Origin of the sequence: Variovorax sp. VaC1, from assembly GCF_043658315.1 — a bacterium.
Lineage (GTDB): Bacteria > Pseudomonadota > Gammaproteobacteria > Burkholderiales > Burkholderiaceae_C > Variovorax.
In genome coordinates this window covers 1-55,887 of record NZ_JBIGLT010000007.1, presented here as the reverse complement: position 1 = coordinate 55,887, position 55,887 = coordinate 1, and the positions used below count along the sequence as shown (strand labels likewise).

Below are 55,887 nucleotides of genomic sequence, written 5' to 3'. Positions count from 1 at the left end.
CCGTGTCGAGGCCGCCGTGCAAAAGCTCGTGGCCGCCGGCAAGACCTACGAACAAGACGGCGCGCTGTGGCTGAAGTCGACCGACTACGGCGATGACAAAGACCGCGTCATGAAAAAGCAGGACGGCACGTACACCTACTTCGTACCCGACGTGGCGTACCACATCGCCAAGTGGGAGCGCGGCTTCCACAAGGTCATCAACATCCAGGGCACCGACCACCACGGCACCATCGCGCGCGTGCGCGCCGGCCTGCAGGCGGCGGGCGAGGGCATCCCCGAGGGCTACCCCGACTACGTGCTGCACACCATGGTGCGCGTGATGAAGGGTGGCGAAGAGGTCAAGATCAGCAAGCGCGCCGGCAGCTACGTCACGCTGCGCGACCTGATCGAGTGGACCAGCACCGACGCCATCCGCTTCTTCCTGCTCAGCCGCAAGCCCGACACCGAATACACCTTCGACGTCGACCTTGCCGTGACGAAGAACAACGACAACCCGGTGTACTACGTGCAGTACGCGCATGCGCGCATCTGCTCGGTGCTGGCCGGCTGGGGCGGCGACCGCGCCACGCTGGCGGGCGTCGACCTGTCGCCGCTCGAAAGCCCGGCGGCCCAGGCGCTGATGCTGCTGCTGGCCAAGTACCCGGCCATGCTCACCGCCGCGGCCAAGGATTTCGCACCCCACGACGTCACCTTCTACCTGCGCGAACTGGCCGCCTGCTACCACAGTTATTACGACGCCGAGCGCATTCTGGTCGACGACGAAGCGGTCAAGCTGGCCCGGCTGGCGCTGGTCGCCGCGACCGCGCAGGTGCTGCACAATGGCCTCGCGATTCTTGGCGTCAGTGCGCCGAGCAAGATGTAAACCTCACCATGAAGAAGACAACCAGACAACGCGGCAACATCGTCATCGGCCTGATCATCGGGCTGGTGCTCGGCCTGGGCGTCGCGCTGGGCATCGCGGTCTACGTGACCAAGGTGCCGATCCCGTTCGTGACCAAGACGCAGAAGGGCGGCGCCGAGCAGGACGAAGCCGAAGCCCGCAAGAACCGCGACTGGGACCCGAATGCGCCGCTGGCCGGCAAGGCCGGGGCGCCCAAGCCCGCGCCTGCCGCCACCGGCCCGGTCAACCCCGTCACCGGCGAGCCGGCGACGACCGCCGTGGCCCCGGCCACCATCCCGCCCACGACGACCGCGCCGCCGGTGCCCGTGGTGGTGGCACCCACCACCAAGCCGCCGCGCACCGCGCCCGTGCCGGCCGAAGCCAACGCGCTGCCGCCGTCGAACGATCCGCTGGGCGATCTCGCCCGCGCGCGTTCGGGTGGCGGTTCGGGCAGCAGCACGACCACGGCCTCGGCCGCCCCGAGCAGCCGCGCCAACAGTGCCGGCGGCACCGCCGCTTCGCCGGCGCCGGCCTCGGGTGCCGATCCGTTCATGTACTTCGTGCAGGCCGGCGCCTTCCGCACCACCGACGACGCCGAAGCCCAGCGCGCCAAGCTGTCGCTGATGGGCGTCGAAGCCAAGGTCACCGAGCGCGAGCAGGCGGGCCGCACGGTCTACCGCGTGCGCGCCGGCCCGTTCAACAAGAAGGACGACGCCGACCGGCTCAAGGAGCGGCTCGACGGCGGCGGCCTGGAATCGGCCTTGGTTCGCGTCCAACGCTGACAAGGTGCGAATAAACCTGCTGCGCCCCCCGATCTCGCACCTGCGGTCCTCACCGTACAAAGTACGGCTCCGGTCCTCGATGCAAGCTCGGCGCGCTCGCTACGGTTTCTTCACACCTTGTGGGTGAGGCGCTGCCACAAATAGCCCTTAAGCTTCGCCGCGCGGCGTTTGCCGCCACCATCCATGGCCTTGGGCGCGCCGGGAGCGGGGGAACTCCCCGCCGCGCGCCGGCTCAGTCTGCCGTACCAACAGGAGAACCCTTTCAATGAAACGTCGTGACTTTTCGCTGGCCGCCACTTCGCTCGGGCTGCTGTCCCTGGCCGCCAACCCGGCCTATGCCCAGGCGCGCGCGCCCAAGGCCGGCTCCGAGTACCTGGTGCTCGACAAGCGCGTGCCGGTCGATGCGCCGGCCGGCAAGATCGAGGTGGTCGAGTTCTTCTCGTACAACTGCCCGCATTGCAACGATTTCGAGCCGTCGCTCGAAGCCTGGATCAAGACCGTGCCGAAGGAAGTGGCCTTCCGCCGCATTCCGGTGCCTTTCGTGGGCAACGACGTCGAGGCCAAGCAGCGCCTGTACTACGCGCTCGAAGCCATGGGCAAGGTCGACGAATACCAGCCGAAGGTATTCAATGCGATCCACGCACAGCGCCAGAACGTGAACGGCGACGCCAACATCATTGCCTGGGCAGCGGCCAACGGCCTCGACGGCGCCAAGTTCAAGGAAGTCTTCACCTCGTTCGGCGTGGCCAGCAAGGCCAAGCGCGCCTCGCAGATGACCGACGCCTACAAGGTGGCCGGCGTGCCGGCGATGGCCGTGGCCGGCCGCTGGTATGTGGATGGCGAAACCGCCGGCAACATGACCAAGGTGCTGCAGGTCGTCAACTACCTGATCGGCGAAGCAAAGAAGGGCTGAGCCTTACTCACCTCGGGCTGCGCGCACTTTGCGGCGCAGCGCCGAGCCCCTCGAAGGGGCAACACCTGCGGTCCGGCGAGCCGGTTCCGCGGTGTTCCTGGAGACGATCCAGGAAGGAAAGTCAAGCCCGCTTCGGCGGGCTTTTTCATCTGAGCGTGCGGGGCTGACGCAATCAGCCGCATACAATGCCGAGCAAGTTTCGTGCCTCTATGACATTGCACTCTTACCCCACCACCCCCTTCCTTCTCCGTCGCATCGGCCGCCTGGCCCTCGGCGCGCTGTTGCTGGCCGGCCTCGCCTCGGGCGTGCAGGCCGAGACCGCCGACCGCTCCAAGCCGATGAACATCGAGTCCGACTCGATGCGCTACGACGACCTGAAGCAGACGAGCGTGTTCACCGGCAACGTGCTGGTAACAAAGGGCACCATCATCATCCGCGGTGCGCGTCTCGATGTGCGCCAGGACCCGGAGGGTTACCAGTACGGCGTGGTCACGGCAGCCCCGGGCAAGCGTGCTTATTACAAGCAGAAGCGCAATGCGCCCGACGAGTGGATCGAGGGCGAGTCCGAAGTCATCGAGTACGACAGCCGCGCCGACAACGTCAAGTTCATCCGCAATGCCGAGATGCGCCGCCTGCTCGGCTCGACGCCGAACGACGAGAGCCACGGCGCCCTGATCGTCTACGACCAGAGCAACGACACCTACACGGTCAACGGTTCCACCGTGCCGCCGAACACGGCGGTCAACGCGTCGTCCCCGACCGGCCGCGTCAAGACCATCCTCACCCCCAAGGCCGCCCCGGCGCCCGCGGCCGGCGCCTCCGCCCCGGCCGGCGCGAAACCCGCGGCTCCGGCGCCCACCCCGGCACCGGGCAAGGGCCTGCGTTCGACCACCACGCTCGGTGGCGAGGGAGAAACCCGCAAGTGATCGAAACCGCTGGAACACAGGACGCCAACGGCACGCCGGGCAGCCGCTTGGTCGCGCGCGGCCTGAAGAAGACCTACGGCAGCCGCACGGTGGTCAAGGACGTCTCGCTCGACGTGCAGAAGGGCGAAGTCGTCGGACTGCTGGGGCCGAACGGTGCCGGCAAGACCACCTCGTTTTACATGATCGTGGGCCTGGTGCGTGCCGACGCCGGCGACATCACGATCGACGGCGAGCCGATCGCCCACATGCCGATCCACCGCCGCGCCCGCATGGGCCTGAGCTACCTGCCGCAGGAGGCCTCGATCTTCCGCAAGCTCACGGTCGAGGAAAACGTGCGCGCCGTGCTGGAGCTTCAGAGCGAGCCCGACGAAAACGGCAAGCTCGTGTCGCTGTCGAAGGCGCACATCGAAGAGCGCCTGTCCGAACTGCTGGCCGACCTGCGGGTCGACCACCTGCGCGATTCGCCGGCGCTTGCGCTGTCGGGCGGCGAGCGCCGTCGCGTCGAGATCGCGCGCGCGCTGGCGACCCAGCCGCGCTTCATCCTGCTGGACGAGCCCTTCGCCGGTATCGACCCGATCGCGGTCATCGAGATCCAGCGGATCATCAGCTTCCTGAAGGAACGCGGCATCGGCGTGCTCATCACCGACCACAACGTGCGTGAAACGCTGGGCATCTGCGATCACGCGTTCATCATCAGCGACGGGCATGTGCTGGCACAAGGCACACCCTCGGAGATCGTCGACAACGCCGAAGTACGCAGGGTGTACCTGGGCGAACACTTCCGGATGTGATCGTGCGGCGAGGGTCAAGGATGAACGTGGCCGTCATCCGAGCGGAGCTCCTGCGCGGAGGGTGTCGCGCACGGCCGCCCGAAGCGGCTTGCCCGCTACCGGCAGGGGAGTGGCATGGCGCAAAGCGCGCAGCCTGGGGGGGAGCCGTTTCCTCATGAAGCAAGGGCTGTCCCTTCGCGTCTCGCAGCATCTCGCGCTCACCCCCCAGTTGCAGCAGTCGATCCGGCTGCTGCAGCTCTCCACGCTCGAACTGAGCCAGGAGGTGGAGCAGATGCTCGACGAGAACCCGTTCCTCGAACGCACCGCGGAAGAAGCGGCGCGCGAGGAATTCGGGCTCGACGCCGTCGACACGCCGGTCCCGCGCGATGAAGCGGGCGAGGCCGGCGAAGGCGACTTCTCCTCCGCGCCCAGCGCCAGCGCAACGACCGCGTCCACCGACACCGCCTCGGCAGCCGACACCGACGGCCCCGCCGCCGAGATCGCCGAGCGCGAGCCCGACTGGGAGGGCGACGGCACTGTCGACATGGCACCGGACGACAGCGAGTGGGGCAGCGACGCACCCGCGCGCCAGAACAACCTGGGCGACGACGAACGCGCCGACGCCACCGAGCTCGCGCGCAGCCAGGAGTCGCTGCAGTCGTTCCTGCACCGCCAGGCCCTGAGCCTGCGCCTGGGCGAGAACGACAGCGCCGCGCTGCGCTTTTTGATCGAATCGCTCAACGACGACGGCTACCTCGAAGACTCGCTGCCGGCCCTGGCTTCGGGCCTGGCGGGCGACGACAACGACCAGTTCGACGACCTCGTGCACCACTTCCAGGTGGCGCTCGGCCTGCTGCAGAGCCTGGAGCCCGTGGGCGTGGGCGCGCGCGACCTGGGCGAGTGCCTGTGCATCCAGCTGCGCGCGCTGGCCGCCGAAGACGCGGGCGAAGACGAAGAACTGGCGCAGGTCTACAAGATCGCCGTTGCCATCTGCAAGCAGCCGATGGAGCTGCTCGCGCGGCGCGACTTCAAGCGTCTGGCCACGCTCACCCGCAGCAGCGAAGAGCTGGTGCGCTCGGCGCTGCAGGTCATTGCGCGGCTCGAACCCAAGCCGGGGCGCCGCTTCGTCGACGTCGAGCGCAACATCGTCATTCCCGACGTGATCGTCACCAAGACCGGGCGCGGCACCAACGTCAAGTTCCGCGTCATGCTGAACCCCGAGGTCATGCCGCGCCTGCGGGTGCACGACATCTACGCCGGCGCGCTGAAGTCGCACAAGGGCGAAGGCAGCCAGGCGCTGTCGCAGCGGCTGCAGGAGGCGCGCTGGTTCATCAAGAACATCCAGCAGCGCTTCGACACCATCCTTCGCGTGAGCAACGCCATCGTCGAGCGGCAGAAGAGCTACTTCGTGCACGGCGAGCTGGCCATGCGGCCGCTGGTGCTGCGCGAGATCGCCGACGAGCTGGGCCTGCACGAATCGACCATCTCGCGCGTGACTACCGCCAAGTACATGGCCACGCCGTTCGGCACGGTCGAGCTCAAGTACTTCTTCGGCTCGGCGCTCGGCACCGAGACCGGCGGCAATGCGTCGAGCACCGCGGTGCGCGCGCTCATCAAGCAGTTCGTGAGTTCCGAGAGCATCAAGAAGCCACTGTCGGACAGCCAGATCTCCGAGATGCTGAAAGAGCAGGGCATCGAATGCGCGCGGCGCACGGTGGCCAAGTACCGCGAGGCGCTGCGCATCGCGCCCGCGAACCTGCGCAAGGCTTTGTAGAAAGCCGCCGATGGCTCGTCGCCTGCTGTCGCGTTGTGGGCACTGGGTTTTCGCCATGGCGGCCGTGCTCCTGTTTGCTGGCTGCGCCACCTTGCCCGACGAGGCCCCGCGCCCGCCCACCAAGGCCATGGCCGTCTCGGCCGACACCGCGCTCGGCAAGATCGCGCTGGCGTCGCAGCCCGACCCCGACCTGAGCGGCTTTCGCCTGATGCCCGGCGGCGACTTCGCCTTCGACACGCGCATCCAGCTCGCGCGCCGCGCCCAGCGCTCGCTCGACGTGCAGTACTACCAGATCGAGAACGACGAGACCGGCCGCTACCTGCTGCGCACCCTGCGCGATGCGGCCCAGCGCGGCGTGCGCGTGCGCCTGCTGATGGACGATCTCTACACCTCGGGCGAAGACGAACTGCTGCTCGGCCTGGCCGCCACGCCCAACGTGGAGCTGCGCCTGTTCAACCCGTTCCCGGCCGGGCGCGGCAGCCTGCTCAAGCGCTTTACCGCCTCGCTGTTCGACTTCGAGCGGGTCAACCGCCGCATGCACAACAAGCTGTTCATTGCCGACGGCGCGATGGCGGTGGCGGGGGGGCGCAACATCGGCAACCAGTACTTCACGCGCACTTCGGGCGAGAACTTTCTCGACCTCGACACCTTCGTCACCGGTGCGCTGATTCCGCGCCTTGGCGTGCTCTTCGACCAGTACTGGAACAGCGTCTATGTGCGGCCGATCCAGTCGGTGGTGACCAGCGGGCTGTCGCGCGAAGAACTGCAGAAGCGCTTCGACGCCGCCACTGGCCCCGACACCACGCCGCCGCCGCCCAAGCCCGCGCCCAACGACGTGCTCGGCTACAGCCCGATGGTCGAAGACCTCGACGCCGGCAAGCTGGGCCTGATCTGGACCACCGCCGAGGCCTACGCCGACTCGCCCGACCGCGTGATCGGCAAGACCGCGTCGTACGGCGGCGTGCCGCTGCTGGACGTCGACAGCGTGCGCTACAACGTGGTCGAGCAGATGCGCCGCGCGCGCTCCGAGGTGACCATCGTCTCGCCCTACCTGATCCCCGGCGCCACGGGGCTGGAGGTGATGCGCGAGATCCGGGGGCGCAACGTGAAGATCAGCGTCGTCACCAATTCGCTGGCTGCAACCGACGAGCCGCTGGTCCACACCGCCTACCGGCGCTACCGGCCGGACATGCTCCGGCTGGGCGCCGATCTTTATGAACTGAGTTCGACGCGCACGCGGCGCAGCGTGCGGCTGGGGCTGTTCGGCACCTCGGTCGGGCGGCTGCATGCCAAGTCGGCGGTGATCGACCAGCGCATCCTGTTCGTCGGCTCGATGAATTTCGACCCGCGCTCCGAGTCGCACAACACCGAGATCGGGCTGTTCATCCGCAGCCCCGAAATGGCGCAACAGACGCTCAAGCTGATCGATGTGCTCAAGCAGCAGGGCGCCTACCGGCTGCGCTTTGCCGAAGGCAGCGATGGCTCGCGCATCGAGTGGGTCAGCGAAGAGGCCGGCAAGACCACCGTGCTGCACGAGGAGCCCGATTCGGGCTTCTGGGACCGCACGATGCTCGAACTGCTGGCGCCGCTCACGCCCGAGAGCCTGCTTTAGCCGCGCGGGCGCCGCCGGGTCGGCTTCTCTTCAGTTGCCGCCGCGCACGGCCGACCACACCAGCCGCAGGCCCAGGAGGCCCATCACGCCGCCGGCGGCCCGGTCGATCCAGGCCTTGTAGCGCAGGTAGGCGGAACGCGGCGCCGCCGATGAGAGCGTCAGCGCGACGATGGTGTACCAGCCCGTCTCGATGCAGAAGATGACCGCGGGCACCGCCAGCGCCAGCACCAGCGGCACCTCGCGCGGCAGGAAGGCCGCGAAGATGCTCGCGTACACCACCGCCGTCTTCGGGTTGCTGACCTGCGTTGCCAGGCCCAGCAGGAAGGTGCGTCCGCCCCGGCGGTGCTGGCGCGGGGAGTCGCCGGCGTCTGCCGCCACGTTCAGCGGTTGCCGCGCCCCGCGCCAGATCCGGATGCCCAGGTAGATCAGGTAGGCGCCGCCGAAACCCTTGATCGCCAGGTAAAGGCCGGGCACCGCCAGGAACGCGGCCTGCAGGCCGGCCAGCGCGGCGATCGCGAAGACCAGGCCGCCGGCGCCCATGCCCAGCGCCGCCGCCAGCCCGTCACCGCGCGAGGCCACGGCCGTGCGCGCCACCATGACGAAACTGGGGCCGGGGCTCATCGCGCCCACGGCCATCGCGCCGGCGATACCTAGCAGGGAAAGGGTGTTGTTCATGGGTTCTGGCTCCTGGTAGTGCTTTGAAATGCGAGAACAACGTGCAGAAATGCACGCTCATCGGGGCATGAAAAGTAAACTGTAAGTAGTACTTTGGTTTCTTTTCATTTACATTTTCTCCATCGGACCCCGCGATGCGCAAAATGAAAAACCTTCTACTTCTCGCCGTCTGGGCCGTGGTCCTGTCGTTTCTGCTCGGTTTTTTCTACTGGAGCGACGCGCCGGTTTCCGAGCAACTGATCTTCGGCGCGGTGATGACCCTCGTCACGGGCGCCTGGATGCTCGCGCTGCTCAACCTCCCGCGTGCCGCCGCTGCCGTTCGCCAGCGCTTGAAGTCGTCCAGGGCTTCGGGCGGCCGCCTGGGGCAGAACGCCCGCAAGAGCGTCGCCAGGTAAGAAGCCCGCCCGGGTGCGCCGCACTGGCCGGCTTACGGCTGGACGTTGACCGCCTCCACCTGCACCAGCAGCTTCACCTTGTTCTCGAAGCCGAAGTTCAGGCCCCAGGTGATGCCCCAGTCGCTGCGCTCCACCGTGGTCTCGAAATCGCCGCCGCACACCTGGCGGTTGATCAGCGGGCTCAGGTAGCAGTTGAAACGCACGGCCTTCAGCGTCACCGGCCGTGTCTGCCCCATCAGGGTGAGCGTGCCTGGCACGTCGACCACCTTGTCGCCGCTGAAGTCGATGCGGTCGGCCACGAAGCGGCCGGTCGGAAATTCCGCGACGTTGAAGAAGTCCTTGCTCTGCACATGCCGGTTGAGCAGGTCGACGCCGGTGTTGATGGAACTGATGTCCATCGTGATGTCGACCTTGCCGCTGGTGCCGGTGTCGTCGATCCGCACCGAGCCGTCCTTGGTGCTGAAGCGCCCCCGGTTGGTGGTGGTGCCGTAGTGGCCCATCTCGTACATCACGAAGGTGTGCGTGGGGTCGATCACGTAGTTGGCGTTCTTCACCGGCCCGCCCGAGGGCTTGGCGGCCACCGCCGGCGCGGTGTATTCCTGTGCCGTCGCCAGCGTGGCGGCCGTGGCCGACAACGCGGCGGCAAGGAGGATAAGCTTTTTCATGGCGGTGGATGTGAGTGTCATGAAAGTGTTCTGCTGAATGAAAGGGGGCGACCCGTCGGCGCGGCGCTTCACAGCGGCCCCAGGCCGGCGAGCGTGAACTTGAAGCGCACCAGCACCTCGTTGGCGACCACCGAGGTGTCGGTCCATTCGCCGTCGCCCACCCTGTAGTCGAGCCGCTGGATCGTAAAGCTTCCGGTGGCCACCGCGTAGTTGCCGCCGGCCGCCACGATGCCGACCGGCACCGTCACGGCGCGCGCCACGCCCTTGATGGTGAGCTTGCCCGTCATCTCGAACTTGCCGTCGCCCAGCGCACGGATGGCGCTCGACTGGAAGCTTGCCTGCGGAAAGTGCGCGGCATCGAACCACGGCTGCTTGGGCAGTTCGGCATCGCTCATGGGCACGCCGAAGCCGGCGCTGGCCGTGTCGATCTGCAGCGCGACGCTGCCGCCCTCGGGCTTCTTCGGATCGAAGGCGACCTGCGCATCGAACTTCTTGAAGCTGCCTTCCACCGGCACGCCCATCTGCTTGCTGACGAAGGTGACCTGGCTTTTGTCGGCCACCAGCCGCGTGGCCGCGGGTTCGGCGCCGGCGGGCGTGGCCGCGGCGCACGCGAATGCGAGCGCCACGAAGGGCGGGAGATGGAAGAGGCGCTTCATCCGGCGGATTCCTTGCGTGGCGCGGGCCACATGCGTTTCAACAGACCGTCGCGGTCGATCCAGTGGTGCTTGAGTGCCGCCGCTACGTGCAGCAGCGTGATGCCGGCCAGCGTGAACGCGCTGCCCTTGTGCAGCGGCTTGAGCACGGCTTCGGCGAAATCCTTGTCGAGCGGCACGAAGTCGGGCAGCGGCAGCACGCCGAACCACACGACCGGCACGCCGAGCGCCGAGGTGTAGGCCCAGCCGAGCAGCGGCACCGCGAAGAACAGCAGGTACATCAGCACATGGCTGGCCCGGTGGCCCGCGACCTGCCAGCCCGGCATGGCCGCCGCCACGGGCGCGGGCAAGGCCGGCGGCCGATGGCCCAGCCGCCACAGCAGCCGCAGCGCCGACAGCAGCAGGATGGCGATGCCGGCCCATTTGTGCCAGCTGTAGAGCTTCAGCCGAAGCGGCGAAAACGGCAGGTCCGTCATGTAGATCCCCACGCCGAGCGAGCCCACGATCATGGCCGCCAGCAGCCAGTGCAGCACGATCGCGACCATGCCATAGCGTTGGCCGGGCGCATCGGCGGCGGGGAGTGGGGCGGGTGTGTCGACGGACATCGGGGGCAGGGCAGGCGGCCTGTGCGCGGAGCATATCCCGGAAGTTTCGACGCCATCGCACGGCTGTGCCATCGCCGCGTCATGGGCATGCGGCCGTTCGTGCTCCGGTCAGCCTCGCTGCTGTGCCTTCAGCAGCACGCCACGCAGTTCGTCCGGCTGCACCGGCTTGCGCAGCGCGTGCCAGCCGCGCTCGGTGGCCAGCCGCAGGGTCGCTTCGTTGATGTCGGCCGAAATCAGCGCGATGGTCAGCGAGGGCTTTTGCCGCTGCAGCTTCTCGGCCAGCGCGATGCCGTCGAGCACGCCTGGCAGCCGGATGTCGCACAGCGCCGCATCGAGCGCGTGCAGGTCGGCCAGTGCCAGCGCCTCGGCGGCGCTGGTGTAGACGCGCGGCGCCACCTCCCACTGGCGCAGCAGCGCGGACAGGCTGTCGGCCACCACCGCGTTGTCTTCCACCACCAGCACGGCGAGCCCGGGGCGCAGCGCGGGAGGCGCGTCGGCGTCGGTGTGCGGCAGGGCGGCGGGCCGCACAGGCACCACCGCATCGTCCGCCGCCGCCGGCAGCTCGAAGCTGAAGACCGAGCCGCGCCCCGGCGCTGAGCGCAACCCGACCTCGATGCCCAGTTGCGCCGCCAGCCGCCGCACGATCGCCAGGCCCAGCCCATGGCCGTGCTGCAGGTTGCGCTCGACATTGCCGATCTGCTCGAAGTCGTTGAACACCCGTTGCTGCGCCTCCGCCGCGATGCCGATGCCGCTGTCGCGCACCTCGATGCGCCAGGCCCGCTGGCCGCCGCGCCGGCGCGCCCGCACCGCCAGCAGCACGCGGCCGCGCGGTGTGAACTTGACGGCGTTGTCGACCAGGTTGGCGAGCACGCGGCGCAGCGACACCGCATCGCTCCAGACGACGGCGTCCGCCGGGCAGCGCACCACCACCCGGCCGTCGCCGGCCTGGCGCGCCAGTTCGTGCAGCAGCGGCGCCAGCGCCACCGCCACCGGCCGCAGCGGATCGACGGCGGCCTCGATGCGGCCGATTTCGAGCAACTGGTTGGTCAGGCCTTCCAGCGCCTGCTGCGCCCGCGCGAGCGACGCGACCGTGTACTGCACGGCCGGCATGTCCGCGCCGTTGTCCAATTGCTGGCGCAGCACCTCGGCCTGCAGGCCGATGGCCATGACGGGCTGGCGCAGGTCGTGGTTGGCTGCGGAAAAAAAGCGCAGCCGCTCGGCCTGCGCCTGCTCCGAGGCGCGCAGGCCGGCCAGCGCCTGCTCGCGCAGCGTGCGCTCGTTGAGCCGCAGGCCGATGTTTTCCTCGAGCTGGCGCGAGCGCTCGGCCACCAGCTTCCACATCATCGCGGTGAGGCCGATGCCGATCACCGCGACGGCCATCATGGTCGGCGCGCCCATCCAGAGCCCGGTGACGATCACCGGCGCCAGCAGCAGCGTGATCGCCAACTGGGTGGCCGGCGTGTAGAAAGACACCGAGAACGCAGACGACAGCGTCATGCCCATCAGGATCAGGCCGAGCAGCAACTGCTGGTCGGCGCGCTCCGGGTTGAACAGCAGCACGCCCGCCAGCCCGTGCGCCAGCTCCCAGATGCCGGTGCGCAGCGTGTGGGTGCGCTGCGCCGCGCGCAGGTTTTCGGGCGTGAAAGGGTCGGGCAGCCGCTGCGGGAAGAACCCCCGCAGCACCGTCACCATGGTGATCAGCGCGATCCACACCAGCGCATAGGCCAGCGAGTACTGCCAGGCAAAGAGCGCCGCCACGCTGCAGTTGAGCAGGTACTGCACCAGCAGCACCGGCCCGATGGGCCGCACGGACAGCCGCAGCACCTCGCATTGGATCGCAAAGCCGTCGCTGCCGGAAGCAGCCGGGGCAACCATGGGCGCGGGGGTGGGATTCATGGGCGAATCGACTATATAGAGAAGCGCCGTGACGCGGCGACAATGGAGACCCCTAGTCGGGCTTCCCGATGGCCAACTTTCCGTGAACGATCTTTCCTTTTTCCTGCCTTGCGCCGCCGGCGTCGAGGAATTCCTCGCTCAAGAGGTGCACGCCCTGACCGGCCGCGTCGGGCAAGACCTGCTCACCTTGCGCGGCGGCGTGCGGGTGCGCGCCGACTGGCGCGACGCCCTCAAGCTCAACCTGCACAGCCGCCTGGCGCAGCGCGTGCTGGTCGAGCTGGCCCATGCGCCCTACCGCAACGAGAACGACCTCTACGCCATCGCCAGCGGCGTGGCCTGGGAGATCTGGTTCACCCCGAAGCAGACCTTCAAGATCGAGACCACCGCCCAGCACAGCCCGCTGCAGAGCCTGAACTTCGCCACCCTGCGCATCAAGGACGCCATTGCCGACCGCTTCCGCGCCAAGGCCCACGGCGTGCGTCCCAGCATCGAGACCCAGTGGCCCGACTGCCGCGTGTTCGCCCACCTGACCACCGACAGCTGCACGCTCTACATCGACACCTCGGGCGAGCCGTTGTTCAAGCGCGGCTGGCGCCAGGACAAGGGCGACGCCCCGCTGAAGGAAACCCTGGCCGCCGCCATGCTGGCCGCCAGCGGCTGGTGGAACCCCGAGACCGGCGCCGTGGCCGCGCAGCCGCTGTACGACCCCTGCTGCGGCAGCGGCACCATCGCCATCGAGGCGGCACAGATCGCGCGCGGCATCGCGGCCGGCTCGCTGCGGCAGTTCGGCTTCGAGAAGCTGCTGCCGTTCCAGACACATGTCTGGTCCGCCATCAGGAAAGAAGCCGAATCGCAGGTGACCACGGGCGATGTCGCGATCTTCGGATCGGACGTGTCGCACCGCATGGTCGACTTTTCCGAGCGCAACGCCGAGCGTGCCGGCGTGGCCGAGGCCATCGAATTCCGCGGCGGCGACGCATTGCAGCGCATGCCGCCGGCCGAAGGCGGCGTGATCATGCTCAACCCGCCGTATGGCGAGCGGATCGAGGTCGGTGGCGTGGCCCGTTTCGGCGCCCGCGAAGCCGCCCAGACTTCCGGCGACGCGCCGGAGGGCGACGGCGGCGATTTCTTCCCGCAGCTCGCCACGCACTGGAAGAAGAACTACGCCGGCTGGACCGCCTGGGTGCTCACGCCCGACCTGAAGCTGCCCAGGCACATGCGGCTGAAGGAATCGCGCCGCGTGCCGATGTGGAACGGGCCCATCGAATGCCGCCTGTTCCGCTTCGAGCTGGTGCGGGGCTCCAACCGCGCGCCGCAGGACAACGCGGCCGGGCAGGCCTGAGCAGTCACTGCGCGGTGGTGCGGCCGCCGACGCTGCACGCCGCATTGACCGTGCGGGTGGCCAGCTCGCCCGGTGCGCCCGCGAACGTCATCGGGCGCACGTCGTCTTCCTCGAAGGTCTTCACCGCGACCGGCTCGCCGACGAAGTTCGGGTGGCCGAAGTAGGTCGCGCTCACGTAGCGTGCGCTGCGGGCTTCGCAATCGACGTTCGCGCGGGCCACGAAGGAGCGGAACCGCACGCCGTCCTTGCTGGTGCGGTCTTCCGCGAGGCTCATGCGCAGCGTCACGTTGCGGTGCGAGCCGTCGACCTCGACGCTGGTCGGATCGACCTGCACATAGCTGTTGCCGGCGTCGCCCGGCGAGCCGTTCAGCGTCAGCCATTCCGCTCGGACACCCGCGCCGGCGAGCAGGACAAGGCAAAGCAGCGGAAGTCGTTTCATGAAAGAAGAAGGGCGTGTTGGAAGGAGCAGCACGGTGCGCAATGCGCGAACGGCGCCGCGCGCATTGTGGGGCGTCGAACCCACTCGGGGCTGACGCCGGCCCCGCATGGTGCAACATCGGCGATAGTCCTCACGCACCCATGACTTCCACCGCCGTACCCGACCCCGTCGTCATCGACACCAACATCGCGCTCGACCTGCTGGTCTTCGAAGACCCGTCATGGGAGCCGCTGACCGAAAGGCTCGCGGCAGGCGCGCTGCGCTGGATCGTGACCGACGCGATGCGTACCGAGCTTGCGCGCGTGCTCGGCTACCCGCTCATCGCCCGGCGCATGGCGCAGCGGGGGCTCGAAGTGCCCGCCGTGCTGGCCGACTTCGATGCGCGCGTGCAGATGCTCGCCGGCACACCGCCGCGAGCACCCTGCGTCTGCAGCGACCCCGATGACCAGGTCTTCATCGACCTGGCCGTGGCGCACGGCGCGCTGCTGCTGAGCAAGGACCGGGCGGTGCTGTCGATGAAGAAGCGGCTGGCGCTGCGCGGCGTGGCGGTGCAGGACGCCTTCGCGCCCTGACGGACTGACCGGCTAACTAGCTGGCAGGCGTGTGGGTGGGCGGCACGCCGTGCCACCGCCCCAGCAGCCGCGCCACCGCCCGCACGCGCTGCGTGTCGCGTCCCCAGCGCCGGCTGGCCGGCAGCTTCTGCGCCCACTTCATGCGTCGCGCCGCGTTGGCGATGCGCTCGCGCACCTCTTCGTTCACGCCCGCCAGTGCCGCGTGCCAGTGCTGCCCCGCGGCTTGCGGGGCGGCGGCTTCCAGCATCATGGCCGTCGAATGCAGGTAGCTGAGCCAGTCGCGCGCCTGGCACTCGGCCAGCGTCATGACTTCGGCGGGGTCGTCCTCGAAGTCGATGTAGCCGATCACGCCATCGGGGCATTGCACGAGGTTGCGGTCGAAGGCCTGGCTCAGGTGCTGGCCGCGCACATGCACGGCCGCGATGGCCACGAGGCCTTCGCGCCACACCGCGAGCAGCGCGGCGGGGCCGGCGGCGGCGGCCTGGTCGAGCCGCTCCTGCAGCACGACGGTGGCACGGCCGCTTTCGCCGAGGTCGGAGATCAGCAGGCCGTCCGCCTGCTGCGCCAGCACCGTGGGCACGCGCAGGCCGGCGGCCGCCAGTTGCTTCAGGCGCCGCGCCTCGGTGGCAATGGCTGCTTCGCCGCCCGGGTTGGGCACGGGCTTGATGATGTCCAGCCGCGCCATCCGCGCGACCGCCGCCATCACGCGGTAGCCCCACTTGCCGTGGCGCGGGCCGGCCTTCTTGAGCCACACGCGCTCGCTGCCGAAGCGGTGGCTGGCCACGTTCTTCTCCTGGCGCGGCAGGGTGGCGCGCAGGAATTCCGCGTAGTCGCCGGGCGCCGGCGGATTCGGCAGGGCATCAAGGGGCGCGGGCGCCGAAGCCGCGCCCTTGCGCGCCTGCAGGCGCGTCGGGGCGCCTCGTCTCAGTGGATTCATCAGGTCAATACGTTCGCGCTTCGCGCCGCGTTCATGCGGCCATGGCGAGGCCCGTTGCCATCAACCCTTGCGGGCCCTTCGTCACGGGCTGGAAGCTCTCTGCGCTGGCCAGCGGCCAGTAGGTTCTGAAAACATTGTGCTGCTCGTCGAGCGCGCCGAGCAGGGCGCCCGGCTGCACCTGCATCACCAGGTTGCTCAATAGGCGCACTTCGGTGTCGGAGATGCGGCGCACGATGTGGTGCGCGGTGATCTGCTGCGGATGGTCGAGGCCGGCGGCCTGCACCAGCTCCTGCAGCGCATGCAGCGTGCTGCGGTGGAAGTTGCGCACGCGGTCGGCCTTGGTCGGCACCACCAGCGCCTGCTGGCGCACCGGGTCCTGCGTGGTCACGCCGGTGGGGCAGTGGCCGGTGTGGCAGCTCTGCGCCTGGATGCAGCCCAGCGCCATCATGAAACCGCGCGCCGCGTTGCACCAGTCGGCACCCAGCGCCATCATGCGGGCCACGTCGAAGGCGGTGATCACCTTGGCGGCGCAGCCGATCTTGATGCGGTGGCGCAAATTGACGCCGATCAGCGTGTTGTGCACCAGCAGAAGGCCTTCCTGCAGCGGCGCGCCCACGTGGTCGCTGAACTCGACCGGCGCCGCGCCCGTGCCGCCCTCGGCGCCGTCGACCACGATGAAGTCGGGCGTGATGCCGGTGGCCTGCATCGCCTTGACGATGCCGAACCATTCCCACGGATGGCCCAGGCAGAACTTGAAGCCGGTCGGCTTGCCGCCCGACAGCTCGCGCAGCCTGGCGACGAAATGCATCATCTCGGTCGGGTTGGAGAACGCGCTGTGCGACGAGGGCGAGATGCAGTCCACGCCCACCGGCACGCCGCGCGCGGCGGCGATCTCGGGCGTGACCTTCGGCGCCGGCAGCACGCCGCCGTGGCCGGGCTTGGCGCCCTGGCTCAGCTTGATCTCGATCATCTTCACCTGCGGGTCGCGCGCGTTGGCGGTGAAGCGTTCTTCGCTGAACGTGCCGTCGTCGTTGCGGCAGCCGAAGTAGCCCGAGCCGATTTCCCAGATCAGGTCGCCGCCGTGCACCCGGTGGTGCTGCGAGATCGAGCCCTCGCCGGTGTCGTGCGCAAAGCCGCCCATCTTGGCGCCCTGGTTGAGCGCCAGGATCGCGTTGGCCGACAGCGCGCCGAAGCTCATCGCTGAAATATTGAACACGCTCGCGCTGTACGGCTGCGTGCAGACCTGCGCCGGGTTGGCATCGGCCGGCTGCGGCGTGCCGCCGATCACGATGCGGAAATCGTGGTTCTCGAGCTTGGTCGGCTGCATCGAATGGTTGATCCACTCGTAGCCCGCGATGGTCACGTTGAGCTGCGTGCCGAAGGGCCGGTTGTCGGGGTCGCCCTTGGCGCGCTGGTAGACCAGCGAGCGCTGCGCGCGCGAGAAGGGCGCGGCCTCGGAGTCGCTCTCGATGAAGTACTGCCGCATCTCGGGGCGGATGTACTCCAGCAGAAAGCGGATATGGCCGATCACCGGGTAATTGCGCAGGATGGCATGTCGGGTCTGGCGCAGGTCGTGCACGCCGGTGCCGCTGAGCACCGCGAAAACGACCACGCCGATCCAGGCGAGCCAGAGGTGAGGGGACACCAGAACAAAGGCGAGGCAGGCGACCAGGCCGACCACGCACAGGGCAAAGGCGCTGTAACGCGTTGGAAACGGAATAATCGTGGGCATAGAAATGAGATGACTGCCAGAGCCTGCTGCATCATAGAGGGCTGCCCGGAACTTGCCATGACGACCTCCCCCGATACCCCCCAGACCCCTTCGCCCGCCCAGGAACCCCTCGGCCCCGACGATTTCGACGCCCTCGACCATGCACTCGACGCCATGCGCGAGCACGACGAGGAAATTCCCCAGTGGGAGTTCTGCGAAGGCTTCATGGCCGCGCTGATCTGCACCCGCCGGCCGATTCCGCCCGCCGAATACTGGCCGGTGCTGCTGGGCGACAGCTTTTCGCCCGCGCAGCAGATGGAGTTCGTCTGGAACTGGAAGCGCCGCTGGCGCGAGATCGAAGAGGGTCTGGACGCCCCCGTCGAGACGCTGGACGACGAACGCAGCTGGCAGCCCGAGGTGCTCGACACCCGTGGCGCCATCGCCTCGCTGCCCGAGGAAGAACGTGCCGAAGTGGCCGGCGAAGAGATCCCTTCGTTCGCGCAGGTCTGGGCGCTGGGCTTCATGTACGCGGTCGAGAACTGGCCCGAAGAGTGGGCCGCGCCGCGCGACAAGGAAGCCGCCCAGATGCTCGATGACGCGCTCGACAACATCGTGGCCCTGACCGAGGACGACACCGCCAAGCCCACCGTCTCGATGTACAGCGACGACGGCCCACCCAGCGTGAGCCAGCAGCGGCTCGACGACTTCGGCGCCGCCATCTGGGCGGTGTACGACCTGCGCCAGCTCTGGAAGAGCCTCGGGCCGAAGGTCGAGACGATCCGCAAGGAAGCCACGCCCGGCCGCAACGATCCGTGCCCCTGCGGCAGCGGCAAGAAGTACAAGAAGTGCCACGGCGAGTGACCGGGCTCGCCCCCAGGCTTCGCGCATGCCGTGCGCGCCTTCCCCCTTGCAGGGGGCAATGCCTCGGTTCCGCTGTACTCCTGAAATGAGCTCCATCCCGGCGCAGCGCCTTGCCGCAGAACCCCTGACGCCCCGTGCGGCCTGGGTCATGGTCCTAGCGCTGTGTGCCGGGGTTGCGCTGAGCCAGGCCTTCCGCACGGTCGGCGCCATCATGGCGAGCCCGCTGCAGGCCGACTTCAAACTCTCGGCCCAGGCCCTCGGGATCTTCTCGGGGGCCTTTCATTTCGCGTTCGGCGCCATGCAGCTCTTCATGGGCATCGGCATCGACCTGCACGGCGTGCGGCGCACGGTGCTGGTGGCCTTTCCCATCGCCATCGCGGGTGCGCTGCTGTCGGCCGTGTCGTCCAGCTACCTCGTGCTGGTGGCGGGGCAGGCGTTGATCGGTGTCGGCTGCGCGCCGGCGTTCCTCGTGTGCACCGTGTTCATCGCGCGGCACTTTCCGGCGGCGCGCTTCGCCACCGTCTCGGGCATGGTGCTGGCCATCGGCGGCCTGGGCATGCTGGCCACGGGCACGCCGCTGGCGTGGCTGGTGCAGGCCTATTCATGGCGCGCGGGCTTCCTGGTGCTGGCCGTGGCCGCCGCGCTGGCCTGGCTCGCGATCTGGCACTGGGTGCACGAACCCGCATCGGCCGTGCCGCAGGTGAAGGAATCGATCCCCGAGGCCATCCGCCAGTTCGGCGCGCTGTTCGCGATGCCGCACACGCTCGGCATCATCGTGCTCGGCGCGGTGACCTATGCGGCCTTCATCTCGCTGCGCGGGCTCTGGCTCGGGCCGCTCATGATGCAGCGCCACGGCTACTCGCTGGTGCAGAGCGGCAACGTGGCGCTGGTGGTGTCGGTGATCTCGCTGTTCGGTGCGCCCCTCTTCGGCAAGCTCGACCGAGACGGTGCCGCCGCGCGCCGCCGCTGGATCGTGGCCTGCGGATTCGTCTACGCGGCGCTGTTCGCGCTCATCGCCTTCCTGCATTCGGCGTGGCTCGACATCGGCGGCATGGTGCTGATCGGCGTGCTCTCGGGCTTCATCGTCTGGCAGTACGCCGACGTGCGCGGCGCCTACCCGGCCGCGCTGACCGGGCGCGCGATGGCCGTCTTCACGATGGCGATGTTCCTCGGCGTGGCGTTCATGCAGTGGGGAACGGGCGTGGCCGCCTCGGTGGCCTCGGCGCATGGTACCGACCCGCTGACGGCCGTGCTGGCGACCATCGCCGCGCTGCTGGTGCTGGGCATCGTGGCCTTCGCGTGGCTGCCCGCGCCGAAGGCCGGCCCGCTCAGATCTTGAAGGCGCGCTGAATGTCCGGCCGCACGAGGTCGGCATATTCGCGGTGCTTGCGGATGTAGCCCGCGATGAACTGGCACACCGGAATCACATGCAGCCCCTTCGCGCGGGCCTCGTCGAGCACGTGCCGCGCAATGCCCGAGCCCACGCCCTTGCCTTCGTGCTCGGGCAGCACTTCGGTGTGGGTGAACATGATCGCGTCGGTCAGCAGGTTGTACTCGGCATAGGCCGCGAGCTTGCCGTCGAGCGCGGCCTCGTAGCGGTGCAGGGCTTCGTTGTTGGTGAAGGCGAGATCGGTCGTGCTCATTCAAGAATCTCCGTGCGCCGCACTGCGGTGCGAGCTGGTTGGGGGGGGCCCGGCGTGGCGCTCAGGGTTGGCGTGCCAGGAAGGCGGCGAGGTTGGTGGCAGCGGTGGCGCGCACCTTCTTGCGCAGCATCGGTGTCCAGCCGAGCAGCAGGCCCGGCGTGCCCAGGGCCTGGCGCGACCATGTCCAGAACGGAAAGCTGTCGCGGTGCGTGGCGATCAGTCCCTCGGGCGTGAAGGTGAAGCGCGCGTCGATGCTGTTGTCGACCAGTCGGCCGGTGGCGCTGAAGCGGTAGTGCGCATCCCAGTGGGCGCTGCCCGTGGTCTCGTCGGCCTGCACGTCGCGCCATTTCAGGCGCCACACATCGGCCCCCTTGGCGCGCGTGGCCAGGGCCAGCATGCGCCACATGCCGCCGACCTCGCGGCGGCCACGCAGCGAAAACGCCTCGTCGTCGAACTCCGCGTCGGGCGCATAGCAGGCGGCCATGGTAGCGGCGTCGAGTTTCTCGAACGCGCTGTAGAAGCGCTCGATGGTCTGGGCATTGGTGGCTGCGGTCATGGGGCCTTTGGGTTGGGGGCGGGTCGCGTCACCGGGGATGGCGCGCGAGGAAATCATAGATCGCGTGGATGCAACGAACGGCCCGTCGGCGGTTTCATGAACGCCTGCGCCCCGGCAAGGCGCGCGCCGCCGCGCCACTGCTCGCCGTTACCGCGCGAGCAGCTCGACCATCGTCTGCAGCGCGTAGTGCACCGTGGCCGCGCGCACCGTGGCGCGGTCGCCGTCGAAGCGGCGGCGCTCGGTGCGCACTTCGCCATCGACCGACCAGCCGAACCAGACGGTGCCCACCGGCTTGTCGGGCGTGCCGCCGGTCGGGCCCGCCACGCCGGTGACAGCCAGCGCCGCGCGCGACGGCGGCGAGTGCGCGATCGCGCCCGTGACCATGGCGCGCACCACCGGCTCGCTGACGGCGCCGTTCGCCTCGATGACAGCGGCGTCCACGCCCAGCAGCTCGGTCTTGGCGCCGTTCGAATACGTGATGAAGCCGCGCTCGAACCATGCGCTCGAGCCCGCAAGCTCGGTGCAGGCGGCGGCGATCAGCCCGCCCGTGCAGCTCTCGGCGGTGGCCAGCATCCAGCCCTTTTTCTGCAGCAGCCCGGCCACGGCCACGACCAGCGCGGGCGTGTCCTGGTCGGCGAGCGTCGGCTGCGCGGGCAGCGTCGAAGAAGAATCCATCATCGGTCTTGTCACCATGCGCGCCAGAGCGCAATGACCAGCAGCGTACAGAAAGCCGCCACCAGGTCGTCGAGGATGATGCCGAAGCCCGCGCCCCACCAGCGCACCTGCGCCGCATCGCGCTGCTTGAACAGCGCGTCGGCCCAGGCCACCGGTCCGGGCTTGGCGGCATCGAAGTAACGGAACAGCGCAAACGCAACGGCCTGCGCGAGCAGCCCGGCCGGCGTGACCAGCCAGAGCACGATCCAGAAGGCGACCACCTCGTCCCACACCACGGCGCCGGGGTCGGCAATGTTCATGTCGCGCGCCGTCACCGTGCAGGCCCACCAGCCGATGGGCAGCGATGCCAGGATGATCCAGCCGATGGTGGCGGGCGCAAACCACAGCTGCATCACCGAGAAGGCGACCCAGGCCCACAGCGTGCCCACGGTGCCGGGCGCCAGGCGCGGCAGCCCCGAGCCGAAACCCAGCGCGATGGCATGCGCGGGGTGCGAGAACAGGAAGCGGACAGTGGGGCGGGGCAGCGTGGGCGTCGGCATGGGGCCGGTGGCGTCGGGGATGTCGCGGGTGTCGAAGGAAGAAACGGCTTGCATCAGGGGCAGAAGTGTCGCGCATCTGCGCCCCGGCTCGCGCGCCGAAGTTTCTATTTATCAAAGCAATAGCTTGTTTAATTAATCGGGCCCACCTAGTATTCGGGCCTTCTTTCCGCTCTTCGTGTCTGCCATGTCGTCTTCTTCCTCCGCCGATTCCGCCGCCTTGCAAGCCCCGTCTCCCACCGCGGCATGGAGCGAACTGTTCACCGGCCGCAACGGCTGGCGCGCGCTCGCCCTTACCGGCGGCGTCGCACTGCATGCCATCAACGTGCACATCGTGACCACCGTGCTGCCGTCGGTGGTGCGCGAGATCGGCGGGCTCGACTGGTACGCCTGGAGCACCACGCTGTTCGTGGTCGGCTCGATCCTCGGGGCCACGCTGTCGGTGCGGCTGCTCGCGGTGCTCGGGCCGCGCGGCGCCTGCCTGACCGCGCTGGCGGTCTTTACCGCCGGTTCGATGGGCTGCGCGCTGGCGTCGGCCATGCCATGGATGCTCGCGGGCCGCACGGTGCAGGGGCTCGGCGGCGGCATGCTCGCCGCGTTGAGCTATGGGCTGATCCAGCTGGTGTTCGCGCCGCGGCTCTGGCCGCGCGCGGTGGCGCTGGTGTCGGGCATGTGGGGCGTTGCCACGCTGTGCGGGCCGGCCGTGGGCGGGCTGTTCGCGCAGGCCGGGCACTGGCGCTGGGCCTTCTGGTTCCTGCTGCCGGTGGCGGCGGCGCAGGCACTGCTGGTGCTGGTGCAACTGCGGCCCTCGGCCGGCGTGAAGCATGAACGCCCCGCAACCTTGCCGCGCGTGCCGGCCCTGCAGATCGGCCTGCTCGCGGCCTCGGTGCTGGTGATTGCGGCGAGCGGCTTCCTGTCCGACCTGCCCTGGCAGGCCGCCGGCGTGGTGCTCGGGCTGGCCATCGGCTTCGCCGCCACGCGCATCGACCGCAGCGCCAGCGTGCGCGTGCTGCCCACCGGCGCCTATGCCGTGCGCACGCCGCTCGGCGCCATCTACGCCAGCGTGGCGCTGCTGCTGATCGGCACCACCACCGAAATCTTCGTGCCGTACTTCCTGCAGCTGCTGCACGGCCATTCGCCGCTCATGGCGGGCTACCTCACGGCGGCGATGGCCGGCGGCTGGAGCGCGGGCTCGCTGCTGTCGTCGGGCCGCAGCGGTGCCGGAGCCGATCGCATTCTGCGCACCGGGCCGGTGGTCTGCACGCTGGGTCTGGTTGCGCTGGTGGTGTTGCTGCCGGCACCGGGCCTGCTCGGCGCGGGCTTCGAGACTGTGCTGGTGGCCATCGCGCTCGCGGCGGTCGGCCTGGGCGTGGGCATCGGCTGGCCGCACCTGGTGACGCGGGTGATGTCGCTGGCCCCCAAGGGCGAGGAAGGCCGGGCTTCGGCCTCGATCACCACGGTGCAGCTCTACGGCATGGCCGTGGGCGCGGCGGTGGCGGGGCTGGTCGCCAACGCGGCGGGCCTGACTGTGCCGGGCGGCATCGAAGGTGGGCGCTCGGCAGCCATCTGGCTGTTCGCGAGCTTTGCGTTGGCTCCCGCGCTGGCGGCGTGGCTGGCGTATCGCACCGTGGCGCGGCGGTCCCGGTGAGCGGGCCCCGCCAGGCTCAGGCGACCACGCCTTCCCAGGCCAGCGCCCGCTTGCGTGCCAGCACGCGCCTGGCTTCGCCGCGCAGCGTCGCCACCAGGTCGTAGACCTCGGCCGGAAGGTGCGCACCACGCCAGGCCACGTGCTGGTCGGCGCGGCACAGCACCAGGCGGTGCGCGTAGGCCTTGGGCACGTCTTCGGTTTCGATATCGAGCACCGTGAGCGGCATTCTGTAGGCACGTGCCGCATGCTCGATCGGCTTCACGTCCACGCTGCGGTCGAAGCGCAGCAGCGTGTAGCCGGGGCCGAAGGCGTCGTAGAGCGAGCGGCCATCGGCCAGCCAGAAATGCGGCGCGCGGCAGCCGGGCACGGTGGAGGGCGTGAAGTCGCCCATCGAATAGGGCGGCGCCGTGTGCTCGCCGTCCGCGATGATGATCGGCGAGCCGCTGTAGAAGTAGCCGAAGTTCAGGCCGCCACAGCAGAACTGCTGCACATTGAGCTCGTAGGCCTCGCGCCCGATGTCGGCCCGCAGCGCGTCGCCGGCCGGGCCCGGCTCTTCGATGTTCGGCGGCACCGCGCGGCGCGCGCGGATCATCTTCTGCGCATGGTCCATCGCGAAGTTCGACACCTGCTCGGTGATCGGCTGGCGCTCGGCCTCGTAGGCATCGAGCATGGCCTCGTCGCCCCAGCCCTGCACCACGGCGCCCAGCAGCCACGAGAGATTGAGCGCATCGGCAATGCCCGCGTTCATGCCGTAGCCCGCATAGGGCACCCACAGGTGCGCCGCATCGCCCGCCAGGAACACGCGGCCTTCGCGGAAGCGGTTGGCCACGAGGCGGCGGCCGACCCAGTCTTCCTTGCTGATGACCTCGTATTCGAAGTCCGGCCCCACGCCGAGGATGTCGCGCAACGACTGGTCGCGGTCGACCGAATCGAACTCGGGTTCTTCGGCGTTCAGGTGGTTGTGCACCAGCCAGGTCTCGTGGCCGTCGATGGCGAACATCGTGCCGCAGCGGCGCGGGTTCATCGCGTAGTAAGACCACGCCGGCTTGCCCGGGATCATGGCGCGCAATTTCGGCGCGCGGATGAAGGTCGACTGCACGCGCTGGATGACGGCCGTGCCTTCGAGCTTGGCGCCGATCTGCTTGCGCACGGCGGAGCTGCCGCCGTCGCAGCCCACCATGTAGCGGCATCGAATGCTGCGCGTCACGCCGCTGTCCATGTCGGTGGCAATGGTGGTCACGCCGTCGTCGTCCTGCGTGAAGCCCGCGAACTGCGTGCGGTTGAGCAGCTGCACGCCCGGCAGCGCGGCCGTGTGCTTCAGCAAAATCGGCTCCAGGTAGATCTGGTTGATGCGATGCGGCGGCTCCGGCGTGGGCCACCACGCGTCGGGGCCCTCGGTCTCGGTGTAGCGGTCGCGCCGGCACGGAATGGGAATGCGCGTGAGCTCGGTGCCCGTCACGCTGGTGCGGAACACCACGTCGTTCGGATGGTCCGCGGGCAGCCCCGCATCGCGCAGCTTCTGCGCCACGCCCAGGCGGCGGAACTGCTCCATGGTGCGCGAGGCCACGTGGTTGCACTTCACGTTCGGCGGCTCGGCGAAATGGCGCGTTTCACAGATGACCACCGTGACGCCGCGCGAGGCGAGGTCCATCGCCAGCGTGAGTCCCACGGGGCCGGCGCCGACGATCATCACGTCGGCAGTCAGTGCGGTGTTGTCTGTCATGTCTTGCAAGAGATAAGAGATCCTGTCGGTTCGTGTCAGTCGAGCCGGATGTTGGCGGCCTGGATGACCTTCGCCCACTTCTTCGTTTCGGAGCGGATGTAGGCCTCGAAGGCTTCGCTCGAACCCGGCGCCGGCTCCGCGCCGAGGTTGCGTATCGAGGCCTTGATCTGTTCGTCGCCGAGCGCGGCGTTGATCTCCGCGTTCAGCCGCGTCACGATGGGCGCGGGCGTGCCGGCCGGCGCCACCACGCCGAACCAGCCCGTCGAGTCGTAGCCCGGCAGCCCGGCCTCGGCCACCGTGGGCACGTCAGGCAGCATCGGCACGCGCTGCGCGCTGGTGACCGAAAAGGCGATCAGCTTGCCGGCCCGGATCTGCTGCAGCGAGGCCGGCAGGTCGACCAGCGCAAGCGGGATCTGCCCCGCCATGGCGTCGAGCGCCGCCGGACCCGAGCCGCGATAGGGCACTTCGACCAGCTTCACATCGGCCATCTGCGCGAACAGCGCCGCCGACAGGTGCATTGCCGTGCCGTTGCCGCCATGCCCGATCGACAGGCCGCCCGGCTTCGACTTCGCGAGCGCGATCAGCTCGCGCTGCGTGCGCGCCGCGATCGAGGGATGGCCGACGATCACGAAGGGCGTGGCCGCGACCATGCCCACCGGCTTGAAGTCCTTCACCGGATCGAAGGGCATCTGCGGATACAGGCTCACGTTGGCGGTCAGCGCGCCCGCTGCGCCCAGGCCCAGCGTGTAGCCGTCGGCCGGCGTCTTGGCCACCAGCGAAAGCCCCACGTTGCCGCCGGCACCGGGCCGGTTGTCCACCACCACCGGCTGGCCCAGCTTCTCGTTGAGCCGCGGCACCAGCATGCGAACCACCGCGTCGGCGCTGCCGCCCGGCGGGAACGTCACGACCATGCGGATGGGTTTGTTCGGAAAGTCGCCGGCCGGAGCCTGTGCGAACGCCGCGCCGCCGAAGACAGTGCAAGCCGTCGCCAGCATCAGCTGCCGACGCCGTGCGCTCGTCCCGCGGGCGAGGGGAACCGTCATCGAGACTCCTTGAATATGGGTATGGTCCGAATGCGCATTGAACGATGGCCGGATTCATTCGTAAATCAAGAAATTCCGAATCAAATATCATCTTTCCTGATGAATGCGAACTTCAGTCCTACGATCCGCCAGCTGCGCGCTTTCCTGGCCGTTTACCAGCTGCGCAAGCTCAGCACGGCGGCGCAAAGGCTGTTCGTCACGCAGTCGGCGGTGAGCATGCTGATCCGCCAGCTCGAAGAGGGGCTCGACACGCGCCTGTTCGACCGCACCACGCGTTCGCTCAAACCCACGGCGGCAGCCGAACAGATGATGGTGACGGTCGAGCGCATCCTGCGCGACGTCGATTCGCTGTCGAACGATTTCCGCGAACTGGCCACGCTGGAGCGCGGCCGCGTCACGCTGGCCATCACGCCCACGCTCGCGGCCTTCCTGCTGCCCGATGCCATGCGCGCCTTCAGCGAGCAGCACCCCAAGGTGCGCGTGCTGGTGAACGACTGCGCGCCCGACCAGTTCATCTCACGCATCATCGGCGAGCACGTGGACTTCGGCATCGGCACGCCCGAGCGCCCCGGCGCCGAGGTCGAGGTGCAGCGGCTGATGCGCGATCACCTTGCGCTGGTGTGCCGCAGCGACCATCCGCTGGCCAAGGCGCGCGTCGTGCGCTGGAGCGACCTGGGCCGCCACCCCGTCATCACCGTGCGGCCCGGCTACGGGGTGCGCCCGCTCATCGACGGCACCGCGGCCGAGGCCGGCGTGACGCTCGACGTGGTGAACGAAGTCTCTTTTCTTTCCACCGCGATCTGGATGACCGCGGCCGGCATGGGCGCGTCGATCATGCCCTCGGCCTTTGCGCGGGCCGAGGCCGATCCGTCGCTGGTCGTCAAGGTGCTCAGCGCGCCGCGCGTGGCGCGCGACATCTCGGTCGTCATCAAGCGCGGCCATTCGCTCTCGGCCGCGGCGCGCGCCTTCATCGAGGCGCTGAAGCGCTCCCTATAATTTTTTGCATCCGCAGCAACCACGGGAGGGCCTGGCCCATGAGAACCTTCGTCCAACGTCTCGGAGCCCTGTCGCTCCTGCTGGCCTTCAGCGTCGTGCTGGTGGCCTGTGGCAACAAGGAGGCCGACCAGCGCGCCGCCTTCATCGCCTTCCTGCAGACCCGCGTGCTCGACAAGCCGGGCCTGCGCGTGCCGACCCCGACCGCCGAAGAAAAAGCCTCGTTCGGCGACTACGCGCAGCACTACGCGGTGATCACCGATTTCAACGAGGGCATGAACCAGTCGGTCAGCAAGCCGATGAACGAGGTCATGGCCAAGGGTGCGCCGCGCTCGATCACCGACCTGGCCTCGCGCCACGACGACCTCAAGGCCGCCAAGGAAGGCTTGGGCGGCCTGCGCACCGCGCTCGACCAGCAGGTGGCCAAGGCCGATGCCGCGCACGCGCAGCTCAAGCAGCCCGACGACCTGAAGCAGGTCTACGACAAGGCCTACGAAAAGACGGTGACGGCGCCCGCCACCACGTTCAAGGAAGTGTTCCCCGCGCTCGACACCGTGTTCGCCAGCGCGCTGTCCATCGGCGACTTCCTGCAGCAGAACAAATCGAAGATCCAGGTCTCCGGCAGCTCGGTCACCGTGTCCGATCCGGCCGTGCAGGCCGAACTCAACAAGATGCTGCAGCAGCTGAACAGCCAGTCGGCCGCCATCAATGCGGCTCAACAAAAGATGCAGGCGATGGTGCGTGGAGGCTGATCAGACGAAGTGGTCGAACGAGCCGAAGCGCTGCGCCACCGGCGCACCGTTGGCATCGACGATGCGCAGGCCGGCTTCGGCATCGATGCGGCCGATGCGCGTGACGCGCGTTGAACTGTCCTTGCCGGCCTGTTCGACCGCACCGCGTGCCGATGGCGGTGCGGTGAAAACCAGTTCGTAGTCATCGCCGCCCGACAGCGCGCAGGTGCGCAGGATTTCCTTGCCGAGGCCGGGGGCCTCGACCGAAATCAGCGCGGTCGCTGCGTCGGCATCGAGCGTCGCGCCCACGCCGCTCGATCCGAGGATGTGGCTCAGGTCGCCGATCAGCCCGTCGCTCACATCCACCGCCGACGTGGCCGTGCCACGCAGCGCCTGCCCCAGCGTCACGCGCGGCGTCGGTTGCTCCATGCGCGCGCGTGCCGACTCGAAGGCATCGGCCGACAGCGCGACCGTGCCGCGAAACACCTCCAGTGCCAGCCGTGCGTCGCCCAGCGTGCCGCTGACCCAGATGTCGTCGCCGGCCCGTGCGCCTGAACGCAGCAGCGCCGCGCCGGCCGGCACTTCGCCGAACACCGTGATGCAGATGTTGAGCGGCCCGCGCGTGGTGTCGCCGCCCACCAGTTCGCAGCCATGCGTATCGGCCAGCGCGAAGAGGCCGCGCGAGAAGCCTTCGAGCCAGCCTTCGTCCACGCCCGGCAACGCCAGCGCGAGCGTAAAGGCCAGCGGCTTCGCGCCGCAGGCCGCGAGGTCGCTGAGGTTCACCGCCAGCGCCTTGTGGCCGAGGCGCACCGGATCGACGGTCGAGAGAAAGTGCCGGCCCTCGACCAGCATGTCGGAAGAAACCGCGAGCTGCATGCCCGCGGCCGGCGCGAGCAAGGCGCAGTCGTCGCCCACGCCGAGCGGGGAGCGCGTGGCGGGGCGCTTGAAGTAGCGTGTGATCAGGTCAAATTCACCCATGGGGTGGGAGCATAAGGGGTGGGGCACTGCTACAAACCTCCCATGCCCGAATCAGGACTTCTTTGATGCGATCCATTGAAAACATGCTTGGCCTGTGGGCTTCGGGTCTTCGGTCTTCAGAGGCGCTTGTCGAGTGGGCCGGTGTCGCCATTGCGCGAACCGATGAGTTCCGGCAGGAGCTTTTCGATCTTGTGACCTACGGGCCCGAGCAGTGTCTGAAGTGGGCACAACATGATTTTCCGCCGCGCCCGACGCCGATGAGCTATCTCCAGCAGTTCTGCGTCCGCGCGATCGAAACCGGGCTCGACTCGACGGCTTCGGCGCTGGCGTTCGCAAGCTGGGCTGCACGGTTCTGCATGGGCGAGGATTTGTCCGAACCTGCTGTGTCGTTCGGCTATCAGATCGATCACCTCCTCTTCGACTGTGAAGACGAAGAGGCTGCACTTGCATTCGTTCGAAGCGAGCTCCCGGCGATGTTGCCGCGGTGCCGTGCCGTGGCTGTACCGTTCCTCGACGACGAAGCCTGACCGGCCCTAGGACAGGCGCGGCCTTGCTTGTCGGTGGCCTTGTGGCGCCTCAGGCCGCGCCGCGAAACCTCAACGCCGCCTGCCGCACCACCTCGGCCAGCAGCCGCTCTTTCCCCTGCTTCTCTCGCAGCCAGCGCGCATCGTTGCGGTTGGCCTCGACGCTGGTGCGCAGCTCGCCCAGCGCCTGCGTGGCGTTGAGCGCCTCGCTGTGCCATTCGAGCTGGGTCATCGTCATCAGGATGTGGTCGCGCAGCGGCATGTGCTGGCCGGTGGCCGGGTCGACATACACCGCGTCGAGGCCGAAGCGGCAGGCCTGAAAACGGTTGTAGGTGTAGACGAGGTAGTCGTCTTCGGTCGGCTCGAAGGGCTGCTCCTGCAGGAACCAGGCGGCCAGCGATTGCACGTAGCCTGCGAGCGCGGCGGCGCGCTCGACGGTGAGCGGGGTGTCGAACACGCGGATCTCGATGGTGCCGAACTCGGGCTTGGGGCGGATGTCCCAGTAGAAGTCCTTCATGCTGCGCACGACGCCGGTACGGGTCATGCGCTCGAAGTACGCCTCGAATTCCTTCCAGCTCAGCGTGAAGGGCGCGCGGCCCGACAGCGGAAACGCGAACACCGAGTTGAGCCGGGCCGAGTCGAACTGCGTGTCCTGCCCCTGCACGAAGGGCGAAGACGCCGACAGCGCAATGAAGTGCGGGATGTAGCGCGACATGCGGTGCAGCATCAGCAAGGCCGCATCGGCATCGGGGCAGCCGATGTGCACGTGCTGGCCGAAGATGGTGAACTGCTTGCTCAGGTAGCCGTACAGCTCCGACAGTTCGCGAAAGCGCGGCTTGTCGTAGATGCGGCGTTCGTGCCACTGCTGGAAGGCATGCGTGCCGCCACCGACCACCGCGATGTTGAGCTTGTCGGCATTGCGGATCAGCGCCTCGCGAATGGGCGACAACTGCGTGATCACGTCCTGCGCCGAGTGGCAGATGTCGGTCGAGATCTCGATCATGCTCGAGGTCATCTCGGGCACCACGCTGCCGGGCAGCGGCGTCTGCGCCATCAGCCGCAGCATGTCTTCGGCATACGGCGCGAGGTCGTAGTCGTGCGTGTTGACGAGCTGCAGTTCCAGCTCGACGCCGAGCGACAGCGCTTCCGACTTGTTGAACGGCTCCAGCTTGACAGCGCGGCTCGCGGGATCGGCCGCCAGCGGCGCCGAGCGCACGTCGTCGCTGTCCGGGTCGATGGGGTTGACCGTGGTGGTGGTGCTCATCGCTGCGTGTCCTCCGTGGTGCTGAAGGCCTGGGGTGCCCAGGGCACCGAGCTTTCGCCCACCGCATGAATGGCGACGGTGGCAAGCACCGCGCCCACCACCTCCATCAAGAGAATCGAAGGCAGGGCGACCTGCGTGATCATGGTGCCGAGCAGGGGCGAGGCGCTGGCGAAGTTCGAGGCGATCAGCAAGGCGATCGACGACAGCGGCGACATCGCGCAGCCGACCCAGAAGGCCTGCTTCCAGCTGGCGCCGCTGCCCGGGTTGGCAATGGCCACGCCGGCGATCTTGGTGACCAGGCGCACGCCGATCACGGCGAGCACCACGCTGGCCACGGGCAATGTCCAGTCGGCCTGCGCCGCCACGATGGACACCAGCACGAACATCAGCATGGTCAGCAGCGATGCCGCCGTGCCCAGCTGCCGTTGCCAGGCCCAGGGCTTGGGGTTGAGCGTTTTCAGCAGCACGCCGCCGATCAGCGCCGCCAGCGGCGCCGAGCCGCCGACGTGCGCCGTGAGCGCGGCGCCCGCGGCGATGAGCGCGAGCAGCAGGATCGACGTGTTCTCACTTGTCGGGCTCATCACCCGCAGCGCCGAGCGCAGGGCCAGCGCCATGATCGCGCCGACCACGAACGACAGCCCCAGCACCACCGCCACCGGGTAGAGCTTTTGCAGCAGCGTCTGCGGCGCGCGTTCGATCAGGCCGGCCTGCGCATAGCCGAGCGCCAGTGCATAGAAGGTGTTGAGCGTGGCCAGCGTCATCGCGCGCTCGGTCACCGGGCCGGCGGCGCGGGTGTCGATGATCACGCGGCTCAGCACGGCTGGCGAAGCGACGATGGCCATCAGCGCGATCGGGTTGGCCACCGGCTCGGGCAGGCCCAGCAGCATCAGCACCCAGAACACGCCGAAGTAGGTGAGCGTGGCTTCGAGCAGGCTCTGCACCAGCACCATCGGGTTGTGGCGGAACCAGCGCAGCGGCAGCCGCCCGCCGGCCTCGAACAGCACGATGGCCACACCCAGCTCCAGCAAGAAGAGGCTGATGCCGCGCAGCGGCCAGATCGCGCCCTCGAAGCCTGCAAAGCCCACCACCGCGCCCACCAGCGAATAGCCGATCACCTTGGGCAGCCCCAGGTAGCGGCGCACCAGGTGGCCCGAGACCGCGGCCGCGGCCAGCAACAGGGACCACAGCACGGTGGGCAGGCCGGCCGAGGGGCGCACCCACTCGGACCAGAAACCCAGCAGATCGTTGATGAAGCTCGTCAAATTCATGCAGGTAGGAAGAAGCTGATGGGCCGGCTGCGCCAGCGGGCCCAGATCGCACTGCGGATGCGTGCGCGGTCTCCCAGGCTCACGCTGTGCGCGCGCAGCGCCAGCCGGAAGGCGAAATAGAAACTCACGCTCACATTGAGCGCACCGATGACCGGAATCGCCGCCACCGCCCACCACAGCGCAGGCTGCTGCAACACCGACAGCCCCGTGGACGCGGCGGCCGCGGCGATCTGCCCGGCCGAGAGCGTCACATGGCGCACGTCCAGCCCGAGCCCGAAGAAACCCGCGAACGCGGGCAGCAGGCCGAGCATGAGGCCGAGCGAGATGTTGGAGGCAAAGCCTGAGATGTGTGTGCGCATGAAGGTGGCCCAGCGGCGGGCCCGTGCGGCGCCCAGAAAAGCACCGATGCGTGGGTTGTAACGCATGGCGGAGTCCATGCGATGCAGGACAAAGGCGTTTTCTGTCCATCCGGCGATGATGCTGGCCGAAAACAGCAGGATGCCGGTGATTGCCGCATAAAGCGCGGTCGGCCCGGCCAGCGACAGCGAATGCAGCGTGGCCGCGGCATGCGCCGCGTCGAGGAGCGGCCGGCCCAGGGCGTATTGCACCAAGAGCGCCAGCGCGAGCATGGCCGGCACCACCACCAGCACATTGCCCAGCACGGCCGCCACCTGCGAGCGCACGAGGTTGGCCACCTCGTCGACGAAGTCGTCGACGGCGGCATCCGACTTGATGTCGCGCAGCCGCGCCGCCAGCGCAGGCGCCGTCATCGCGGGCTGCTTGGTGGCCAGCGTCAGGTGCAACAACTGGATCGCGACGAAGCTCGCCGCATACATCAGGCCCGAGCTCAGGCCCGCCCAGAAGGCCGACAGGCCCAGCGCATAGATGCTGAACTTCAGCAGCACCGTGATGGCGGTGAGCGCGCCGCCACCGGCGGCCTTCTTCACCATCTGCGCGTAGCTGGCGCGGTCGCGGGTGATGTAGTGCTCGCCGGTCTCGGCGCTGCGCTCGGTCACCTTGGCCGCGAGCATCGACGAGTTCGACGCGATCAGCGCGCGGATGCTGTTGCGCTCGCCGCCCGCCAGCACCAGCCGGCCCATCAGCCGCGCCACGCTGGGCGCGGGGTTGGGCGACATCAGGCAGTCGAGCAGTTCGCGGATGCGCAGCACGCGCTCGCGCAGCTGGCGCAGCCGGAACACGAGGCCGACCGAGATGCCGTTGTCTTCGAGGTGCGTGTAGACCGAGGAGGCGCCGGCGCGGCAGGCGTCGAGCCGGTCGCGGAACGCCACGAAGGCGGCCTGCAGTGCTTCTTCGCTTTCTTCGCCGGGCGGCTGTCCGAACATCTGTTCGCGCAGCGCGTCGAGGTCGGCCATCAAGGCATGGAAGGGGCGCGACGCGGCCTGCTCGGTGCTCATGCGCAGCCGCAGCTCGGGCGAGAAGCCCGCCGCGACCACCTGGCTGGCGCAGTAGGTGACGGCGTCCATCACGGTGTGGCGCCAGCGGGGCGCGCCGTCTGCATCGAGCGCGGCATCGGCCAGCAGCGCGCCGATGCGCCCGAGCTGGGTTTCGTCGAGCAGCGCGATCCAGCCCGCATCGAACACGCCCGGCAGCACCATGCGGAACAGGTCCGACGCATCGGTGGTCTCGGGCGTGCCGGGCAGGATCTTGCGGCGCAGCCGTTCGCCCAGCTCGCTGGCGAAGGCGGTGCGCGGCGCGAAGCCGTAGTCGGCCAGCAGCGTCGTCAGGTCGACCGTCTGCGTGAACGCGCGCCACCACGCGCGCAGGCGTTCGCGCAGCTCGGGCCGCGCTTCGATGGCATCGAGCAGCAGCTGCACGCGGCCCGTGGCCGCCTGCGGCGAGGCGCGGTCACCGCGCAGCCAGTCGAAGAGATTGATGAGCCAGATGTGGCGTTGCGCCACATCGGCCGTGGGGTCGAGGCCGGCAAGCAGCCCCTGCAAGTCGCGAGATGCAGCAGCCATGAAAGTAGGGCTCCATTGCGGGGAACACCGCGGAACCGGCTTTGCCGGGCCGCTGGTGTTGCCCCCGGCGAGGGGGAAGGAGAAGCGACAAAAAGTGCGCGCAGCCTGGGGGAGTACCTAGTGAAGGACGCGTGAAACCGGGGTGCCGCCGATGTCGGCTTCGAGCACGAACATGGGCACCGGCACGTCGAAGCGTTCGCCTTCTTCCGTCACCACGAAGAAGCTGCCGTGCATCGTGCCGCTCGCGGCCTGCAGGCGGCAGCCGCTGGTGTAGCGGAAGGATTCGCCGGGCGCCAGCAGCGGCTGCTGGCCGATCACGCCGAGGCCCTTGACCTCCTGCGGGTGGCCCGAGGCGTCGTTGATGAGCCAGTGGCGGGCGATGAGCTGCGCGGCCACCGAACCCGTGTTCGTGACGGTGATCGTGTACGAAAAGGTATAGATGTTGTCCTTGGGGGAGGACTGGTCGGCCAGGTAGCGTGGTTCGACTTGTACGCTGAAGGGGCTGTGTGACATGGGCGCGATGGTAACTGCAGGCCCCGGTACCCCTACGGGGTTCAGATGGTTTCGCCCTTCGGCGTAGCCTCGGGGGCGGCGGTCGGAACGGTCTGGAACAACTGGTCGCGCAACGCCGCGGTGGCGGCCGTGTCCGGGTCGCGGTCCGACGTGCCCACCACCACCATCCGCCAGACCTGGCCGCCGCTTTTGAGCAGCGTGGCATCGACGTGCCGCGAGGCATCGGAGGTCATGGCGCCCTTCATCTGCAGGCCGAAGCGCCCCTTGACGCTGATCGGGCGGGCGCGCGAGTCCAGTTCCATCGCCGCCCGCACCGCGTGCACCCACACCCGCTGGTACTCGTCGAGGCTCACGTGGTCCAGGCCGCTTTCCACGGCGAAGACCGCGACCACGCTGTCGGACACGAAGGTATGAACCACGTCCCCCGAAGTGTTGGATTGCTCGCGGTATTGCCAGCCGCGCGGGATGTCCGCGCGCAGCTTCGTGACAGGGTTCGTCCATGCAAAGCCGGCGTAGTAGCGGATGTTTCTTTCCGTCTCGCGGTGATGGATGAAGACCACCCCGGCCACCAGGCCCACCAGCGCGGTCGTGGCGATGCCCGTGCGCAGCGCGCCGGTTCCCGTCGCGTGCACGAGGTAGCGCTTCTGGTCGTAGGAGGCCGGGCGGCCCTCCTTCACCTCGAAGAACTGGCGGCCCATGGTGATCAGCGTGACGAAGGGAATGCCCAGCCCGAGGCCGGACAGGTAGACCCACGCCACGCGCCCCAGGTACTGCACGAAGGTCGGCCGCCCGCCGTCGTGCAGCGTGACGCGGATGCCGAACAGCAGCTTGCCCAGCGTGGTGCCGAACAGGCCGAAGACGATGGCCTCGAAGAACAGCGCCACCGGCACGATGATGAGCCCCAGCGCGGGTGTGGACGAAGGGTTCTCCATCCACAAGCCGAACGCCGGCCAGATGCGGCCGACGACCGCGCCCAGGAAAAAGCCGGCGGGCACGCACAGCGTCCAGACGTCGAAGATGCGCGCGAAAAAGCGCCGCCACGGGCCGGCCGGCGGCAGGCCGGGGGCGCGCATTCGCGGTGTCGGCGCCTCCACGGGGCCGTCCGACAGCCATGGCTCCGGCTCTGCGTCCGCACGCGCGAACTGCGGCGCGGGTGTCGGGGCGGAAGCCGATGGCTCGGGCAGGGGCGGCGTCTCGCGCATGGCGGTGGATTCGAATTCCGGCAGCAGCACGGGCTCCATGCGCATGCCGGGCAGCACCAGTTCCTCGACCTGGTGCAGGGGCTTCCAGGCCAGCCGCCCCGGACGCCACACCAGCGTCTGTGCGCCGATGGCTCCCGTGCGGATGCGCTCATGGATCTGCGCGACCGACAGCGGACCCTGCCTGTCTTCGCCCTCTGCGTACCACCAGCCCTCGTCCATAGGACCCCCCATTTGTTGTACCCGCGCGCCTGCGGCAGGCCAAATGTATCGGGAAGTATGCAAGCCTCCAAGGACAACGGCCAGGGGCTGAAGCGACAATCGGGGGCATGAGCACCCCGTTCCGCATTGCGCCTTCCATCCTGTCCGCCGACTTCGCGCACCTCGGCCAAGAACTGACCGACGTGATCGCGGCCGGTGCTGACTGGATCCACTTCGACGTGATGGACAACCATTACGTGCCGAACCTGACCTTCGGGCCGATGATCTGCCAGGCACTCAAGCCCTACGCCAAGAAGGCGGACGGCACGCCGGTGCCGGTCGACGTGCACCTGATGATCCAGCCAGTCGACGCATTGGCGGCCTCGTTCGCGCAAGCAGGCGCTGACTACATCAGCTTCCACCCCGACGCATCGCCGCACACGCACCGCAGCATCCAGGCCATCAAGCACGCCGGCTGCAAGGCCGGGCTGGTGTTCAACCCCGGCCTCGGGCTCGAGGCGCTGGACTGGGCCATCGACGACATCGACCTGATCCTCATCATGAGCGTCAACCCCGGCTTCGGCGGCCAGAGCTTCATCGACTCGGCCCTGCGCAAGATCGAACTCGCGCGCAAGCGCATCGAGCAGAGCGGGCGCGACATCCGCCTCGAAGTCGATGGCGGCATCAAGGCAGACAACATCGCGCGCGTGGCCTCGGCCGGCGCCGACACCTTCGTGGCGGGCAGCGCGATCTTCAATGCCAAGGACTACGGCGCCGTGATCGCCGACATGCGCAAGCAGCTGGCCGGCATCAGCGCCTAGGTTCGGGCGCTGCCTGAGGCGGGGCGCGTGCACCTGTTCCTGACAAGAGGCCTTCGTTGCAGCCCATCCCTTTTTGCCCGCTGCCAGGCCAATGGCGTCTTTGCGCGCAGGGAGAGGGCTCCGCAATAATCCCCGCATGTCCTCCGATCCTTTTGCCGGCGCGGCCACCGACAGCCTGCGCATCCACACCTTCGCCTCGCTGAACCCCGGCCCGCGCCTGCTCGTGATCGGCGGCGTACACGGCGACGAAACCTGCGGCACCGAAGGCATCGCGCGCATCCTGGCCGAATTCGACGCCGGCACGCTGCAACTGCAACGCGGCGAACTGACGTTGGTGCCCATCGCCAACCCGCTTGCACGCAGGCGCCTGCAGCGCGAGGGCGAACGCAACCTCAATCGCCTGTTTCGCCCGAGCGACGAACCCGCCGACTACGAAGCCCGCGTCACCAACCGCCTGGCCCCGGTGATCGCGCGCCACGAAGTGCTGCTCGACCTGCACTCCTTCCAGAGCGAGGGCGAGGCCTTCGCGATGATCGGCCCGCGCGACAACACCGGCACGCTGGAGCCCTTTGCCCGTTCGTACGAAGAAGGCCAGCTCGCGCTGCACATCGGCACGCCCATCGTGGTGGAAGGCTGGCTCGACATCTACGCGGCCGGCCTCGCGCAGCGCGCGGGCGGTGCGCCGGCCGACGAGGCGGCGATCGACTTCGGCCGCGGCACCAACGAATACATCCGCAGCTGCGGCGGCTACGGCGTCACGCTCGAATGCGGCCAGCACCAGGACCCCGAGGCGCCCGAAGTCGCGTGGCGTGCCATCCGCCGCACGCTCGCGCTGCTCGGCATGGCCCCGCTGCCACCGGGCCTGGCGGGCGCGCCGGCCCAGCCGCCCAAGCTGCTGCGCCTGGCCAGCGTGACCGACCGGCTGCATGAAGACGACAGCTTCGTGCGCGACTGGGCCACCTTCGACGAAGTGCTGCGCGGCGAACCCATCGGCATGCGCCACGACGGCACGATGCTGAACGCGCCCGACGACGGCTTCATCGTGTTCCCGAACGCGATGGCGCTGCCGGGGGCCGAGTGGTTCTACTTCGCGCATCCGAGCGAGCGCGAGCTGGGGCCGGTGGCTGGCGCGGCTTGAAGCCGGGCCGCTGCAACGCAACAAACAGAGCGCCCGTATGGCTCCCTCCCCCACTGGGGGAGGGTTTGGGTGGGGGCACGACGGCCTCCACAAAAAAGCGCGGCGCCTGATCGAAGGCCTGCCCCCATCCCAGCCTTCCCCCAGCGGGGGAAGGAGAAACTCCCGCTACTGCAGCACTTCTTCCGTCGTCACATCGAAACGCTGCAGCGTGTTCGCACCGAACACCATCGTGATCGGCACGTCGGCCGCGTCGCGGCCGCGCGCCAGCACCACGCGGCCGATGCGTGGCGTGTTGTGGCGCGCATCGAAGGTGTGCCAGCGGTTGCCCAGGTACACCTCGAACCACGCGCTGAAGTCCATCGGATAGCGCACCGGCGGAATGCCGATGTCGCCGAGGTAGCCGGTCACGTAGCGCGCCGGGATGTTCATGCAGCGGCACAGCGTGATCGCCAGGTGCGCGAAGTCGCGGCACACGCCCGTGCCCTCGCGAAAGCCTTCGAGTGCCGTGCGCGTGGCGCGCGCCTTCTGGTAGTCGAAGCGCAGGTGCCGGTGCACGAAGTCGCAGATCGCCTGCACGCGCGGCCAGCCCGGCGTGACGTTCGAGAAATTGGCCCAGGCGAACTGCAGCAGCTCGCTGTCGACCTCGCAATAGCGGCTGGGCAGCACGAAGGGCAGGGTCGATGCCGGCAGGTCGGCCGCCGCGTGCTCGATGGCGCCCAGGTCCACCGGGTCGGGCCAGCCGGTGTCGTACACCACCGCATGGTTGCGCAGCCGCACGCTGCTCACGCCCGCGGGCACGTGCACGCGGGCGCACTGGTTGTCGAAGGCGTCCTTGTAGTGGTCGGTCACCAGCGGCGGGCTGATGGTGATGTGCTCGCCGCCCTGCAGGTCGGCGGTGCGCGAGGGATGCACCTGCAGCATGTAGATCAACGCTGTGGGGGCGGTGACGCCGAGCTCGATATCGAAGCCGATCCTGATCTGCATTGCGTTCTTTCTTTCTTTGTTCCCTGGGGTGGTCCGGGTGATTGCGCCCGGTGCGCGAGACACGGTGAAGACAGCAAGCACGATGGGTGCCATCTTGCGGCCCATGCTATGCGCGTGCCCGGTGCCACCGGCGCGGCCAGGATGCCCGAAGCCGCGTAGGCCGTCGCGATGCGCTGTCGGCGCGTTCCTACCGCGCGCCCGCTTGTTCTCCCACGCAGGGGGGAGGGCGGCCACTACGGATGGCGGCCCGCGCGAAACATAACCTTGCATTTCGCTTGCAGCCTTGCACCCACCCTGCACCCGCGAGCGAAACCCGAGACATCGCGACACCCGCGACAGCCCATCTGCCTGCTTGCCTGCCCGTCTGTCTGCTTCCTAGGAGGGAACCATGGAGATTTCATCGCTTTTCGACTCGCTCACCACCGCATGGGGCGACGAGATCCTCGTCTGGGCCGTTGCCGCCGTCGCGGGGTGCATCTGCCTGATCGCGCTGGTGAACGTGCTCGACCTGTTCCTCGACGGCAACGAAGCGGGCTGAGTGCCCACCCCATGAAAGATTCCAGGTCCACGATGACGCCACAGAACAAGGCCGCCGCAGGCCGCCGCGCCGGCACCAAGGCGGGCGACGGCAGCAACGCCAAGCAGCAGCAGCTCGAAGGCTTCACCGTCGAGCATCCGCCGACCCTGACCACCAACCAGGGCCTGCAGATCCCGGACAACCACAACTCGCTGAAGGCCGGCGTGCGCGGGCCCACGCTGCTCGAAGACTTCATCCTGCGCGAGAAGATCACGCACTTCGACCACGAGCGCATTCCCGAGCGCGCCGTGCATGCGCGCGGCTCGGCGGCGCATGGCTACTTCCAGGTCTACAAGTCGATGTCGCAGTTCACCTGCGCCGACTTTCTTCAGGACCCGGACGCGAAGACGCCCGTTTTCGTGCGCTTCTCGACCGTGGCCGGCTCGCGCGGGTCGGCCGACACGGTGCGCGACGTGCGCGGCTTCGCCGTCAAGTTCTACACCCGCGAAGGCAACTACGACCTCGTGGGCAACAACATCCCGGTGTTCTTCATCCAGGACGCGATGAAGTTCCCCGACCTCATCCACGCCGTCAAGCCCGAGCCGCACCACGAGATGCCGCAGGCCGCGAGCGCGCACGACACCTTCTGGGACTTCGCCTCGCTCATGCCCGAGAGCACCCACATGCTGATGTGGGCCATGAGCGACCGCGCCATTCCGCGCAGCCTTCGCATGATGGAAGGCTTTGGTGTCCATACCTTCCGCTTCATCAACAGCCGCGGCGAGAGCCACTTCGTGAAGTTCCACTGGAAGCCCAGGCTCGGCGTCCACGGCCTGCTGTGGGACGAAGCACAGAAGATCGCCGGCAAGGACGCCGACTTTCATCGCCGCGACCTGTGGGAAGCCATCGAGAACGGCGACTTTCCCGAGTGGGAGCTGGGCGTGCAGATCATTCCGCAAGACAAGGAGCATTCGCTCGGCTTCGACCTGCTCGACCCCACCAAGCTCATTCCCGAAGAAATGGTGCCCGTGCAGAAGATCGGCAAGCTGGTGCTCAACCGCAACCCCGACAACTTCTTCGCCGAGACCGAGCAGGTGGCCTTTCATCCGGGCCACGTGGTGCCCGGCATCGACTTCAGCAACGACCCGCTGCTGCAGGGGCGCCTGTTCTCGTACACCGACACGCAGATCTCGCGCCTGGGCGGCGCCAACTTTCATGAGTTGCCGATCAACAAGGCCGTGTGCCCGTTCCACAACATGCAGCGCGACGGCATGCACCGCCAGACCATCGCGCGCGGCCAGGTGGCTTACGAGCCCAACACGCTGGGCAGCGGCGGCGCCGAGTTCCGTGTCGATGGCGGCAGCAACGGCTTCCAGTCGTTCCCCGAAGAGATCGATCCGCCGAAGGTGCGCAGGCGCAGCCCGTCCTTCGACGATCACTTCACGCAGGCGCGCCTGTTCTTCAACAGCCAGAGCGCTGCGGAGAAGGAACACATCGTCGCCGCCTTCCGCTTCGAGTTGTCGAAGCTCGAAGTGCCGGCCATTCGCCAGCGCATGGTCGACAACCTCGCGCACGTCGACGAGAAGCTCGCGCGCCGCGTGGCCGAGCCGCTCGGCATCGGCGAGCCCGATGCCAAGGCAGCAGCTGGCCGCGCGGGCTTTCGCGACCATCGCATCGCGCTGCCGATCGACGAGTCGCCGGCGCTGAGCATGGCCGACACCGGCGACGGCTCCATCCGCACGCGCAAGATCGCGATCCTCGTGGCCGATGGCGTCGACTCGGCCTCGCTCAAGCCGATTCGCGATGCGCTCGAACAGGCGGGCGCGCAATGCAAGGTGGTGGGCCCCAGGCTCGGCACTGTGGCCAGCGCGTCCAGGCGGCAGATCGATGTCGACATGACCTTTGCCAACACACCCTCGGTGATGTTCGACGCGGTGCTGGTGCCGGCCGGCAGCGACAGCGCCGCCGCGCTCGCGGCCATCGGCGACGCAGTGCACTTCGTGCTGGAGGCCTACAAGCACTGCAAGGCGATCTGCACGGTGGGCGAGGGCGTGCAGTTGTTGTCCACGCTGGGCATCGTGGCGGATTCCGATGCGCCCGCGGGCGTCGTCGTCGCGGCCACGCCGGTGACCAACCTGGGCGATGCAACCGCGGCAACGCAGATCGCGCACGACTTCATCGCAGCGATCGCAAAGCACCGCCACTGGGACCGCGCCAACATCGATGCGGTGCCGGCGTAAGCACGGGCGCAAGGGCTCCACCGGAACCCGGTAGTCCTTTTGCGCTAGACCGTATTGCGAATAGGCGCGGCCAGAGCCCGCTCCTAGACTTTCCCCACGAGGCCTGAACGGCGCGCACTTTCGACGCGCCGGCCGCCCGCTTCCGGCGGGCGCACGGGCCGCGCGCGGGGGTCCAATGGCGTGGTTATCGAGATGGGGATGGGAACGCCCTGCGCGTGATCGTGCGGGGGTCGCAAGAGCTCTCGGTCTTGCAGGCATTCTTCTCCTGGGCTTCGGCCCTTCGGCAATGGCACAGCCGCAGCAGGGGACGAGCGCCGAGGCCGCCGCCGACCGCATGGAGCAGGCGCGGCTGGCCGACACCGACACCTTGCTGGCACTGACCAGCGAGGGCGCCGTGCTCTATGGGCAGGACACGGTCAAGCTCTCGGGCTACCAGTACTGCAGCCAGGCCGTCGCACTGGCCGAGGCCGGCGAGTTTCGCCAGAGCGTGCGCGCCGCCAGCAAGGCGCTGCACCTGGCCAACGCCACCAACGATCCGAACCTGATGGCGATGGCCAATCGCGACCTCGCCATCGTCTACAGCTACTCGGGCCAGCTCGAGAAAGCGGAAGAGTTCGCCCGCGAAGCGCTCAAGCATCCGGCACGCGACCCCAAGCTGGTCGTCGGCCCGGTGCAGAAGGTGATCGGCGACGTGCGCACGCGGCGCGGCGATTTCTCGGGTGCGGTGCTCAGCTATGACGAAGCGCTGGCCAACAGCTCGCCGCGCTATGCACCGCTGGTGCAGGCCTCGCTGGTCAATGCGCTGATCGAATCGGGCGATGCGGTGCGGGCGCGCGAAGTGCTCGGCACCATGGCACCGCCCAAGGACGCACCGCTCACCGCGCAGCTCGACCGCACCCGGGCGCGCCTGCTGCTGGCCGAGAACAAGCCGGCCGAGGCACGCGACGCCTATCGCGCGCTCACCGCGCGGCAGGTCGGCGTCGACACCGAGTACTACCGCCTCTGGGCCTGGGACGGTGTGGCGCGCAGCGAACTCGCGCTTGGCGAGAAACAGGCCGCGGCCGAAGCCGTGGGCCGTGCGCTCGGCGACGTGGACCACGTGCGCGCCAAGTTCCGCAGCGAAGAATTCAAGATGGGCCTGTTCTCGGACCTGCAGACCGTGTTCGAGCGCGGCGTGTCGATCTACAGCGACGCGGGCGATGCGCGCCAGGCCTTCGAGGTCAGCGAGCACAGCCGCTCGCGCGCGCTGCTCGATGCGGTGCGCGGCCGCGCGAAGATCAACGACCAGGCCGCCAACACCGTCGACCTCGCCACGCTGCAACGCACGCTGGCGCCCGATGAGCGCGTGGTGCAGTTCCATTCGCTGCCCGACCGGCTGGTGGTGTGGGTCGTGAGCGCGGGCGACATCACCGAGAAGACGGTGGCGGTGAAGCGCGACGACCTCAACGAGCTGGTCGAGACCTTCCGCAACTCCATCGTGCGTGGCCGCCGCACGGCCATCACCAACGCCGACAAGCTGGGCGCCGCGCTGCTCGGGCCGCTCGGTCTGGCACCGGGGCAGCGGCTGATCGTCGTGCCGCACGGGCCGCTGCACTACCTGCCGTTCCAGGCGCTGCGCCTGGACGGCCGCTACGTGATCGAGACGCACCCGGTGTCGGTGGCGCCTTCGATCAGCATCGCCGTGCAGCTGGCGCAGCGCACGCCGCGCGTGAACGCATCGCTGGTGGCCTTCGGCAATCCGCGCATCGAAGACAAGTACGACCTGCCCGGCGCCGAGTCCGAGGTGAAGCAGCTCGCGCAGATCTTTCCGCGCAACAGCGTGTACATGGGCGCGGCCGCCACCAAGACGCAGTTCCGCGACGTGGCCTCGCGCTCGCCGCTGATGCACGTCGCGGCGCATGCGGAGGCCGATGCGGTCGACCCGCTCTACTCGCGCATCCTGCTGGCCAACGAGGGCGGCAAGCAGAACTTCCTGGAGGCGCACGAGATCCTCGGGCTGCCGATGGACGGCACCGCACTCGTGACCTTGTCGGCCTGCGAGTCGGGGCTGGGGCGCATCGCGCAGGGCGACGAGGTGCTGGGCTTCACGCGCTCCTTTCTGTCGGCCGGCAGCTCCAGCCTGATCGCGTCGTTGTGGCCGGTGTCGGACGACGCAACGGCCGTGCTGATGAGCACGCTCTATGGCGAGCTGGCCAAGGGCCGCGACATCCAGAAGGCCATGCAGGCCGGGCAACTCGCCGTGTTGAAGGACCCCAAGATGTCCCATCCCTTCTTCTGGGCGCCGTTCAACCTGATCGGCAACTGGCGTCTCACGGTCGGGAGCTGACATGCAAGCCCGCCAACGCCCCACGCCGATCGCCTTCGCGGTCACCGCACTGGTCGGTGCAGCCTTGTTCGTCGCAGCACAACGCACGCACGCGGGCGAGGCTGAAGCCGGTGCCACCGCGCTCCTGCCGACCGCCGACCCCTGCGGCACCTGCGACCGGCCGCTGGCGCAGGCCACCGGCACGGTCGCGCCGCAGAGCCTGCCCGCACCGCCGCAACCCGCTGCAGCGGCAGCCGGCTCCTTCAAGCTCAACGACCTGCGCCTCAATGGCGTCAAGGCACTGAGCAACGAAGAACTGCAGGCGATCACCACGCCCTACATCGGCCGCAACGTCACGCTCGGCGACCTCGAAGAACTCGCCAAGGCCATCACCGCCCGCTACAAGGAGCGCGGCTACTTCCTCGCGCAAGCCGTGGTGCCGGTGCAGACCGTGCGCGACGGCATCGTCGAGATCAGCGTCATCGAAGGCCGGCTCGGCAAGGTCGACGTGGTGGTCGCGCCCGATGCGCCCATCAGCGAGGCGCGCGTGCGCGGCTTTCTCGCGCCCCTGCAGCCCGGCGAAGCCGTGAGCGCGCCCGACTACGAACGCGCGATGCTGCTGCTGTCGGACCAGCCCGGCGTCAAGGTGTCGTCGGGCCTGCAGGAAGGCACGCAGGCCGGCACCACCGACCTGTCGGTCGAAGTGGCGGCCGCGCCGCGCTGGGCCTTCACGGCCGAGGCCGACAACCACGGCACCAAGGAATCGGGGCGCTACCGCGCAGGCGGCACGGCGCGCTGGCTCAGCCCCTTCGGCATCGGCGACAACCTCGACATGCGCCTGATGGTGTCCAACGGCAATGCGCTGCAGTTCGGCCGCGTTTCGTACGAGGCGCCGATTGGCACCAGCGGCCTGCGCGCGGGCATCGGCCTGTCGCGCGTGAGTTATGAACTCGGTGGCCAGTTCTCCGAACTCGATGCACGCGGCCGCGCCAACGTGCTCGACTTTTCGCTCAACTACCCGCTGATCCGGCAGCGGCAGCAGAACCTGTTCCTGCGCCTGGGCATCGACGTGAAAGACCTGACCGACGAACTGCGCGCGGTCGACTTCACCTCGAAGAAGCGCGTGAACGGCCTGAGCCTGGGCTGGACGTGGGAGCGCCGCGACGAACTGCTGGGCGGCGGCTACTGGGCCAGCTCGGGCACGCTGTACCACGGCAACCTCTCGATCAAGGACGGCGAGAGCCGCGAGTTCGACCAGAGCATCACGGGCCACCACACCGCGGGCGGCTTCACCAAACTCAGCTTCCAGCTCTCGCGCCTGCAGGCCATCGTGCCGCGCCATTCGCTGTACCTCTCGCTCGGCGGCCAGTGGGCCAGCAAGAACCTCGACGCGTCGGAAAAACTCGCGCTCGGCGGCGCGCGCGCCGTGCGTGCCTACCCCTCGGGCGAACTGCTGGTCGACCAGGGCCTGATCGGCACGGTCGAATGGCGCTGGTCGGTCAACGACGAGCTCACGCCCTTCCTGTTCTACGACGCGGCGTGCGGAAAGATCGTGCGCAACCCCACGCCCTTCGATGGCGTCAACAGCCACAGCCTGCGCGGCTATGGCATCGGCCTGAGCTGGTCACGGCCGGGCAATTTCTCGATCAACGCGACGCTCGCCTGGCGCGCCGGCACGCCGGCCGCGCAGACCGATGGCGGCGGCCGCAACCCGAGGCTGTACGTGCAGCTCGTCAAGGCGTTCTGACCATGAAGCAACGCAACAAGCTCCTGCCGCTGCGCCCCCTGGCGCTGTCGTTGATCTGCGCGGGCCTGGCACCGGCCATGGCCCAGGTGCTGCCGGTCATTTCTCCGCTCCCGGGCGCCATCCTCGGCAACGTGACGGTCATGCAGAACGGCGGCGTGATGACCATCAACCAGCCGCTGCAGCGCGGCATCGTCAACTGGCAGACCTTTTCCATCGGCCCCGGCGGTGTGGTCAACATCGCGCAGCCGAGCACCGCGGCCGTGCTGCTCAACCGGGTGGTGGGCGATGGCTTGAGCATCCAGGCGTCCCGCATCGACGGCACGCTGCGGACCTACCTTGCGAGCAACCCGAACCTGCCGGGCGGCAGCGTGTTCCTCATCAACCCGAGCGGCATCGTGTTCGGCAATGGCGCGTCGGTGAACGTGGGCGGGCTGGTGGCGTCGACCCTGAAGATCACCGACGACAACTTCATGCCCGCCGGATCGGAGAACAAGGCCTTCGGCAAGAACGATCAACTGATCTTCGTGGGCGACACCGCGAACAGCGTGGCGCAGGTGAAGCTGGAGGCCGGTGCGACGATCACCGCCTCGCCGGGCGGCACCGTGGCGCTGCTCGGCGGCTCGGTGCGCAACGAGGGCAACATCAACGTCGCGCGCGGCTCGGTGGGCCTGGTGTCGGCCAGCAAGGTCACGATGAACCTGGACTTCGACGGCGACGGGCTCACGACCTTCAAGGTGCCGGTGGACGGGCAGACCACCTTCAAGCTCGCCGACCTGCAGGCCAGCGACCCGACGGCAACGGCACAGCTCATGAACGTCGGGAGCACCGACAAGAGCAACAAGCAGTGGGGCGTCGTCTCGGCCGATGGCGGCCGCGTGGTGCTGATGGCCGCGGCGGCGGACACCGATGCGCGGCAACTGGTCGTGAGCCAGACCGGCGTGGTCCGCGCACGTTCGCTGTCCACGCGCAACGGCGAGATCGTGCTCGACGCGGGCCAGTCGAAGGTGGGCTCCAACGAGATGCTGCTCGGCGGAACGCTGGATGCCAGCGGCACCGACGCAGGCGTGGCCGGCGGCAGCATCACGGCGCAGGCCGACTATGTGCGCCTGACCGGCATCGCCGATGCCGGCGGCAGCCAGGGCGGCAACATCCAGGTGACGGGCGTCAATGCGGTGAGCATGTCGCCCGATGCCCTGTGGAGCGCGAACGCAACGGGCGCGAACGGTGCCGGCGGCACGGTCGGGTTCAGTGCCGACTTCGTGCACGTCTCGGGCCAGGTCCAGGCGCGCGGCGCGGGCAGCGGCGCCGGCGGCACCGTCACCACGAGTGCCCGGCAGCTGGAGATCAGCGACCAGGCGAAGATCGACGCGGCAGGCGGCGCCACGGGCGCCAACGGCGTCTGGGTCGCCAATTCCAACAGCACGCTCAACGTGGACAGCACCACGCCGGCCTACGACCCGTCGAGCTACGCGCAGAACACGGCGGACACGCGCGTGAGCACCAGCGCCATCGGCTACACGCTGGGCCGCTCGACCGACGTCACCTTGCGCAACAGCGCCAGCGCCATCGAAGGCAGCGCGCCCGACGTGATCTTCGTGGGCGGCACCAGCATCGTGAAGTCCGAAGGCCGCGACGCGCGGCTGACGGTCGATTCGCAGCGCAACATCGAGATGTTCTCGGGGTCGTCGATCCAGTCGAATTTCGGCGCGCTGCATGTGGACTTCGACGCCAATGCGGACAAAGGCACGTCGGGTGGCGCGATCGTTCTTTCGGGCGCCAACATCGCCACCAACGGCGGCAACATCCGCTTCTATGGGCAGCGCGATCCGGTTGCGGGGTATGCGGTCGGCGGCACGGCGGATTCAGACGGCGGCCCGCACGTCGCGCTGGCGGGCGTCACGCTGTCCGACAGCCAGCTCTCGACCTGCGCGATGGCATCGGGCACCTGCGGCGGCACGGGCGCCATCAGCCTGCGCGGGCAGGGCACCAGCAACTCCGCTGGCGGCGACCCCAACTACTACGTGAGCGCGGGCGGCGTGCTCATGGCGGGCGGCAGCCTGACCACCGGTGCCGGCAACATCGCCATCGTGGGGCAGGGCGCCATCGGCGCGGCCGGCGTGGAAATGCGCGTCACCGATGGCGGCAGCCCGGTGCTGCGCACGGGCACGGGCGACGTGTCGATAGTCGGCAGCTCGCGCAGCTGGACGGCGACCGATCCGGCCGTGGTCTACGCCAGCGAAATCACCCCCAACGACAGCAGCGGCGCGCCCACCGTGGTGACGGGGCTCAACACCGGCGTGTCGCTGAGCGGCACGGTCATCGTGGCGGGCGGGCGCGTCGGCATCGACGGCACGGGCGGCAACCTGCAGGATCTTTCCGCCGACCCCGGCTTCGTTCGCGCGGCGAGCGTCGCCAACAACGGCAACGGCGTGAGCTACGGCTCGGGCGACGGGGTGGCCATCTCGGGCGGCAGCATCGTGGCCGGCAAGGGCCAGCAGGTGTCGGTCGCGGGCACGGCGGGCGGCAAGAGCTTCCAGGTCGATGGCCAGGGTGTCGTGACGATGGGGGCCGACCCCAGCGCCGTGACGATCAGCGTCGGGGGCAGCGGAGGCATCTTTGCCGAGGGCGGCCGGATCGCCATCGACGGCCGTGGCGGCGACGTGTCCGTGACGCGCGGTTTCGGCAACAGCGACCTGCCGCTGCCGGTGAGCACCGCGATGCTCGACGTATCGAGCAGTACCGGGGCAGGCGGCACGGTCGCGATCACCGGGCGCAACGTGCTGGTCGACGACGTCTATACCGTTCCCACCATCGACGCGAGCGGCGCGGGCAAGGCCGGCAGCATCGACATCGAGGCCACCAACGTGATCGCCATCGGCGCCAAGGCAGGCCTGGCCGCCAATGCCAGCTCGGCCACGGGCGACGGCGGCTCGGTGCGCGTGATTGCCGGCGACACGCTGCGCGCCTACGGCAGCCTCGCGGCGCGCGGGGGCAGCGCGGGCGGCAATGGCGGCACCGTCGAAACCTCGGCGCCGCACTTCGACCTGTCGGGTGTGCGCGTCGATGCATCGGCGCCGGTGGGCACCGCGGGCACCTGGCTGATCGACCCCTTCGACGTCACCATCGCGCATGGCAACGGGCCGGGTTCGTTACCCACCAACCCCTTTGTTCCGGTGATGAACTCGACCATCCAGGACGGCGACATCAACGCGGCGCTCGACAAGGGCACCAGCGTGACCATCACCACCGGCACCGCGGGCACGAGCCCGGGCAACATCAACTTCGACAGCGGCGTCGTGGTCGAGCGCACCGCCGGCACCACGCCGATCACGTTCCGGCTCGATGCCAACAACGGCATCGGCCAGAACCCGCCGCCGTGCCCCAGCTTCCCCTGCAGCCCGTTCGTGCCGACGGTCATCCGGTCGACCACCGGGCCGCTCGACGTGGTCTTCAACGCCAAGGGCGTCGGCGGTGGCTTCAGCAACGGCATCGTGTACAGCGGGCAGATCCTGACCGACGGGGGCAACGTCACGATGAATGCCGACGCCACCAGCACGGGCAACCGCGCCATCCAGCTGAACAACACGACGATCGACACGCGCATCACGGCGCTGGGCGACGCGGGCCCCGGCGGCTTCGTGCAGATCACCGGCAAGCGCGAGGCGCCCACCTTCTCGACCACCGGCGCGACTGTCGAGTTCAACGGCGTCAACATCCAGAGCAGCACGGGCAACGTGGCCATCTCGGGCATCGGCGTGCAGGGAGCGGGCGTGCGCATTGCCGACGGCACGGCACCGAGCCAGATCCTCACGACCAGCGGCGACATCCAGATCGTCGGTGTCGGCAGCGCGCCGACGACCAGCTTCGGCACGACGACCGTGCAGAGCGTGGAGCTGAACGACGCGCTGGTGCGCAGCGTCGACGGCAACATCGCCATTCGCGGACTGGCAACGGCCGGCCCGGCCGGCGACACCTCGGGCGGCGTGCTGATCGCCAACAACGCATTGGTCACGACGCTCGGCGTGGGCAACATCGACATCGCCGGCGAATCGCAGTCGGGCGGCGCGGGCCTCACCATCGCGCCGACGGGGCGTGTCGACGGCAACCGCAACGTGGTGCTGCGCGCGAGCAATGGCGGTGCGGTCGATGCACTGGTGATCGGCGGCACGGTGCGCGCGGGCAACGTGCTCGACCTGCGGCCCGGCGGTGTGGATGCCACGGGCAATGCGGTGGACCGCACGGCGAACCCCATCACGCTGGGCGGCACGGCGGCCACGGGCTTCGCGGTGTCGGCGGACGAGTTCACGCGGCTCAATGCGCCCACCATCGTGGCCGGCAGCAACGCGCACGCGGCGGACATCAACGTGGTCGGGCCGTTGTCGCTGTCTTCGGCGCTCACGCTGGAGAACGGTGGCGGCGGCAACATCCACCTGGGTGGCGCGGTCACGGTGCCGACGCTCGGGTTGCTGTCGCGCGGCGACATCACGCAGGCCGCCAATGCACCCATTACCGCCACCACGCTGATGGCGCGCTCGACCGGTGGCAACGTGCTGCTCGACCAGGCGCCGAACAACGTCAGCGCGGCCACGGTCGGTGGTGGCGCGGCGGGGGCCTTCCGCTATGTCGATGTCGACACGGTGCAACTCGGGTCGGTCTCGGTCGTCGGCTTCGATGCCGCGAGCAATGCGCCGCAGGTCGAGGCGGCCACCTCGATGGCGGCCGACACGGTGTTCGTGCGCACGCTGACCGGCGACCTGCTGCTGGGCACCAACGTGAGCAGCACGAACGGCACCGACCTCGTGGCGGGTTCGCGATTCCAGAACCTCGGTGCGTACTCGATCGGCGGCGCGCCATGGCGCGTGTGGGCCGACACGTGGGTCGGCGAAACGCGCGGCGGGCTGCTGGGCTCGGGGCTGTACCCGAACCTGTACCACTGCGCGTACCTGGGCCTGTGCTCGGTGAACATTCCCGCGGGCGCCAACCACTTCATCTATGCGCAGCAGCCAACGGCCACGGTGCTGATCGGCAGCGTGAGCCGGCCGTTCGGTTATCCGAACCCGCTGTTCAGCTACACCATCGGCGGGTTGATCCTCGGCGACACGGGGGCGGGCTTCGCGGGCGTCGTCGGTTCACCGGCGGTGCCGTCGAGTCCGCTGGGCGCGTACCCGATCAACGGCACCTTCACCTCGGCGGAAGGCTATGCGGTCAACGTGGTGCCGGGCACGCTGCTGGTTTCGGGGTTGCCGAACCTGCCGCGCCCCGATGTGCTGCGCGACCTGCCGAGCACCTGGCTGTACGACCGCAACATCGGGCCGGCACCGATCTGCTACGCAACCGGGCCGCTGGAAGGCGACCGCGCGGCGCAGGGGGGAGACGTGTTGGCGCGCGAGTGGTCGCGTGTGCGGTCTCGGCCCAATCTTTCGAGTTGCGTGGATACGGAGAAGCGGAACGGGTGTTCGGACTTCTGAGGAAGTTTGCTGTTTGTCCTGAGCTTTGTTCGGGGCGCGTGCACAGGACATCGGGTACTCCCCTCCGCGAATGTCCCCCGCTTCGCTCCTCCTTTATTTCGCTGCGGGGAGCACCCGATGCCCTGTGCACAGTGGACGCTGCTCTGGTACTCGCCGATCAACAGCTGCACTGTCCAACGCTCACGCTGGCGGGGTGCCTTGCGCAGCGAAATAAAGGAGGAGGGGCGAAGCCCCGGGGGACATTCGCGGAGCAAGGCACCCCGTCGGCGTGGGCGTCGCCCTGAACAACGCGCCCCCGAAAAACTCAAACTCCGCGAGCACGCCGGTTGGACATCACCACGTTGTCCTTCGCAATGACCTGCCCTTCCTGCATCGCTGCGATCCAGGCAGCAGTCGATGTCACCGCCGCGAAATTGCTGTGGAACACGACGCTGAAGACGCGATGGATTTCTTCCGCAGTGACCTTGCCCGCCGCATTCTCGTAAGGCAGCGCGCCGCTGGCGTCCGCCAGGAACTCCACGCTCAGGCCACGGTGCATCGCCTCGTAGACGGTAGAGGCATCGCAGTTTTGCGTCATGTAGCCGGCCACGCTCAGCGTGTCGATCTTGTTCGTGGCGATCCACTCGGCGAAGTCGGTGCCGGTGAACACGCTCGGGAAGGTCTTGGTGATCAGGTGGTCGTGCGGCCGCTTCGCGATCTCGGGATGCAACTGCCCGTTGTGCGTGTCGGCCTGGAACACCGGCGCGCCCTTGGGCGCGTGGTGGCGCACCACCACCACCGGCGTGCCGGCGGCGCGTGCGGCGTCCATGGCGCGCGTCACGTTGGGCAGCGTGTCTTCGATGGGCGGGTATTCGATCGGCAGGCCACCGCCTTCGAAGTATTCGTTCTGCACGTCGATCACGACGAGGGCGCGGCGCGGTGCGGTGTTGCTCATGAAGATGCTCCTTCTTGTGTGTGGATGGGATGGCCTGATTCTTCGCGTTGATGTCCTTTCCCGAAAGTGGCCCGAAAGCCATTCATCGATAAGATCGGGCCATGACCCGTCCTGCCGTCGAAACCATCGCCGTCGTAGCCTTCGACGGCATCAGCCCGTTTCACCTGTCCGTGCCTTGCATGGTCTTCGGCGAAGACCGCACCGAAGACGGCGCGCCGCGCTTTCGCATGCGCGTGTGCGCGCCCGAGCCGGGGCCGCTGCAGACCAACGCAGGCTTCACGCTCGGCGTGACGCACGGGCTGGAGGCCATCCGCCGTGCGCAGATCGTGGTGGTGCCTTCTTGGCGCGACGACGGCAGTGCCGCGCCGCCCGCGCTCATTCGTGCGCTGCAGGCGGCGCACCGCCGGGGCGCCACCGTGGTGGGGCTGTGCCTGGGCGCTTTCGTGCTGGCCGAGGCCGGCCTGCTCGACGGCCGCCCGGCCACCACGCACTGGAAGCTGGCGCCGGCTTTCGCAAAGCAATATCCGAAGGTGCAACTGCAACCGGAGGTGCTGTACGTGGACGACGGCAACGTGCTCACGTCGGCCGGCACCGCTGCAGGCATCGATTGCTGCCTGCATCTGCTGCGCGTGCGCTACGGCGCCGAAACGGCGAACCGCGCCGCGCGGCGCATGGTGGTCGCGCCGCACCGGCAGGGCGGGCAGGCGCAGTACATCCAGCAGCCCATGCCCGCGACCGGCGAGCGCGACCGCCTCGCGCCGCTGCTGGAGTGGCTCGGCAGGCACCTCGATGTGCCGCACGCGCTGGACGACCTGGCCCGGCGCGCGCTGATGAGCCGCCGCACCTTCACGCGGCGCTTTCGCGAATCCACCGGCACCACCGTCGGCCAGTGGGTGCAGAACCAGCGGCTGGCACTGGCGCAGCGGCTGCTGGAGACGACGGACCATCCGGTCGAGCAGGTGGCGACCGGCGCCGGCTTCGGGTCGGCGGTATCGCTGCGCAAGCATTTCCTGTCGGCGTTCAAGGTGTCGCCGACGGTGTACCGCCGGCAGTTCTCGCGGGCCGAAGCGATGGCCTGAACAGGCAGGCCGCAGGGCTCAGGCCGCGTGCGCGTGGCGCCGCGTCGTCAGCAGCGCGCGCAGCTTGGCCGGCGCGACCGGCTTGGTCAGCAGCATCACGCCGCCGTGGCGCAGGCGTTGCAGCACCTCGGGCCCGGTGGCGCCCGACACCAGCACCGCGAGCGCGTCGGGCTGCAGGTGCTTGGCGGCGTCGATCACGTCCACGCCGTCGCCATCGCCGGCCAGTTGCAGGTCGCACAGTACGGCGTCGTAGTGGATGTCGCCGGTGCCCAGCCGCGCGATGGCCTCGGGGCCGGTGGTCACGCATTCGACCTGGCAGCCCCATTGCTCCAGCAGCGTGCGGCTGCCGTCGAGGATGGCCGGGTCGTCGTCCACCACCAGGCAGCGCAGGCCGGCCAGGGGCGCGGGCGCGAGCGGCGGCGGTTCGGCCGGCACGGCATCGGTGATGCGCGCCGCGGGCAGGGTGAAGGCGAAGGTGCTGCCGGCCTGCAGCGCGGAGCGCACGGTGATGCGGGTGCCCAGCAGCGTGGCGATGCGCGCGCAGATCGCCAGCCCCAGCCCGAAGCCGCGGCGCCGGTCGCGCTCGGTGTTGGCCACCTGGTAGAACTCCTCGAAGATGCGGCCCTGGTGGATCGGCGCGATGCCCACGCCGTTGTCGCGCACCTCGATGCGCACGCCGGCCGGGCTGCGCCGCGCAGCCACCAGCACCGTGCCGCCATCGGGCGCATGGCGCAGCGCATTGGTGACCAGGTTGCCGACGATGCGCTGCAGCATCGCCGCGTCGGTGCGCACCGCCAGGCCGCGGTCGCTCCAGCGCAGGCGGATGTGCCCTTCGACGGCGGTGGCGGCGTGCTGCGCATCGAGCTGGTCGAACAGCGCGGCGAGCGAGACCTTGGTGATTGCCGGCGTCAGCACCTGCGCATCGAGCCGCGAGATTTCGAGCAGGTCGTCGAGCAGCACGCCCATGAACTCGGTGCTCTCCTGCAGCCGCATCACGGCCGGGCGTTGCGTGGGCGAGGCGCCCGGCAGCAGCCCGTCGATGAACAGGCCCATGGCATGCAGCGGTTGGCGCAGGTCGTGGCTCGCGGCTGCCAGAAAGCGCGCGCGCGACAGCGCGGCCTGCTCGGCCTCGGCCATGCGCTGCAAGGCCACGGCGGTGGCTTCGCGCACGCGCTCTTCGCTGATCTGGCGGTTGCGCTGCAGGCGTTCGGCCAGCCGGTCGATGTCGTGCGCCAGCACCGCCAGCTCGTGCGTGCCGCGCGTGCCGCCTTCGACCACGTCGCAGCGCATCTCGAAATGGCCGGCCTCCAGCGCGGCCACGGTGCGCGACACGCGCCGCAGCGGCCGCGCCACGGTGCGCGCCATGTGGCGCACCGACGCCCACGCCGCCAGCAGCGCGACCAGCGCGATGCCGATGCCGGCAATCAGCGAGCGGCTGCGCTCGCGCGTGTAGGCCGTGGTGTCGCGAAAGGTCTGCACCAGCCCGATGGGCGCATCGCCCACCGCGGTCGACCCGGCGGGCGCGAAGGCGCTGGCACGCGAAGCCTCGCGCAGCGTGACCGGCGAGGTGAACATGCGCAGCTGTGCGAGCGACGCGGTCTTGGGCCCGGCCGTGACGTACACGCCGGCGCTGTTGCTGATCTCGACGCGCGTCACCTGCCCGCCGCGCAGTGCCGCGTTGGCCACGTTCTGCAGCGCGGGCACGTCGCCCGCGTACAGGCTCAGGTCGGACATGGCCGCCACCTGGCGCGCGACGGCCTGGCCTTCGGCGTCGAAGGCGGCTTCGAGCGTCTGCAGCCGGTTGTGCGTGAACCAGCCGGTGAGCGCGAGCGCCACTGCCGCGCAGGGCACCACGCCAAGGCGGAACAGGTCGCGCTGCAGGTTGCCGCGCACCACCAGCGTGTTCGCCGAAGCGTGGTGCACCGGTGCCGCATCGGCCGGCGCGTGTTCGTTCGCCGCGCCGGTGGGCACCGAGCCTTCGGGCAGGCGTTCGGTGCTCATCGCGGCGCCGCGAGCCGTTCGGTCAGTTCCCGTTCCTCCGGCAGACGCAGGCCGAGTCCGCGTGCCACGGTGGCGTTGACGCGCACGGTGGCCGGCGTTGCCGCTTCCACCCACGGTGCGTTGCTGTTGTTGCTGCTGCCGGCGCTGCTTGCACTGGCGACTTTCTGGCCCAGCAGGCGGGCCTGCTGCGCAAGCTGCGAGGGCGTCGACACCGCGGCGGCCAGGCCGCCCGAGCGCACCAGGCCTTCGCTCGCGCCGAACACCGGCAGGCCCGCGCTGGCGCCGGCGCGCAGCACCGTGAGCGTGGCCGCCTGGTTGTCGCCGATGAGGTCGGGCAGCACCATGAGCGCGTCGCTCTGCGGCACCACGACGCGCAGCGCGGCGGCCAGCGAGCGGGCGTCGGGCGCGTACTCGACGTGCAGGTCCCACGCGGGGTTGGCACCTTGCGCCGCGCGCTGCAGTTCGCGCACCAGCGGTTCGGACTCGGGCGTGGCGACCACGCCCACGCGGTGCTTCTGCGGCAGCACGGCGTTGATGAGCGCGAGCTGGTCGGCCATGGCCGGGTCGCGCAGCAGCACGCCCACGCGCCGGTCACCGCGCTTCAAGGCCGGGTTGCTGGCCTTGAGGGCTTCGTAGTCGAGCCGGCTCAGCATGGTCAGCACCAGCGGCTCCTGGCCCGGGCGCTCGATGGCGGCGCGGGCCGCGGTCGGGCCGACCGCCATGGTCAGGGGCGTGTCGGCGGCGGCGGGGCGCAGGCTGCGCGTGCGCACG

At 69.0% G+C, this 55,887-nt stretch carries 48 protein-coding genes (1 of these 48 only partly in view); 24 read left to right on the top strand and 24 right to left on the bottom strand.

The window, feature by feature from the left end:
• The 7 genes from argS to ACGLHS_RS25795 all read left to right on the top strand — a co-directional run.
• Window positions 1-862, top strand: partial view of an arginine--tRNA ligase gene (argS, locus tag ACGLHS_RS25825; RefSeq protein WP_093246247.1) — the 3' portion only. The gene continues 824 nt to the left of window position 1, outside the view; the window shows 862 of its 1,686 coding nt (coding positions 825-1,686); its start codon lies beyond the left edge, outside the window; its stop codon occupies window positions 860-862.
• 8 nt (window positions 863-870) lie between these two features.
• Window positions 871-1,662: an SPOR domain-containing protein gene (locus ACGLHS_RS25820; RefSeq protein ID WP_394484429.1), complete on the top strand. Its 792-nt coding sequence runs from the start codon at window positions 871-873 to the stop codon at window positions 1,660-1,662.
• 265 nt (window positions 1,663-1,927) lie between these two features.
• Window positions 1,928-2,575, top strand: coding sequence for a thiol:disulfide interchange protein DsbA/DsbL (locus tag ACGLHS_RS25815; protein ID WP_394484427.1), 648 nt, complete (start codon window positions 1,928-1,930; stop codon window positions 2,573-2,575).
• A 209-nt stretch (window positions 2,576-2,784) separates the two neighbouring features.
• Window positions 2,785-3,501 (top strand): lipopolysaccharide transport periplasmic protein LptA, encoded by a 717-nt coding sequence (gene lptA / locus ACGLHS_RS25810; RefSeq protein ID WP_394484425.1) that lies wholly within the window; start codon window positions 2,785-2,787, stop codon window positions 3,499-3,501.
• Entirely contained in the window at window positions 3,498-4,292 is a 795-nt protein-coding gene (gene lptB, locus ACGLHS_RS25805; protein WP_093246243.1) for an LPS export ABC transporter ATP-binding protein, read from the top strand. The genes lptA and lptB overlap by 4 nt, the downstream gene beginning before the upstream one ends.
• Before the next feature lie 154 nt (window positions 4,293-4,446).
• Window positions 4,447-6,045, top strand: a complete 1,599-nt coding sequence (rpoN, locus tag ACGLHS_RS25800) for an RNA polymerase factor sigma-54 (RefSeq protein WP_394484423.1) — start codon at window positions 4,447-4,449, stop codon at window positions 6,043-6,045.
• A gap of 10 nt (window positions 6,046-6,055) precedes the next feature.
• Complete coding sequence (locus ACGLHS_RS25795) at window positions 6,056-7,657, top strand: phospholipase D family protein (protein WP_394484421.1); 1,602 nt, start codon at window positions 6,056-6,058, stop codon at window positions 7,655-7,657.
• A gap of 30 nt (window positions 7,658-7,687) precedes the next feature.
• Here the strand turns inward: ACGLHS_RS25795 and ACGLHS_RS25790 are convergent, their stop codons facing one another.
• Window positions 7,688-8,332, bottom strand: a complete 645-nt coding sequence (locus ACGLHS_RS25790; RefSeq protein WP_394484419.1) for a LysE family translocator — start codon at window positions 8,330-8,332, stop codon at window positions 7,688-7,690.
• 143 nt (window positions 8,333-8,475) lie between these two features.
• Here ACGLHS_RS25790 and ACGLHS_RS25785 point away from each other — a divergent pair, with 143 nt between their 5' ends.
• On the top strand, window positions 8,476-8,727 hold the full coding sequence (locus tag ACGLHS_RS25785) for a hypothetical protein (protein WP_143012579.1): 252 nt from the start codon (window positions 8,476-8,478) through the stop codon (window positions 8,725-8,727).
• Between the two features lie 32 nt (window positions 8,728-8,759).
• On the opposite strand, the gene ACGLHS_RS25780 is transcribed toward ACGLHS_RS25785, so the two are convergent.
• The 4 genes from ACGLHS_RS25780 to ACGLHS_RS25765 all read right to left on the bottom strand — a co-directional run bounded on the left by ACGLHS_RS25780 (window position 8,760) and on the right by ACGLHS_RS25765 (window position 12,546).
• Complete coding sequence (locus ACGLHS_RS25780; protein WP_093246488.1) at window positions 8,760-9,392, bottom strand: YceI family protein; 633 nt, start codon at window positions 9,390-9,392, stop codon at window positions 8,760-8,762.
• A 68-nt stretch (window positions 9,393-9,460) separates the two neighbouring features.
• Entirely contained in the window at window positions 9,461-10,048 is a 588-nt protein-coding gene (locus tag ACGLHS_RS25775) for a YceI family protein (protein WP_394484416.1), read from the bottom strand.
• Window positions 10,045-10,650 carry a cytochrome b gene (locus ACGLHS_RS25770; protein ID WP_093246237.1) on the bottom strand — a complete coding sequence of 202 codons (606 nt, stop codon included), beginning with the start codon at window positions 10,648-10,650 and terminating at the stop codon, window positions 10,045-10,047. The genes ACGLHS_RS25775 and ACGLHS_RS25770 overlap by 4 nt, the downstream gene beginning before the upstream one ends.
• A 108-nt stretch (window positions 10,651-10,758) precedes the next feature.
• Window positions 10,759-12,546, bottom strand: coding sequence for an ATP-binding protein (locus ACGLHS_RS25765; protein ID WP_394484414.1), 1,788 nt, complete (start codon window positions 12,544-12,546; stop codon window positions 10,759-10,761).
• 82 nt (window positions 12,547-12,628) lie between these two features.
• Here ACGLHS_RS25765 and ACGLHS_RS25760 point away from each other — a divergent pair, with 82 nt between their 5' ends.
• A complete protein-coding gene (locus ACGLHS_RS25760) occupies window positions 12,629-13,888 on the top strand; it encodes a class I SAM-dependent RNA methyltransferase (RefSeq protein WP_394484412.1) in 1,260 nt (419 codons plus the stop codon).
• Window positions 13,889-13,892: 4 nt separating this feature from the next.
• Here the strand turns inward: ACGLHS_RS25760 and ACGLHS_RS25755 are convergent, their stop codons facing one another.
• Window positions 13,893-14,327, bottom strand: coding sequence for a surface-adhesin E family protein (locus ACGLHS_RS25755; protein WP_093246487.1), 435 nt, complete (start codon window positions 14,325-14,327; stop codon window positions 13,893-13,895).
• Window positions 14,328-14,467: 140 nt separating this feature from the next.
• Between ACGLHS_RS25755 and ACGLHS_RS25750 the strand changes: the two genes are divergently transcribed.
• Window positions 14,468-14,899 carry a putative toxin-antitoxin system toxin component, PIN family gene (locus tag ACGLHS_RS25750; RefSeq protein ID WP_394484409.1) on the top strand — a complete coding sequence of 144 codons (432 nt, stop codon included), beginning with the start codon at window positions 14,468-14,470 and terminating at the stop codon, window positions 14,897-14,899.
• Between the two features lie 16 nt (window positions 14,900-14,915).
• Here the strand turns inward: ACGLHS_RS25750 and ACGLHS_RS25745 are convergent, their stop codons facing one another.
• Window positions 14,916-15,836 (bottom strand): hypothetical protein, encoded by a 921-nt coding sequence (locus ACGLHS_RS25745; protein ID WP_394484407.1) that lies wholly within the window; start codon window positions 15,834-15,836, stop codon window positions 14,916-14,918.
• Window positions 15,837-15,867: 31 nt separating this feature from the next.
• Window positions 15,868-17,568, bottom strand: a complete 1,701-nt coding sequence (locus ACGLHS_RS25740; RefSeq protein WP_394484405.1) for an FMN-binding glutamate synthase family protein — start codon at window positions 17,566-17,568, stop codon at window positions 15,868-15,870.
• A 57-nt stretch (window positions 17,569-17,625) separates the two neighbouring features.
• Between ACGLHS_RS25740 and ACGLHS_RS25735 the strand changes: the two genes are divergently transcribed.
• Together ACGLHS_RS25735 and ACGLHS_RS25730 are read left to right on the top strand one after the other, a co-directional pair.
• Complete coding sequence (locus ACGLHS_RS25735) at window positions 17,626-18,408, top strand: UPF0149 family protein (protein ID WP_093246231.1); 783 nt, start codon at window positions 17,626-17,628, stop codon at window positions 18,406-18,408.
• Window positions 18,409-18,556: 148 nt separating this feature from the next.
• Window positions 18,557-19,747 carry an MFS transporter gene (locus tag ACGLHS_RS25730; protein WP_394485110.1) on the top strand — a complete coding sequence of 397 codons (1,191 nt, stop codon included), beginning with the start codon at window positions 18,557-18,559 and terminating at the stop codon, window positions 19,745-19,747.
• Here ACGLHS_RS25730 and ACGLHS_RS25725 read toward each other — a convergent pair.
• The 4 genes from ACGLHS_RS25725 to ACGLHS_RS25710 form a co-directional block, all read right to left on the bottom strand.
• Window positions 19,737-20,051 (bottom strand): GNAT family N-acetyltransferase, encoded by a 315-nt coding sequence (locus tag ACGLHS_RS25725; RefSeq protein ID WP_093246230.1) that lies wholly within the window; start codon window positions 20,049-20,051, stop codon window positions 19,737-19,739. The genes ACGLHS_RS25730 and ACGLHS_RS25725 overlap by 11 nt on opposite strands.
• 61 nt (window positions 20,052-20,112) lie before the next feature.
• Window positions 20,113-20,607 (bottom strand): nuclear transport factor 2 family protein, encoded by a 495-nt coding sequence (locus tag ACGLHS_RS25720; RefSeq protein ID WP_394484404.1) that lies wholly within the window; start codon window positions 20,605-20,607, stop codon window positions 20,113-20,115.
• A gap of 147 nt (window positions 20,608-20,754) precedes the next feature.
• The gene (locus tag ACGLHS_RS25715; RefSeq protein WP_176801239.1) at window positions 20,755-21,282 is read right to left on the bottom strand and encodes a CinA family protein; all 528 of its coding nucleotides are present in this window, start codon (window positions 21,280-21,282) and stop codon (window positions 20,755-20,757) included.
• A gap of 11 nt (window positions 21,283-21,293) precedes the next feature.
• Window positions 21,294-21,821, bottom strand: a complete 528-nt coding sequence (locus tag ACGLHS_RS25710; protein WP_394485108.1) for a phosphatidylglycerophosphatase A — start codon at window positions 21,819-21,821, stop codon at window positions 21,294-21,296.
• A 184-nt stretch (window positions 21,822-22,005) separates the two neighbouring features.
• On the opposite strand from ACGLHS_RS25710, the gene ACGLHS_RS25705 reads away from it, so the two are divergent.
• Window positions 22,006-23,466 carry an MFS transporter gene (locus tag ACGLHS_RS25705; protein ID WP_394484402.1) on the top strand — a complete coding sequence of 487 codons (1,461 nt, stop codon included), beginning with the start codon at window positions 22,006-22,008 and terminating at the stop codon, window positions 23,464-23,466.
• Between the two features lie 16 nt (window positions 23,467-23,482).
• Here ACGLHS_RS25705 and ACGLHS_RS25700 read toward each other — a convergent pair whose 3' ends face one another.
• Entirely contained in the window at window positions 23,483-25,189 is a 1,707-nt protein-coding gene (locus ACGLHS_RS25700) for an FAD-dependent oxidoreductase (RefSeq protein WP_394484400.1), read from the bottom strand.
• A gap of 35 nt (window positions 25,190-25,224) precedes the next feature.
• Window positions 25,225-26,232, bottom strand: coding sequence for a Bug family tripartite tricarboxylate transporter substrate binding protein (locus ACGLHS_RS25695; RefSeq protein ID WP_394484398.1), 1,008 nt, complete (start codon window positions 26,230-26,232; stop codon window positions 25,225-25,227).
• A gap of 99 nt (window positions 26,233-26,331) precedes the next feature.
• Here ACGLHS_RS25695 and ACGLHS_RS25690 point away from each other — a divergent pair, with 99 nt between their 5' ends.
• Window positions 26,332-27,228, top strand: coding sequence for a LysR family transcriptional regulator (locus ACGLHS_RS25690; protein ID WP_093246224.1), 897 nt, complete (start codon window positions 26,332-26,334; stop codon window positions 27,226-27,228).
• 38 nt (window positions 27,229-27,266) lie between these two features.
• The gene (locus ACGLHS_RS25685) at window positions 27,267-27,977 is read left to right on the top strand and encodes a DUF3053 domain-containing protein (protein WP_394484396.1); all 711 of its coding nucleotides are present in this window, start codon (window positions 27,267-27,269) and stop codon (window positions 27,975-27,977) included.
• On the opposite strand, the gene thiL is transcribed toward ACGLHS_RS25685, so the two are convergent.
• A complete protein-coding gene (thiL, locus tag ACGLHS_RS25680; protein ID WP_394484394.1) occupies window positions 27,978-28,934 on the bottom strand; it encodes a thiamine-phosphate kinase in 957 nt (318 codons plus the stop codon). It abuts the gene before it with no gap.
• A gap of 65 nt (window positions 28,935-28,999) precedes the next feature.
• Here thiL and ACGLHS_RS25675 point away from each other — a divergent pair, with 65 nt between their 5' ends.
• Entirely contained in the window at window positions 29,000-29,461 is a 462-nt protein-coding gene (locus tag ACGLHS_RS25675; protein WP_394484392.1) for a hypothetical protein, read from the top strand.
• Window positions 29,462-29,510: 49 nt separating this feature from the next.
• Here ACGLHS_RS25675 and ACGLHS_RS25670 read toward each other — a convergent pair whose 3' ends face one another.
• The 5 genes from ACGLHS_RS25670 to ACGLHS_RS25650 all read right to left on the bottom strand — a co-directional run bounded on the left by ACGLHS_RS25670 (window position 29,511) and on the right by ACGLHS_RS25650 (window position 35,903).
• Window positions 29,511-30,722 carry a YbdK family carboxylate-amine ligase gene (locus tag ACGLHS_RS25670; protein ID WP_394484390.1) on the bottom strand — a complete coding sequence of 404 codons (1,212 nt, stop codon included), beginning with the start codon at window positions 30,720-30,722 and terminating at the stop codon, window positions 29,511-29,513.
• Window positions 30,719-31,990 (bottom strand): cation:proton antiporter, encoded by a 1,272-nt coding sequence (locus ACGLHS_RS25665; protein WP_093246217.1) that lies wholly within the window; start codon window positions 31,988-31,990, stop codon window positions 30,719-30,721. The genes ACGLHS_RS25670 and ACGLHS_RS25665 overlap by 4 nt, the downstream gene beginning before the upstream one ends.
• Window positions 31,987-33,969, bottom strand: a complete 1,983-nt coding sequence (locus tag ACGLHS_RS25660; protein ID WP_394484387.1) for a site-specific recombinase — start codon at window positions 33,967-33,969, stop codon at window positions 31,987-31,989. Before ACGLHS_RS25660 ends, ACGLHS_RS25665 begins: the two co-directional genes overlap by 4 nt.
• 117 nt (window positions 33,970-34,086) lie before the next feature.
• Entirely contained in the window at window positions 34,087-34,482 is a 396-nt protein-coding gene (apaG, locus tag ACGLHS_RS25655; protein ID WP_093246215.1) for a Co2+/Mg2+ efflux protein ApaG, read from the bottom strand.
• Window positions 34,483-34,523: 41 nt separating this feature from the next.
• The gene (locus ACGLHS_RS25650; protein ID WP_394484385.1) at window positions 34,524-35,903 is read right to left on the bottom strand and encodes an RDD family protein; all 1,380 of its coding nucleotides are present in this window, start codon (window positions 35,901-35,903) and stop codon (window positions 34,524-34,526) included.
• Between the two features lie 107 nt (window positions 35,904-36,010).
• Between ACGLHS_RS25650 and rpe the strand changes: the two genes are divergently transcribed.
• A complete protein-coding gene (rpe, locus tag ACGLHS_RS25645) occupies window positions 36,011-36,703 on the top strand; it encodes a ribulose-phosphate 3-epimerase (RefSeq protein WP_093246213.1) in 693 nt (230 codons plus the stop codon).
• Between the two features lie 136 nt (window positions 36,704-36,839).
• Window positions 36,840-37,841, top strand: coding sequence for a succinylglutamate desuccinylase/aspartoacylase family protein (locus tag ACGLHS_RS25640; RefSeq protein ID WP_394484383.1), 1,002 nt, complete (start codon window positions 36,840-36,842; stop codon window positions 37,839-37,841).
• A 165-nt stretch (window positions 37,842-38,006) separates the two neighbouring features.
• Here the strand turns inward: ACGLHS_RS25640 and ACGLHS_RS25635 are convergent, their stop codons facing one another.
• Window positions 38,007-38,825 (bottom strand): transglutaminase family protein, encoded by an 819-nt coding sequence (locus tag ACGLHS_RS25635; RefSeq protein WP_093246211.1) that lies wholly within the window; start codon window positions 38,823-38,825, stop codon window positions 38,007-38,009.
• 388 nt (window positions 38,826-39,213) lie between these two features.
• Between ACGLHS_RS25635 and ACGLHS_RS25630 the strand changes: the two genes are divergently transcribed.
• From ACGLHS_RS25630 to ACGLHS_RS25610, 5 genes are all read left to right on the top strand, one after another.
• On the top strand, window positions 39,214-39,363 hold the full coding sequence (locus ACGLHS_RS25630) for a hypothetical protein (protein ID WP_176801230.1): 150 nt from the start codon (window positions 39,214-39,216) through the stop codon (window positions 39,361-39,363).
• A gap of 32 nt (window positions 39,364-39,395) precedes the next feature.
• Window positions 39,396-41,582: a catalase HPII gene (gene katE, locus ACGLHS_RS25625; RefSeq protein WP_394484380.1), complete on the top strand. Its 2,187-nt coding sequence runs from the start codon at window positions 39,396-39,398 to the stop codon at window positions 41,580-41,582.
• A gap of 286 nt (window positions 41,583-41,868) precedes the next feature.
• Complete coding sequence (locus ACGLHS_RS25620) at window positions 41,869-43,908, top strand: CHAT domain-containing protein (RefSeq protein ID WP_394484378.1); 2,040 nt, start codon at window positions 41,869-41,871, stop codon at window positions 43,906-43,908.
• A 1-nt stretch (window position 43,909) separates the two neighbouring features.
• Window positions 43,910-45,634: a ShlB/FhaC/HecB family hemolysin secretion/activation protein gene (locus tag ACGLHS_RS25615; RefSeq protein ID WP_394484376.1), complete on the top strand. Its 1,725-nt coding sequence runs from the start codon at window positions 43,910-43,912 to the stop codon at window positions 45,632-45,634.
• Window positions 45,635-45,636: 2 nt separating this feature from the next.
• Window positions 45,637-51,102, top strand: coding sequence for a filamentous hemagglutinin N-terminal domain-containing protein (locus ACGLHS_RS25610; protein ID WP_394484374.1), 5,466 nt, complete (start codon window positions 45,637-45,639; stop codon window positions 51,100-51,102).
• Window positions 51,103-51,406: 304 nt separating this feature from the next.
• On the opposite strand, the gene ACGLHS_RS25605 is transcribed toward ACGLHS_RS25610, so the two are convergent.
• Window positions 51,407-52,036, bottom strand: a complete 630-nt coding sequence (locus ACGLHS_RS25605) for a cysteine hydrolase family protein (RefSeq protein WP_394484372.1) — start codon at window positions 52,034-52,036, stop codon at window positions 51,407-51,409.
• Window positions 52,037-52,137: 101 nt separating this feature from the next.
• Here ACGLHS_RS25605 and ACGLHS_RS25600 point away from each other — a divergent pair, with 101 nt between their 5' ends.
• Entirely contained in the window at window positions 52,138-53,115 is a 978-nt protein-coding gene (locus ACGLHS_RS25600) for a GlxA family transcriptional regulator (protein ID WP_394484370.1), read from the top strand.
• A gap of 18 nt (window positions 53,116-53,133) precedes the next feature.
• Here ACGLHS_RS25600 and ACGLHS_RS25595 read toward each other — a convergent pair whose 3' ends face one another.
• Both ACGLHS_RS25595 and ACGLHS_RS25590 read right to left on the bottom strand, forming a co-directional pair.
• Window positions 53,134-55,116, bottom strand: a complete 1,983-nt coding sequence (locus ACGLHS_RS25595; RefSeq protein WP_394484368.1) for an ATP-binding protein — start codon at window positions 55,114-55,116, stop codon at window positions 53,134-53,136.
• A partial coding sequence (locus ACGLHS_RS25590; protein ID WP_394484366.1) for an ABC transporter substrate-binding protein occupies window positions 55,113-55,887 on the bottom strand: 775 nt, incomplete at its 5' end. The genes ACGLHS_RS25590 and ACGLHS_RS25595, both read right to left, overlap by 4 nt.

Excerpts from the sequence above, each read along its gene's own strand:
- ACGLHS_RS25700 (WP_394484400.1), bottom strand. The coding sequence starts at position 25,189 with ATGACAGACAACACCGCACTGACTGCCGACGTGATGATCGTCGGCGCC.
- lptA (WP_394484425.1), top strand. The coding sequence starts at position 2,785 with ATGACATTGCACTCTTACCCCACCACCCCCTTCCTTCTCCGTCGCATC.
- ACGLHS_RS25695 (WP_394484398.1), bottom strand. The coding sequence starts at position 26,232 with ATGACGGTTCCCCTCGCCCGCGGGACGAGCGCACGGCGTCGGCAGCTG.
- rpoN (WP_394484423.1), top strand. The coding sequence starts at position 4,447 with ATGAAGCAAGGGCTGTCCCTTCGCGTCTCGCAGCATCTCGCGCTCACC.
- ACGLHS_RS25595 (WP_394484368.1), bottom strand. The coding sequence starts at position 55,116 with ATGAGCACCGAACGCCTGCCCGAAGGCTCGGTGCCCACCGGCGCGGCG.
- ACGLHS_RS25780 (WP_093246488.1), bottom strand. The coding sequence starts at position 9,392 with ATGAAAAAGCTTATCCTCCTTGCCGCCGCGTTGTCGGCCACGGCCGCC.
- ACGLHS_RS25685 (WP_394484396.1), top strand. The coding sequence starts at position 27,267 with ATGAGAACCTTCGTCCAACGTCTCGGAGCCCTGTCGCTCCTGCTGGCC.
- ACGLHS_RS25790 (WP_394484419.1), bottom strand. The coding sequence starts at position 8,332 with ATGAACAACACCCTTTCCCTGCTAGGTATCGCCGGCGCGATGGCCGTG.
- ACGLHS_RS25600 (WP_394484370.1), top strand. The coding sequence starts at position 52,138 with ATGACCCGTCCTGCCGTCGAAACCATCGCCGTCGTAGCCTTCGACGGC.
- thiL (WP_394484394.1), bottom strand. The coding sequence starts at position 28,934 with ATGGGTGAATTTGACCTGATCACACGCTACTTCAAGCGCCCCGCCACG.
- ACGLHS_RS25725 (WP_093246230.1), bottom strand. The coding sequence starts at position 20,051 with ATGAGCACGACCGATCTCGCCTTCACCAACAACGAAGCCCTGCACCGC.
- ACGLHS_RS25630 (WP_176801230.1), top strand. The coding sequence starts at position 39,214 with ATGGAGATTTCATCGCTTTTCGACTCGCTCACCACCGCATGGGGCGAC.
- ACGLHS_RS25775 (WP_394484416.1), bottom strand. The coding sequence starts at position 10,048 with ATGAAGCGCCTCTTCCATCTCCCGCCCTTCGTGGCGCTCGCATTCGCG.
- ACGLHS_RS25715 (WP_176801239.1), bottom strand. The coding sequence starts at position 21,282 with ATGGATTCTTCTTCGACGCTGCCCGCGCAGCCGACGCTCGCCGACCAG.
- ACGLHS_RS25785 (WP_143012579.1), top strand. The coding sequence starts at position 8,476 with ATGAAAAACCTTCTACTTCTCGCCGTCTGGGCCGTGGTCCTGTCGTTT.
- ACGLHS_RS25690 (WP_093246224.1), top strand. The coding sequence starts at position 26,332 with ATGAATGCGAACTTCAGTCCTACGATCCGCCAGCTGCGCGCTTTCCTG.
- ACGLHS_RS25670 (WP_394484390.1), bottom strand. The coding sequence starts at position 30,722 with ATGAGCACCACCACCACGGTCAACCCCATCGACCCGGACAGCGACGAC.
- ACGLHS_RS25615 (WP_394484376.1), top strand. The coding sequence starts at position 43,910 with ATGCAAGCCCGCCAACGCCCCACGCCGATCGCCTTCGCGGTCACCGCA.
- ACGLHS_RS25745 (WP_394484407.1), bottom strand. The coding sequence starts at position 15,836 with ATGAATCCACTGAGACGAGGCGCCCCGACGCGCCTGCAGGCGCGCAAG.
- ACGLHS_RS25675 (WP_394484392.1), top strand. The coding sequence starts at position 29,000 with ATGCGATCCATTGAAAACATGCTTGGCCTGTGGGCTTCGGGTCTTCGG.
- ACGLHS_RS25710 (WP_394485108.1), bottom strand. The coding sequence starts at position 21,821 with ATGCCGACGCCCACGCTGCCCCGCCCCACTGTCCGCTTCCTGTTCTCG.
- ACGLHS_RS25610 (WP_394484374.1), top strand. The coding sequence starts at position 45,637 with ATGAAGCAACGCAACAAGCTCCTGCCGCTGCGCCCCCTGGCGCTGTCG.
- ACGLHS_RS25640 (WP_394484383.1), top strand. The coding sequence starts at position 36,840 with ATGTCCTCCGATCCTTTTGCCGGCGCGGCCACCGACAGCCTGCGCATC.
- apaG (WP_093246215.1), bottom strand. The coding sequence starts at position 34,482 with ATGTCACACAGCCCCTTCAGCGTACAAGTCGAACCACGCTACCTGGCC.
- ACGLHS_RS25635 (WP_093246211.1), bottom strand. The coding sequence starts at position 38,825 with ATGCAGATCAGGATCGGCTTCGATATCGAGCTCGGCGTCACCGCCCCC.
- ACGLHS_RS25795 (WP_394484421.1), top strand. The coding sequence starts at position 6,056 with ATGGCTCGTCGCCTGCTGTCGCGTTGTGGGCACTGGGTTTTCGCCATG.
- katE (WP_394484380.1), top strand. The coding sequence starts at position 39,396 with ATGACGCCACAGAACAAGGCCGCCGCAGGCCGCCGCGCCGGCACCAAG.
- ACGLHS_RS25705 (WP_394484402.1), top strand. The coding sequence starts at position 22,006 with ATGTCGTCTTCTTCCTCCGCCGATTCCGCCGCCTTGCAAGCCCCGTCT.
- rpe (WP_093246213.1), top strand. The coding sequence starts at position 36,011 with ATGAGCACCCCGTTCCGCATTGCGCCTTCCATCCTGTCCGCCGACTTC.
- ACGLHS_RS25620 (WP_394484378.1), top strand. The coding sequence starts at position 41,869 with ATGGCACAGCCGCAGCAGGGGACGAGCGCCGAGGCCGCCGCCGACCGC.
- ACGLHS_RS25820 (WP_394484429.1), top strand. The coding sequence starts at position 871 with ATGAAGAAGACAACCAGACAACGCGGCAACATCGTCATCGGCCTGATC.
- ACGLHS_RS25665 (WP_093246217.1), bottom strand. The coding sequence starts at position 31,990 with ATGAATTTGACGAGCTTCATCAACGATCTGCTGGGTTTCTGGTCCGAG.
- ACGLHS_RS25750 (WP_394484409.1), top strand. The coding sequence starts at position 14,468 with ATGACTTCCACCGCCGTACCCGACCCCGTCGTCATCGACACCAACATC.
- ACGLHS_RS25770 (WP_093246237.1), bottom strand. The coding sequence starts at position 10,650 with ATGTCCGTCGACACACCCGCCCCACTCCCCGCCGCCGATGCGCCCGGC.
- ACGLHS_RS25660 (WP_394484387.1), bottom strand. The coding sequence starts at position 33,969 with ATGGCTGCTGCATCTCGCGACTTGCAGGGGCTGCTTGCCGGCCTCGAC.
- ACGLHS_RS25730 (WP_394485110.1), top strand. The coding sequence starts at position 18,557 with ATGGTCCTAGCGCTGTGTGCCGGGGTTGCGCTGAGCCAGGCCTTCCGC.
- ACGLHS_RS25740 (WP_394484405.1), bottom strand. The coding sequence starts at position 17,568 with ATGCCCACGATTATTCCGTTTCCAACGCGTTACAGCGCCTTTGCCCTG.
- ACGLHS_RS25650 (WP_394484385.1), bottom strand. The coding sequence starts at position 35,903 with ATGGACGAGGGCTGGTGGTACGCAGAGGGCGAAGACAGGCAGGGTCCG.
- ACGLHS_RS25720 (WP_394484404.1), bottom strand. The coding sequence starts at position 20,607 with ATGACCGCAGCCACCAATGCCCAGACCATCGAGCGCTTCTACAGCGCG.
- ACGLHS_RS25605 (WP_394484372.1), bottom strand. The coding sequence starts at position 52,036 with ATGAGCAACACCGCACCGCGCCGCGCCCTCGTCGTGATCGACGTGCAG.
- ACGLHS_RS25815 (WP_394484427.1), top strand. The coding sequence starts at position 1,928 with ATGAAACGTCGTGACTTTTCGCTGGCCGCCACTTCGCTCGGGCTGCTG.
- ACGLHS_RS25735 (WP_093246231.1), top strand. The coding sequence starts at position 17,626 with ATGACGACCTCCCCCGATACCCCCCAGACCCCTTCGCCCGCCCAGGAA.
- ACGLHS_RS25765 (WP_394484414.1), bottom strand. The coding sequence starts at position 12,546 with ATGAATCCCACCCCCGCGCCCATGGTTGCCCCGGCTGCTTCCGGCAGC.
- ACGLHS_RS25755 (WP_093246487.1), bottom strand. The coding sequence starts at position 14,327 with ATGAAACGACTTCCGCTGCTTTGCCTTGTCCTGCTCGCCGGCGCGGGT.